Genomic DNA, 56,169 nt, shown 5'->3' with positions numbered 1-56,169 from the left:
CAAATTTGCAGAATGCATGATTGGCTAAATAATCATACATCTTTTATAGACAAACAAGGCGACTGCTTTCCACCCGTTGCTTATTTGATATTCCTGAAAAAGTATGTGTAAAGGATTTGGTCAGCTGAAATTTACATGCAAGCATCGGCAAGTAGTCATGAAAACATGTACCTTCTTGAAATTATGAAAGTATCTTCTATTGGGTCTAACGATCTTATTCGCGACTCCCCAGTTTTTTCATCATGGTACAATGGTCAAGCATATAATATTCCATTAAAGCAAAACTGGGTATAATTTTTCAAATATTGGGGTATATAGAATAAAAATTAGGGGTGGACCATACAGATTGTACAGGTTTTGTGATCTTATAAAATGGGTTACTGTTCAAAAAACTGCTTTTATGATGGAGGACCAGCCACAGCCTGTTGTGTAACTGATATGGCTTTGCGCCCAATCCAACGAATACTGATTCTTATTTATTTTTTACTGTCATTGAAGCAGCAACTATTATTATCAATCTAATTGGAATTTCTAATCCGAATTCTTCATTAATATTCAAATGATATATTGATGAGTGAGGGTAATTAGATGGTATCAGTGGGAAACACAATTTTGTCTGATGGATCTATTCTGTTCAATTGCAATTATCAATGGCGCAATTTAATACAAATATAGTTGTCCAACATTAACAGTCTTTAATTATTAGGCGAGAGACAATAAGATCTCTTGCCTAAATTGCAAGTTTATAATTATGAAAATTATCTCCAGCTATATTTATTTTGAATTTTACTAAAGTATTTTCTCAAAATTCAAATTCTGAATTTGAATTCCAATTAGTAATAGAGAACAATTTAATGCATAGTGATTCTATTGAATTGGGTTATGATAAAAATGCAGATGCAATTATAGACTTAAAGTTTGGAGACTCCCGCAATAGTAAAACACCAATTAGAAATACACTGTATATTAGGTATAGTTTTGATATAACATCGGATTTCCATTTGAAAAGAAGTATTAATATTTACAACTGTGCCGAAATTACCCATTTTGCCTCCACCTGGTTAATACTTCAGGATCACTGCTTATTGGCTTTTATTCAAATTCATATCCAGCATTTTCATAAAGTGGGATAAAAGTAAAATTCAGTAATGATTCTTGCAGATTAATGAGCTTTATTACGAGGATTAATTGGGGTACATTTGACTTTTTTGAGCCTTGGCAACTACCAAAAGGAAGCATATTTGGTTGATGTTGACCCTTTAGTATTAACTAAAGAGTATTTAGAACAAAGTAACTATGCATGGTGGGCGAGAAGAAATTATTATGAAGTTCCCTTGGTGGATAGTACAAAAGGTATATTTTACATGGATATATTTGGGGATAACAGGAAAGCCATTAACTATTTTATTGGATAATGAAGAAATCAATTTTTACAAATAAATTTGAAATTAAATTTAATCCATCGAGTCATGTTTATTAAAATTAATGCTCCTGAAAATGGTAACATATCTATTTTTAGCCCAACGGTACAGCATTATTAAAGTCTAAAGTTAACCTGGAACAAATCAATATATAGACATATCACAAATTTCAAGTGGATGTTATATATTAAAATTCAAAGGAAAAGCGGTCGAAGTTTAACGAAAAACTAATAAAAGTAATTAAGATCACATTCGATAACAAAGTATTTACGGAGATAGCTGCCAAAAAATTTTCAAATGTTACTCAAAATCCTTTAATTCAAATTGCATTTTCACTTTTGGCAGTTCAGTTGGCAGCTACCTCGTAAATACAAACCGTTATAGGCATTTTAGAACGACAACAAAAAAAAAAGTTAAAAACAATTAAATAAAATATATTATGAAACTTAAATTTTTTCTTCTTCTGACGTTTCATCCTTCTTTCGAGAGGTTTGTGACTTATTCAACAAGCCTTTGGTTTTTTGACAAACCTGACAGGAGAACAAAACCCTTTATACAAATTTCTTGGTGTTGGATGGACTGGGTTTAATTATATATCTAATGTAATTATTGTTGGGATTATAAATCTATGCATTTTATTACTATACGTTTAAGTATAGTCCGACACAAATCAAATCCACTTCAAATAACCTGACAGATTGTCTCTGAACTATATTTTAATGAAAAGGGACGATTTCTCGAAATTTTCTATAAGACAATTAAACAAAAGACGCTTCTTGCGTACTCAGGATATGTTTTAGTTCGAGTTCTTATTTTTGTAAGTTTCATAGCAACAATTCACAATTTATGTCAATTCTATAATATCTCATTTTACAATTCATTTAGAGATTTAGTTGGTATACCATTATATGTTATTTATGGACTAATGATAATCTCAATTTTTATTTTCGTATAGACTTTGGGACAAGGGGAGTATAGACAAACAATTAACCACTTTGAAACTGACACGAATAAAAACGCCCTATAACAGGCGTCCAAGCCCAATGGCGGGTGACTTATTAATTGAACATTTACTCGAATCAATCCCCAAAGTTTTTGGGATGGTGTATTGACGGTTTTGTGTTCCTAAATCCGCTACTGTGCCAAGCGCCAATACGTTAGCAGCAACCCAAACAGACGTATACCGACAATTACAAACAGACAATAAAAATGGAAATATACAGAACTTCGACCATTTAAAAGACAAAGAGCAAATCGTAACCGACATTTATGAGAAATTAATCACTGAACTACACAAATTCTGGACAAATAAAAGTTGAACCGAAAAAGACAAGCATTCATCTTGGAAACAGATTTGGATTTGCAGGCGCATACACTGTAAAGACTCATATTAACCTTGAAGTTCATTTAAAACTACAAACTGACTAGCGACAGAGTATCAAAAATAGAACAAGGTTCTACAAATCGTTTTCACCATACAATCAAGTTGACAAAACCAAAGACATAGACAAGGAATTCATTAACTTGGCCCAGAGAAGCCTACGAACTCAAAAAAAAAAATAGACAGATGAATAATATTATCAAAGGACTTATTATGGAGGAACAATTTTTGGAATAGTTTCAATAATTCCATGTCTTTATGATATTTGAAGACAAACAAGAGCAATGACTGCTTCATTTATAAGCAGATTTTGGTAATTGGCTTTATTACTTTTAATATGGAACTTCCAATTCCTAATTGGCTTAAAGGTGGTCTTGTTGGACTTGTTTTGAGTTTGCTAGACGCTGCTGTAACCAAAACATGCACCAATACTTGGACTTGGACTAATTGGTGGAATTGTATGTGGACTATTAGCAAAATAAAATCGGAAAACAATAGACAGAAATGGGCAGCTGCTAACAGGGCTTTGAACGCACGAAGTAGAAGTAGTAAATTCAGCATTTGTACTTCTATTAAACTTTTGTGGTTTATTGAACATTTGCACTTAATTTCCGACTTCGCGCTTCAAGCCCCAAACCGTTATGTGCAATTTAACCGAGACGACCAACAATAACTGACATTCAGAGAAAAAAGTATCATACCATTACAAAATCTATTTTACTACATAAGGGACTTGTACAACTCTTTCGACACTTGTTTTGACTTTCGAAAAAGACAAAACAATCCGAAGTCAAAAAGAATGTAAACTTTGGGAAGTTGGAGAACTTTTGACACTTGCTAAAAAATGCGAACAGAAAAACATTACAGAATTTAGTTTAGCGATTAACAATAATCTAAATCCACTTGACTTTTTATTGAAGTTAAGACGAATTGCAATACCTGACGAACCAAAACAGCCAAAAGAACTTGAAAGTTGGATTGAAATTAATAGAAGCACGAAATCCCAATACTTATAATTAAACAAGAAATTGAAACTGTTCAAAAATTTGAACAATAACACAAAGAATAAAATGATTTAGGTCATTAGCGAACAAAGACTAACGTCTTTGTTCGATTTATCTTCACTAAATTTTGATTGATTGGATTGATTTAACAGATAATAAATTCTTGCGAAAACCAGAACTAAAAGTCAAAATAGTTCTTGCAGACAATCCAACACTTTAAAAATAGCAAACAATCCTCAAAAAGAATTTCTCCGAATTCTAATCAAAAATTTGAACTGCAGTTTAAGACAACTGAATTTACGATGCTTTACATACACTACATTATGAATTAAAAGGAAAAGACAACAAAAGAATTTATATATCGTTTGGTTTAGTTTGTGGAAAAATTGGAAACCAAGACTATAAAAATTTTCTTCAATGTTCCATTAAACTATCTCTTAAAAGCCAAGAATTCAAATTAGAATTTGACACTCTTTTCAAGTAAAATATTTTGCGAACAATTTTTTTTGTGGAGTTATTAGACAATCATTTTCAAAATGAAAATCAATTAATAATTGAAGAACGCAAAAAGATGTTTTACTAAATATTGATAGTTTCCAATTCACAGCAACGTGAATTTATTTTTGAAAGTGATTTTATAAGAACTGAATTCTTTGACAAAGGGTTAGAAATATTTAGTCGTTTTTAATAAAAAAGCAATATGCCTTTTTCAATGAAGAAACATTAAATTACCTTTTCAAAAAATACCAATTGAAAATCAATTAACTTTAGTTTTCACCCAATAATTCAAAAACAAAATTGTTGAAAGCAACTTGCTATTTCAAAAGATGCAAATAATATAATCAACAAAATAAATGAATTACAAGCAAGTGGAAATCTTCAACTAATTCTTAGATTTTTTCAAAAACTATTTTCAATAGATGGATTAGAAATTGAAATTGAAACACAATCAAACACAAACCAATTCCCCAAAAATAATGAAAGTAAATCTCAATCAGCAGATTTTGGAGAAGTAAAACATCGTTCCTTGTTTCCGTTACTTTACAATGAAGAACAATTTGAAATTGCAAAACGATTAAACGAGCAAGATGCAGTAACCGTAAAAGGACCACCAGGAACAGGTAAAAGTCAGTACTATTCAAACCTAATTTCACTTTCTTGTTGCACAAGGAAAATCTATACTTGTAGTTTCCCATAATGCAAAAGCATTAAGCGTATTAAAAGATAAATTGCCAATTGGAATTCAAGAATCCTTGCTGTTTCTGTTAGTAAAAACGAAGGCAAAGGAAATGAAAGTTTAAAAGGCTCTGTCAATGCTATTATTAGAAATTTAGCACAGAGATATGAAGAGACAAAAGCTACAGAATTAGAACGGCAATTAACTAATTTAGAGAGTAATTACGCAATTAAGTTAAATTAAATTTACAAAGCAGTTCAGCAAACACTTTAACGCTTAAGATTTTCAACCCAATAACAAATGAGCTTGAAAATAACTCAGCTTATGATTGGGCCGTTTACTTTTTTGAACAAACAAATTACGAAAAATCAATTATTAAAGATCCAGTTTCTTACGAAACTGAAACAAATGGCATTGCAGAAAATTAGTTGATTTAGTAGCAATTGGAAACAATCTTAAAAGAGATGATTTTGATTTAATAAACTTTCAGTTTTTAAATGATAATGCTTTTATTGACTTAAATGAGATTAGGAAATATGATATTAAGCTAAAGGAAATTAATGAAAAATTAATCCTTTAGATTACACAAATATTCCAACAAATTCAATAGACGAAAATCTAAAAAATATTATTCTTAATTATGAAAATATTTTAGAAAAATTCAAAATAAACTTAATTGCTGAACAGGTTTATAAGCATACTAATTTTAGGCTTGATGTATTAGTTAATATCATAAATGAAAATGATGGATTAAGAAAACAGATTGAAGTTGAAATAATAAACTTTGTCTTATGAAGTTGATTTGTCAGCAGTTCAAGATACAGACGCTGACATTTTACATCAACAAATAAATCAAATAATTGTAAAATTTGGTCAAAACAAAACACTTAATTGGTTTACTAAAAGCACATTAGAAACCATTAAAACGTTTTTTTGAGTGTAAGCTGAATTTCAATCCAGTAACTGAAATTCACCAATTCAAAAATATTAGAAATCGAGATAAACAGAATAAAATGTTTAAAACAACTTTCTATAACTTTTAATAAATACCTAAATAGCTTTGGCATTACGAAGCAAAATAATATTCAAGAAACATTAAAAGAACTTGATTTTACAGTAGAATTTGCAAAAGAAATAATTGAATTTAATTCGCAATTAAAACAAGAAATTTACCACAAGTTTCAATCACATCTGACGATTTAACAGAAAAATTAGCTACATCAAAAATGTGAATTATTATGCTGAATTTGTTTCAATCTCAACCTTTTACAAGAAACCAAACAGAAATTAATTACTCATTCAAACCACATCCTGTAATTTATAAAATTGCAGACGCAATTGAAAATACGGACAGGTCAAGTTACGAACTCTATTTAGACGAATATAGAAAGTGCAGAGAAAAACAAAGCCAATCATTAGCGTTTGAAAAACTCTTAAACGAAATTAGTAAACACTACCTCAAACAGCATTGTTTGTAAAAAATAAATGTTTAATTGATGACCAATACACGATTGATAAAAAAATAATTGAATTAGATATTTTCAATTTAAAACTAAATGATTTTCTAACTTTTGTAACATCACAAACCAATGGTTCGGAAAAACTTTTAGCAATCTTCAAACTTTGAAACGAAGTATTGAAAAACAAACAGCAGAAACAATATCATACAAAACTTGGTATCATAAATCAAGAAAAGTTAGCGATACACAAAAAGCGGCTTTAAATGCTTGGTTAAATGACCTTAATTAATATTGGCAAAGGTTACGGAAAAAATACAGCAAGAAATATTGCATCAGCAATAACAAATATGCAAGTAGCAAAGGTGCAGTTCCTATTTGGATTATGCCACAAGATACAGCAGTTACATTTTTCCTGATGCTTCACCTGAACAATTTGACTTATTGATTATTGATGAAGCAAGTCAATGTGATATAAGCAGTTTGAATTTAGTTTTTCGTTGTAAAAATGTTTAATAGTAGGCGATGAAAATCAAACTTCTGTAGTTGCAGACAGAAGTTTATTTACTATTGATAGAACAAATGAACTACTTGACAAATATTTAATATCACATAGATTTAAAACACAGTTTGACGTAAACAATAAAAACAACAGTATTTACCAATCAGTGGAGTTATTTATCCAAACATTGTAACACTTACGGAACATTTTTAGATGTTTGCTAGAAATAATTGGTTATTCAAACAAGTACGTCTATAATTCTGATATTGTTCCACTAAAAACAGCGACTGAAAAAAACTTTCGGAGAACCAATAGAAATTCATTATGTCGAAGATAATTTAGACGATGAATACAAACCATTAATTGTACAAAAAGTAATTGACGAAATCGAAAATTACATTAATCAGTTTCAAGCACAGCAAATTAAGAGATTGCCGACCATTGGAATATTGACTTTAGACAGCAGTAATATAAAACACAAAATCAACTTATTCGTCAAATATCACAGAACAGAACTAATAAAACAATTTGAAGACAAACTTGAATTATTAATTGGTACATCAAGAGAATTTCAAGGCGATGAAAGAGATATTATGTATATGACAATTACAGCCAGTCATAGCATTGTTGAAAAGAAAATCGTTTTGAGATTAAACCACCAAGAGCCGCAACAACCGAAGAATATATGCGAATCTTCAATGTTGCTGCAAGTAGAGCAGAAAGAAAATCTGTTGTTATTCACAGCATCCATCCTGATGCAGTTGGCATTATGAACCAAGATTGTTATAGAAAAAGTTAATAGACTATTACGCTAATATTCAAAATCAAACGAATAAACCTACTTCGACAAAAAATCTACAATCACTATTAAATAAGACAGATGCGAATTCAGGCGACTTTGAAAAAGCGTTTGCAAATTACTTTACAATAATGGATTAGGAGATTATCTATATCCTCAATTTGAAGTCGGAAAATATTGTATAGACTTTGGACTTATTATAAACAATAAAAAATAGCAATTGAATGTGACGGTTTCACTTATCATTCAGGCATTGTGAAAATTCAAGAAGATATAAATAGACAACTAATATTGGAAAGAGCAGGTTGGAGATTTTAGAATTCAAAGTACAGATTGGTTTTAGCCCAAAAACTCAAAAGTAAGTTCAGACCTAATACAATGGATAACCGACAACACAACAGAATGAAAAATAAACTGCACATAACAGGGGTTTGGCAAAAGTGGGGCTTTAGTGCTGAATTGAAAATTTGGAATTCTAATAAACATTTGTGCTAAATTGAACATTTGTGCTTGATTTCCCCACCTTCGCCAAGCCCCAAAACGTTATCGGCTATTCTAAAAGACACCCTGCAAACATTGAAAGTCGGACAATTGAAATACTATTTTGTACCTTTGACCGTTAATAAAAAGAATGGCTAAAAAGTTTCACATATTACTCATCATCTTGACACTTGGTATCTTTGCGACACCAACGCTGACGTATGCTTGTGGAAAAAATCAACAAAAACAGAAAAATCTTGTTGCAAAAAATCTAAAAGCGAAAAAGCAAAAAAAAGAATGTTGCAAAAAAAGTAACTCTCAAAACGACAAAGAGAATAATGGTTGTGATGGTAAATGCAACAACTCAAATTGCAGTTGCCCAACTGTACATTTTGCATTTGCATTACCTTTTTATGCTGAATTAAAAGCTAAAACCAACTTTACAGAAAGTAAAAAAACTAAATTATACTACAACGAAAACTATCTTTCTGATGGTTTTACTTCAATTTGGACACCGCCTAATATAGGCTAATTTCCCTTTCTTGACAGCCATAAGTCTGTCCTATCGGAAGCAAATTCTTTGCTTTTGAAAACAAATATTTATAAATTCTAAAATTTTCAAAAAATGAAATCAATAAAAATATTGATGGCAATAACCGTATTGCTATCATTTACAGCTTGTAATGCTCAAATCAAAAACGCTAAAACCGAAAGCGTAAAAATATATGGTAACTGTGGTATGTGTGAAACAACCATTGAAAAGGCAGGTAATAAAAAGAAAATAGCCAAAGTAGATTGGAACAAAGACACTAAAATGGCGACTATTACTTACGATGCTAAGAAAACCAATCAAGATGAAATTTTAAAGCGAATTGCATTAAGTGGTTACGATAGCGACAAATTTCTTGCACCTGACGATATTTACTCAAAACTTCCAGGTTGTTGCCAATATGACCGTGTAAAAAAGTAGTTGCTAAAATCGAAACGCAAAAAGTAGAAACAAAAGTTGATGACCATTCAGGACATAATCATTCAACTACAACAACAACCGAAAAGCCAGTAGAAGTAAAACAAGAAGTAAATCAACTTAAAGCAGTTTTTGACAATTATTTTGCCGTAAAAGATGCGTTGGTAAAAACAGACGGAAATACATCATCTGCAAAAGCAAAAGAATTACTAACCGCAATCAATACTGTAAAAATGGATAAATTAACAACAGAAGAACATACAGTTTGGATGAAAGTAATGAAAGATTTGACTTTTGATGCTGAACACATTGCAGACACAAAAGATGCTTCTCATCAAAGAGACCATTTTATGAACCTATCAAAAAATATGTATGATTTAATCAAGGTTTCAAAATCCGAAACACCAACTTACTATCAATTTTGCCCAATGGCAAACGATGGAAAAGGTGCTAATTGGTTAAGTAAAGAAAATGCAGTAAAAAATCCATATTACGGTAATCAAATGCTTACTTGTGGTAAAGTGGTAGAAACAATAAAATAAAAATATAGGGTAGCCGAAGGCTACCCTATTAATAATTTCAACAATGAAATTCTTAAAATGGATAATAAAAAAATATTTATAAAAAAATGTTGCAGATAGCAATTTTGCTATTAATAACTACAAATACATTTGCCCAAAAAATAGTACGTTATGACCTTTATGTAAAAGATACTTTGGTAAATTTTGCAGGAAAAGAAAAACACGCCATTTCAGTAAACGGACAAATCCCAATGCCAACGCTTACTTTTACCGAAGGCGATACGGCAGAAATTCACGTACACAATTTGCTAAAAGAAGAAACCTCTTTGCATTGGCACGGATTATTTTTGCCCAACAAAGAAGATGGCGTTCCCAACCTTACGCAAATGCCCATCAAGCCAAACACTACCCATATTTACAAATTTCCAATTATACAAAATGGTACACATTGGTATCACTCTCATTCAGGATTACAAGAACAAATAGGAATGTACGGCAACTTTGTAATGCTCAAAAAAGCAGACGATAAAACGTTTAGAAAAGGGATTGATGATTTACCAACCGTTCCCATCGTATTAAGCGAGTGGACGAACGTAAAACCCGAAAACATTCACCGAATGTTGCACAATGCCAATGATTATCCTGCATTGAAAAAAAATTCTGTTCAAAGTTATGCCGAAGCCATCAAAGCAGGACATTTCAAAACCAAACTTAAAAACGAATGGAAACGAATGTTGGCGATGGATGTAAGCGATGTGTATTACGAAAAAATATTTATGAATGGCAAACCAAGTACAGACCTTACAACTATTGACGGCAAGGAATTGAAAGCAGGCGATAAAGTTCGATTGAGAATTTCCAATGGCGGTGCATCTTCTTACTTTTGGCTTACCTATGCAGGCGGAAAAATTACCGTTGTAGCCAACGATGGCAACGATGTAGAACCTGTAGAAGTAGATAGACTGATTATTGCAGTTTCTGAAACTTACGATGTAGTGGTAACCATTCCTGCCGAAAATACGGCATTTGAATTTTTAGCCACCACCGAAGACCGAACCAATTCAGCATCATTATATATTGGTAATGGCATTAAGCAATTACAATCGCCACAACCAAGATTGAAGTATTTTGAAGGTATGAAAATGATGAACAATATGATGAAAATGAATGGCGACCTTGACGATATGGGAATGAATATGAGCCTAAACCAAATGGATATGAATGTGGTAATGTATCCAGAAATTACAGGCGACAGCAAACCCAAACAAAGCGACAACGACCCAAACCGATACAATGCAAACGCTTTGGCAGATATAGTAACGCTGAATTATGCAATGCTTAAATCGCAAACAATACTTCACTTCCAAAAAATGCACCAGTAAAGGAATTGAAGTTTACGCTAACAGGAAATATGAACCGCTATGTGTGGAGTATTGACAACAAAGTGGTTTCAGAAACGGATAAAATATTAATTAAAAAAGGCGAAAATGTACGCATCACCATTTATAACAATTCAATGATGCGACACCCAATGCACCTACACGGACACGACTTTCGTTTGCTAAACGGACAAGGCGAAAATGCACCACTAAAAAATATTGTGGATATTATGCCTATGGAAACTGATACATTGGAATTTAATGCCAATGTAGAGGGAGATTGGTTTTTTCATTGTCATATTTTATATCATATGATGAGTGGAATGGGCAGAGTTTTGAGCTACGAAAATCAAGCACCTAATCCGTTAATTCCAAATCCAAAGTTGGCTAAACGAAAGCTATTTGCGGACGACAGAAAATTTCATTTTATGGCAGAGAATGATTTTGCAACCAACGGAAACGATGGAATGGCGATGCTTCAAGGCACACGTTGGAGTATCGGCACAGAATGGCGTTTAGGTTACAACGACCATCACGGCTACGAAACTGAAACTCATATTGGACGGTACATTGGAAAAATGCAATGGCTAATGCCGTTTGTCGGTTTTGATTGGCGTTACAGAAAATTAGAAACCGATGCAATGGGAAATGTAAACGGAGAAAAAAATCTTTTCGGACAGACAAACACAAAAGACAACAGGCGACAATTTAGTTTAGGTGTTGCATATACTTTGCCAATGATGGTAATTTTACAAACTGAAATTTACCACGATGGAAATTTACGAATACAATTAATGAGAGAAGATATTCCAATAACCAAAAGAGTAAGAGCATCATTTATGCTCAACACAGACAAAGAATATATGGCAGGTTTTCGTTACATTGTAAACAAAAATATAGGACTTACAACTCATTACGACAGCGATATGGGACTTGGTTTTGGACTATTTTTAAACTATTAAAATAAAAGAAACGGACACGGACGAAAGAAGAACAGCCGATAACAGGGGTTTTGCAAAAGTGGGGCAATTGTACTAAATTTGAGCATAGGAATTCTAATCAACATTTGTGCTAAATTGAACATTTGTACTTCTAATTCCCCACCTTCGCAAAGCCCCAAAACGTCAGGTTGTGAAAAAACTAATTTAAAAATAAATACTAAATTTCTTTGCTGTATAAATACTGATTTGTATTTTTATATATTATGAATCATGTAACCGGAATACCAAGATTGCAATTGCAAATGAGTTCATTGGAAGATTCCATTGATAAAGATAATTCTGTACGATTTATTGATGCATTTGTAGAGCAATTAGACCTTTTGAAACTTGGTTTTGAAGTCAAAACATTAAAAACCGAAGGTCGTCCAAGTTTTGAATCTTCTACACTCTTAAAAATATACCTATACGGCTACCTCAATGGATTGCGTAGCAGTCGCAGACTTGAAAATGAATGCATCAGGAATATTGAACTCAAATGGTTAACACTAGGTTTGTCCCCAAACTATCACACTATCTCCGATTTTAGAAAAGACAATCCATTGGCTTTAAAGAATGTATTCAAATTGTTCGTTGCTTTTCTTAAAGATATCGACCTTGTGTGTGGACAAACAATTGCTATAGATGGGACTAAATCCAGGGCTCACAATAGTAAAAAAAATAATTTTAATCAATTAAAAATTGATAGACAGCTTGCCTTTATTGAAGAAAAAAGCAATGAATATCTAAAGCAGCTTGAGCAAAATGACACTAAAGAAGATGCAATTAAAGTGGCGAATATCCAAGATAAAATTGAGCGACTAAAGAAGAATAAAATTAAATACGAAGTATTACAAGATCAGTTAAAATCTTCAGGAGAACCTCAAGTCAGTACAACAGATCCTGATTCCAGGGCCCTTTTAGTTCAAGGTCAGGTGGTTGAAGTTTGCTACAATATACAGACAGCGGTTGATGAAAAGCATAAATTGATTGTAGCAACTCATACCTTAAACCGAAATGACAGAAATGCAATGTCAGACATAGCTCTTGAAGCCAAAGAAAATTTGCAGCTTGAAAGTTTTGTGGCTTTACTAGACAAGGGATATCATAATGGTAAGGAAATTAAACAATGTGAAGATGCTAAAATTGTAACCATTGTAGCACCTTCGGCCATAGTCAACAGCAATCTACACGGAACCACTCCAGATTATGTGGTGACTAATTTTATCTATCATGAAAACACTGACACTTATACTTGTCCCGAAGGAAGAACATTAAGTACCACCGGAACATGGCATAAAAAATCCGGAAGAGGAAATACGAGTCATCAATTTAAAAAATATAGAACACCAGATTGCAAAACCTGTCCGGTAAAGCATCTGTGTACTGGAAGAGCAAGCGGTGGTAGAGAAATAGAGAGAAGTGAATATGCTGCTGCAGTGGAAGCCAATAATAAACGATATACAGAAAATGCATCATTGTATCGCAAGCGTCAAGAGATTAATGAACATGTGTTCGGCACAATAAAGAGAAAGTGGGGATATTATTATACCAATCTGAAAGGCCTGAAGAAAGTCAATGGAGAACACAGTCTCATTATGCTCGTTTACAACATCAAGCGATGTTTCAACATACTTGGCGTCCCAGAGCTGATTGAAAAATTAAAAAATTGGGTATCTCCTTACAAGAAAGACCCTATTTTTGTTTTAAATCGGACTATTTTAAGAACATTAGAGCAATTATTATTTACAAGATTTCAATTTGCAGCTTAAGAATTAGTACTCTCAAAAGTCATCGAAATGAACTAAACAGCTTTTATGAAGCACATTTATAAAATTATGAATAATAAAAAGAGTTTTTTCACAGTCTGACGTTACAGGCAAGCGTAAAGACCGACATTGTTAACATCAAACCGACACAATAACAGAACTGAATCTTGAAAACTTCGGAGAAAAAATGAAAAAACAGGGGACTAATTTATTAACTTTGAACCAATGAAAGTATTAGACACATTTGCAGGTGCTGGTGGGTTCAGTTTAGGTTTTCACTTGACTGGACAATATGATGTTATTGGAGCAATTGAATATGACCAATGGGCAGCAGACACCTTTAAATTTAATCATCCCGAATCAACAGTGTTAGTTGGCGACATTCAACAATATGACGAAAAATTTCTGCTAAATACATTTAAAGACAAACCCGATATTATTTTAGGAGGACCACCTTGTCAAGGATATTCCATTGCAAATAGAAAGGCTGGCGACCCAGCAGACCCAAGAAATTCGCTATTCAAAGAATTTATTAGACTTGGGAAAATTTTTGACCCTAAAATTATGATTATGGAAAATGTCCCTAATCTAATCAAGGCAAAAACTAAAGACAATGAATTGGTAATTGATATTATTATTCAAGAATTGAAAAATTTAGGATACAACGTTTATCACACAATTCTAAGTGCAACAGATTTCGGTGTTCCACAAATCAGAAAAAGATTAGTAGTAATTGCATCTAAAGAGCCTTTAGAAAATCCGTTTCCTCAAGCAACACACACAACCGACAAAAATTACTATTCTTTGTTTAACGACAATCTTAAACAAACACCAAATCTTTGGGACGCAATTTCAGACTTGCCTCAAATAGAAGCTCGCGAAGGTGCCGAAGTAATGGATTATACTTGTTCTGCAAAAAACGACTTTCAAAAGTATTTAAGAGGTAAGAGTAAAAAGGCTTACAACCACGTTGCCATGAAACATTCAAAAAGAATGGTTGAAAGATTTGAATCTATGAGTTGTGGTGATTCCATTTCTGATGTGCCTGAGCATTTAAGACCTATTAAAAGAAATGGTAACGGGGAGTTTTCTGAAAAGCTTTACGACCAAAACAATAGAAAAATGCACCCTGATAGACCTTGTCATACAATTGCTGCATCATTCTATGCAAATTTTGTTCACCCATTTAAGAACAGAAATTTTACACCCCGAGAAGGGGCAAGAATTCAAACTTTCCCTGACTGGTATGTTTTCAAAGGGAAACCGACAGTTGTAAGTCATAAACTATTGCAAAGAGAAGGTAGAGAAGAAGAAAAACATCTTTGTCAATATAATCAAATTGGAAATGCTGTTCCACCTTTTCTGGCAAGAGCTATCGCAGAAAACCTATTTTCTCAATTATCAATTAAATCACAAAAAGAATGCTTGTTCACGGAGACAATTTAACAGAAAAAGAAAAACCTACAGGGAAATATCTTGATAAAGAATCTAAGAAATATTTATCTGAAATTCGATTAAAATATAAAAAATGGAATGCTGCAAACGAAAAATTGAAGGGACCTTTTAGTGTTTCAAATAAAAAAGATTTAGAAATAATTGAGCAGCGAGTTGCACTCTTTTCTGATTACAAAGAATTTATTGACCAGCAGAAGTACGCGGAGAAGTTCGACTCACGTTCAAATCTTCATTCATCAGTTTTAGAAGAATTTATTTACTACCTATTTCGTGATTTAGTTTTTGAATTCTCAAAATCAGCAATTTTAGGCAAGGCGCATACATTCAAAGATATTTTCTTCAATTCATCATCTTACAAGGAAATGATTTTAAATCCGAACGCTAAAGTTGAAAAGAAAGATCACGACTTTATAATTGGCGTGAACATTCTTGCAAAAATGAATTGTGACGGAAGCAATGAAATTGAAGAGCATTCTTGGCAAATTCCAGCTGTTGCAATTGAATGTAAAACCTATCTTGACAAAACAATGCTTGAAGGTTCTTCTACAGCTGCCGAACATCTAAAACATAGAAATCCAAATGCAATTTACATCGTAGTTGCTGAGTGGCTTAAACTTGCTGAACAGGTGAATTTAAAAAAATTCAAGGTTGACCAAATCTACGTTCTCAGAAAACAAAAAAATACTGACCGAGAATTTCGGTATGCAGAAAAGTATAAGAAGAACCCAATTTATGTTGACGTAGTTCAACATTTATTTGAAACTGTTCGACAACACTTGACTACAGACTGGGAAGGCGGAATAAACTACGGACTTCAAAAGGGTTACTTAATGTAATGACTGACAAGAACGCCAGCCTGTAACAGCACCTACCCAAAAGGCGGGGTTTCGTGTTCCAAAGACAGTTTAGTAGTTAATCAAACATTAGTTTTTCAAATCAAGTTTTGTGGTAAAAGTCCCGCCCTTCGGGTAGCTGCAAAACGTTAGTAGCCATATCAGAACCAAAATTTATTTTCCCATTTTGGGAACATTTTGTAAATTTGCATAAAGATTTAATTTGCGAGTCATTGCGAGAAAGGCGTTAAAGGATTTTTGGACTAAATATCCAGATAGCGAACAGCCTCTAAAGTCTTGGTACAGAGAGATATATGCAAAGAGATGGAAGAATATGAATGAACTCAAAAAGCAATTTCCAAGCATGAGCATTATTTCTTATAATAGAGCTGTATTCAATATCAAAGGAAATAACTATAGGTTGCTTGTCCGGATAAATATTGAGTATCAATTAACTTATATCAGGTTTATTGGAACGCATAAGCAATATGATAAAATTGATGTTACAAAATTTTAATATGAAAATAAATCCAATCCATACAAAGAAAGATTATCAAAGTGCAATGAAAAGAATTGACGAAATATTCGATTCTAAAAAAGGTTCGCTTACTGGAAATGAACTAGAAATATTAAGCATATTAGTAGATAACTATGAAAGAGAAAATTTTCCTATTGATTCTCCTGAACCTATTGAAGCCATTAAGTTCAGAATGGAACAAATGGGAATGGATCAAAATGAGCTTGCAAAAATTGTTGGGCAAAAAAGTAGGGCGAGTGAAATCTTGAATAAAAAGCGAAAGCTAGCTTAGAAATGATTAGAAAGCTTACTGAAACTCTAAATATTCCAAGCGAAGTATTGATAAAACCTTACTAAATAAATTGTGAAAGGTATATTGCGGCTACTAACACTGTACTTGCGATCATGCCGCCAAGAATCTAAGATTTTCACTTTTTGCTTCAAATGAAAAAACTATCTCTTGCTTTTGGCTTCCGTACTAGTGGCGGCACGTCGCAAGTACCTGGCCGTTAGCTGTAATGTTCCACGACCACTCAATAGATCAAAAATTATGACAGAAAAAATAAATTGGAAATACGTTATAGGTTTTTATGTTCTTGCAGTAATTCTTGCATACCCATTCAACGCTTTCTTGACAAAAGAAATACACCAAAAGTTGACCGAAGGTACAATATTTTATAAAAGTTCTTTTCTACCAGCAGGACTTGTGACCTTATTTGTAGGATTATTAGCACTTAGATTTGACAAGACCGTAATAAAAGAAGTTACATTTCTTGGGCCAGGTAGAATTAAGAACATTATCATTTCTTTAGTTCCAATGGTAGTTTTTACAATTTCTGGACTTCAAAATGACATTAATCTAAACCCGAATTTATTTGGCTTCATAATATCTCTAACTTTTCTAATTTATGCCTTTACGGAAGAAATATTTTGGAGAGGATATTTAATAAATGCCCTCAGACCCCTAGGTCGCTTAAAGAATTATGTATTGCTTGGACTACTTTGGTGGATTTGGCATATTCCTTTTGGAAATAATATAGAACCTATTGGTTTCTTTATAATGATAGTTGGTGGTTCATTATTAATTGCAAAGTTTGTGGAAGCAACAAAATCTTTTTTAACCACGGCAGGAATTCACTCAATTATGAATATTGGTAGCAATACAGACTGGACAAGAACGTTTTTAGTTGATTTGACAATTATTTTCGTTGCAATGTTTATCATAGACAAAACTTGGAAAAATGAAACCAACGATACAGAAAAACACTACAGCTAACAGCACCTACCCAAAAGGCGGGGTTTTGTGTTCCAAAGACAGTTTTGTGGTTAATCAAACATTAGTTTTTCAAATCAAGTTTTGTGGTAAAAGTCCCGCCCTTCGGGTAGCTGCAAAACGTTAGCGGGCAGCTTAAAACAAAAAAACAAAAATGAAGAAACTAATCGAGAGACAGAACATTTCAGAAAACTTAAAAGCATCTAACGCTTATCAACAACTTGTTAAACTTTTAAATGCCTTAGAAGTGAAAGAATTGCCAACTGAGACAGTTGATTTAATAAACCACGAAATCGAACAATTAAATTCTATTTCAGATATTGATAAAAATTTTGTTAATGCGACAAAAGAAATAGAAAATAGAATTATAAAATTGATAGAGAAAAAACATAAAATCGTACCAAAAAATTATTACAGAAAATTATGGATGGTCTTAGGTATGTCAGCATTTGGAATACCTATGGGTGTTGCATTTGGTTTAAGTATTGGAAATTTCGGAATGTTAGCGATTGGTATAGGGATAGGTATGGCAATCGGAGTTGGAGTTGGTTCAAGTATGGACAAAAAGGCTTTTAATGAAGGGAGACAATTAGATTTTGAAGTTAAATAGTAAACCAGTTCATACTTATTATAGAAAGCCGACCCGCTAACATCGGTTTGGCAATATGGCGGCTGAAGTGCTTCTTTGAAACATTTGTGCAAGGTTCAACAGCAGTAATTATATTGAACTTTTGTGCTAAAAATCCGCCACATCACCAAGCCAAAAAACGTTATGGGCAAGTTTATACGACCACCAAAAGCATAGAAACTAAATGAGAAAATTCCAAAGCTTACTGATTATTGTTTTTCTATTCTCACAGACAAAACTTATCGCACAGCAATTCCCAAGGACAAGTTGGGAGTACAACTCACAACCTGAAAAAAATGGTTGGGACACTGCAAAATTTAAAAGCCTAAGAAAATTTGTTATTGACAGTACACAAATAACAGGAATGATGATAATTCATAAAGGCTCAGTTGTCTTTGAATTCGGAGATGTTGTTGAGAATTCCTATATCGCCTCTTGTAGAAAAAGTATTTTAGCAATGTTGTACGGAAAGTATGTTAAGTCAGGAAAAATAAATCTGAATAAAACCCTAAACGATTTAAAAATTGATGATGTTGGCGGCTTGCTGCCAATTGAAAAAGAGGCGACAATAAAAGATATTCTTGAAGCAAGGTCAGGTGTTTTTCATCAAGCAAGTTATCCAGGTGACTTTTTAGACCTTGCCCCTAAAAGAGGAAGTGTAAAATCAGGTAGTTATTGGCTATACAGCAATTGGGACTTTAATGTGGCAGGCTATATTTTTGAAAAAGAAACAGGACAAACTATTTATGGTGAAATTGAAAAACAGTTAGCTAAACCTTTAATGATGCAGGATTGGAAAAGAGAATTGCAAAAAAAGGAAGGCGATTCTACCCGTTCTTATTTTCCAGCATATCCTATGTTCTTTTCAACAAGAGATATGGCAAGAGTTGGTTTACTGATGCTCAACAAAGGTAAATGGATGGACAAACAAATAATAGATGAAAAGTGGGTACAAGAAATGATAAATCCAATTACATCTTATACAGAAGTAGACAAGAACATACCGATTTTTAGAGGTAAAGATTATTCATTTGGCTACGGACTTTATTGGTGGTTGTGGCAAAATATAACAGACAATCGTTTTAAAGGCGGTTATTCAGCATTAGGGCATTGGGGACAAACTATATCAATATTTCCAGCAATTGACGCAGTTGTAGTTTTCAAAACAAAGGATAATTATCAAAGGGAGACACCAAGTAATGCAAGGTATCGTTTACTACAACTTGCAGTATGGTGTTATGACAAAGACAAATAGCAGCAAGAAGAAAACCTGCCCATAACAGCACCTACCAGTAATGCGGGCAGACAACAAATCTTTTGCAAACAAGGTCGCTTCGCGAAAGACATTTATTTTTCTTTGCAAAAGTCTATTAAACATTGTATCATTGTTAGTAGCATTTCGGTAGACAACGGTTTCAAACCGCACTACTGGTAGCTGCAAAACGTTACAGGGCATTTAAAAATATATTATCTTGCAAGAAGTAAATAAATTATTAGAAAAACTAATTGGGCTAAGGATAAATCATACAAACAGAGTGGTAGACATGCAATGTTTTACGATCGGGACATTTAATTTAGCTGATAGCAAAAATCAAATAAATATCGAAAATGAATTTAGTCTACATATTCAAGCTCCATGGAGATTTACGAATGAAAGTCAAATTCTTATTGGTAGTAATGATCTATATGAGCAATCGGACGAAACGGCCGAATATGATTCAAATTTCAATTGGGATGTAAAAAATGCAAATTTGAGAGACGTAAAAATTAATAAATTATTAAGTAAAAATAATCTTTTAATCGAAACTGCGATTATTGATTCATTTGGAGGATTAATTTTACAATTTAAGGATAACTTAAAATTAACTATTTTCCCCAACATCTCAAGTAAATCAGAGAATGAATTCTGGAGACTTTTAGATAACATCGATGAAAGCAAGAGTCACTTAGTTATTTGTTCAACTGGTATTGAAGGTATTTAAGTACTAAATGAGTCTGTATAAAAAACGCCCTGTAACACGGCATAGACACTACACCGCCTTGCATCTAAATTCATTCTCTTTTAATTTTTTCTAGTAATGAAAAAGTAATTCCTTATTTTTGGCTGCAATTGGTTTGGCGGTGCAGCGTCTATGCCAAATCCGTTATAGGGCATTACGGGAACAGAATTATTATTGGTTAAATTATTATCTTTGCTATTAGTATGGAAGGAACAATTAAAATTCATATAGAAAAATTGCCGGAAGGTCTTTATTTGGCAACATCTAATGATATTCAAGGCTTGGTTGCCCAAGGAAGAACAATTACAGAAACAATGGAAATTGCAAGAGATGTGTGCAAAAAATTAATTGAATCACAAAACTTGACAAATAATAACGTGGAAATTTTAAAAGATAGCTTTGACTATCCTCTTGTTATTTCTTTTTAATGGGAAGGTTAGGTGGTTTTAGCTACAGAGATATAGTAAAAAAGCTCAAAAAATTAGGGTTTGAATTTCATAGACAAGCCGCTGGTAGCCATGAAATCTGGCACAACCCAGTTACAAACAAGTACACTACAATTCCTAATCACACAGGAGATATACCAGAAGGAACTCTTTCAGCAATTTTAAAACAAGCTAATATTAATACTGAAACCTTCCTAGGCTCAAAAAAGTAACGCCCTATAACATGAGATTGATGCAAGCAGAGCAATCAATTTTCATTCAAGATTTGGTTTTAGTTTTGGCTACAGCTTTTCACTTTAGTCCACTATCGAAAATGCTCTGCCTGCATCAATCTCAGAAACGTTAGCAGCAATTATATGACAAAAACTCTCAAACATAGAATTTTAGCATGTATTATAGACTATGGAATTATAGCCGGATATGCGACATTACTTTTCTTAGTTGCAAATTTATTTTTCTCTATTTTCGTATGGAAACCTGGTAATAATCCAATTATTGGACAGTTGATTGGTTTTTTGACACTAACATTCCCAGTAGTTACATATTCGTATTTAACAGACATAAGTAGCTGGAGAGGGACAGTTGGTAAAAAACTACAAAAGTTAATCGTACTGACAGACCAAAATAAATCAGCCAAGAATATCTTGCTAAGAAATATTCTGAAATTCCTTCCTTGGGAACTTGCTCACACAGGAATTCATTGGACAATATATTATACTTCAAATGGAATTGAAACTCCACTTTGGACTTGGGTTATTTTAATTCTCCCTCAAGTATTTGTACTTGGATATTTTGTTACCATATTAATTAGTAAAGGAGAAAGTAGTATTTATGACAAAATTTCAAAGACAAAAATTGTGTATAGAACAAAATACCCTCTGGTATGAATAAAATACCTGCTGCTAACAGCACATTTCCAATAGGCGGGGTTTCGTGTTCCAAAGACAGTTTTGTGGTTAATCAAACATTAGTTTTTCAAATCAAGTTTTGTGGTAAAAGTCCCGCCCTTCGGGTAGCTGCAAAACGTTGTGCTCCATTATAACTAACAGCTAACCAATGATAAAATTCTTTAATAAAATTAAACAAAAATTGCTATCTGAAAGCAAGTTCAACAAATATCTAATATATGCGTTTGGCGAAATTGTACTAATAGTTATTGGAATTTTGATTGCACTTTCCATCAATAACGCCAACGACAGTAAAAACCAACGTCAGAAGGAGCTTACCCTGCTCACTGAAATGCGTCAGAATCTTCAAATAGACATTAAAGATCTCGATTTTAACATCAAAGGGAGTGCTAAGCGAATACAAGCCAACGAGATCATCTTGAAAGCATTGCAAGAGAGGGTGCCGATGCATGATTCCTTAAAGCCATACTACGGAAACATTATTGGCAATTTTCAATTAAGTAACAACACTGCGGCCTGGGAGAATCTTAAATCTGTAGGAATGGATCTAGTTTCTAACGATTCACTCAGAAATTCAATCTCTAACCTGTATACAGTCAAGTATAGCTACCTGGAAAATGTGACAAAAGGAGTGGACGATGGTCATCAATGGAATACCTTTTATCCACAGTTCCTTGACTTGATCAACATAGAGCAATTTTGGGTTTCTCTTGAGCCAGTAAGTCATGAGGCATTGATGGATAATCGGAAATTTCAGGAAACCCTTAAGATGAATCTCTTTATCCGAAACTTTATGCTGAAGCAATATAAAACGGTCCACAAAGATGTCAATTCCCTTCTAGCCCAAATTGAAAGGCATATTCTTACTTTAAGCAACTAATGATAAAGTTTTAAGAAAAATAACGAGAGCACAACAATGTATATGCGATAATGCTCCCCAAACGGTCGCACTCCACATATACTTAACGTTGGTGGCAACTCTACCGAGACACCGTAAACATTGAATAATCAGACAATGAAGAAGAACTTAATTTTATTTTTTACATTACTTACATTATTCACTTCGTGTAACGGACAAAAGACTATTGGAAAATCTGTAAATAAACTTAGCAAACATTTATGGTATATTTTTCAAGACACAAAAAACAACTATTGGTTTAGTAGTAATGGCGAAGGTGTGTATCGTTATGACGGAAAAACGATAGTCAATTTCACAACAAAAGATGGACTTGCCAACGACACTATAAGACAAATTCAAGAAGACAAATTTGGGAATATATTTATTTCAACTTTTGATGGTATCAACAAGTTTGACGGAAAGACATTTACTACTTTGCAACCAATCAAAAGTAAAGAATGGAAATTAGAAGAAAATGATTTATGGTTTAATATATTAGGCAAAAAACATGAAGGTGCTTATCGATATGATGGGAAATATTTATATAATTTGGAATTTCCCAAGCACTATCTTCACGATGAAATTTATCCACGAATTATCAATTCTTTTTTTAGTCCTTATGAAGTGTATTCCATTTATAAAGACAGAAAAGGTGCAATGTGGTTTGGCACTTCTGTTTTTGGAGCTTGTCGTTTTGATGGACAAACAGTAAAATGGATGTATGAAGACGATTTGACCTATGTACCAAATGGCGGAACTTTTGGTATTCGTTCTATTTTTGAAGACAAGGAAGGCAGTTTTTGGATTTGTAACACTTGGCATAAGTATATTTTCGATTACGAGAAGACAGCAAAAAGCGACATACTTCAATACAGAAAAACGGAAGGTATTGGAAACGAAAAAATATTTGACGGTGATAAATACGTTTATTATTCCCACATTGTAGAAGACAACAAAGGAAATATTTGGTTAACAACTTGGAGCCAAGGTGTATATAAATATGATGGAAAAACTATTACAAACTATAAGGTCATAGAAGACAAAAAAGAAGTAAATTTGATTTCAATGTATAAAGACAAACAAGGAAACTTGTGGCTTGGAACACCTGACAACGGAGTATTTAAGTTTAACGGAGACACCTTTGAAAAATATATACCTAAATGAAAGAAAAAAGAGCAGCCGCTAACACGGGTTTGGTAAAAGTGGCGGTTCCGTTCTCCGCAGACAGTTTTGTGATTAATCAAACATTGATTCTCCGCATCAAGTTTAGTGGTGAAAATCGCCACCTTCGCCAAGCCGCAAAACGTTAGCTGTAATGTTGGACAACAACTCACAAAACCGAAAATTATGACAGGAAAAATAAATTGGAAATACGTTTTAAGTTTTTATGGACTTGCAATAATTCTTGCATTTCCATTCAACGCTTTCTTGACCGAAGACTTACATCATAGGTTGACAGAAGGAACTATATTTTATAAAAGTACTTTTCTACCAGCTGGACTTGCAACATTATTTGTAGGATTATTGGCACTGAAACTTGACAAGACAATTGTTAAAGAAGTTACATTCCTTGGACATCACAGAAACAAGAACATTATTATTTCTTTAGTTCCAATGTTAGTTTTTACAATTTCTGGACTTCAAAATGACAATAACATAAACCCAAATTTATTTGGGTTCTTAATATCGCTTATTTTTCTAATTTATGCTTTGACAGAAGAAATATTTTGGAGAGGGTATTTAATTAATGCTTTAAGACCCTTAGGACGCTTTAAGAATTATATATAGCTTGGACTGCTTTGGTGGTTTTGGCATATCCCATTTGGACATAATATAGATCCTCTTAGCCTCTTTGTAATGATAGTTGGCGGTTCATTTTTAATTTCAAAGTTTGTAGAAGCAACAAAATCATTTTTAACAACAGCCGGAATTCACTCAATTATGAATATTGGTAGTAACACTAACTGGACAAAAACCTTTGTAATTGACTTGACAATTATTTTTGTAGCAATGTTTATCATAGATAAAACTTGGAAAAATGAAACCAACGGGACAGAAAAACACTACAGCTAACAGCACATTGGCAATAGGCGGGGTTTCGTCTCCGCTTGACAGTTTTGTGGTAGCCGAAAGTTCAGTTCTCCGAACAAACTTTTGTGCTGAAAAGCCCGCCCATCGACAATCTGCAAAACGTTATGTTCCAATTTAAGAGACGTAAAATTTAATTCATGAAAACAATATCAAGTTTTATAGTATTTTTCTTTATTGGCAACTTCCTTTTTGCCCAAGAGAAGGATTCATTATTCGAGAAAAGAATTACGGCTTTCACTTGGATGCCCAATGGAATGTTCATCATTTTGAATGTCGTAAAAATTGACAAGACTGAAAAAACACCTCCGGGACTAAAGAAATTTATATTTGACATCAAATCCGAAACTATAGCGTTATTGCCGATTGATGGTGGAGGATTAGCAGTGTCTCCAGATGGAAATTTGGTTGCTTACATCAAACGAGTTATTGATAAAGACCAGATTTATCTTTATAATTTTTCCACAAAAAAAGACATACTTTTAGTTGGTGATACACTTAGGAAGTATGCTGTCAATTGGTCACCTGATAGCAAGAATCTAATTTATAATATTCAAACAGGCAGAGGAGCAAAGGCTAAAGTTGAAATCTGTACTTACAATATTCCAACCAAAACGATAAAGCAGATTACAGAAAATAGCGGTTTCAAACGTTATAGTCCAACTTGGAATACCTCGAATGAGAAGGTAGTCTATACTTCCGAGAAGGGTGATAAACGCGATCAAATCTATTTGACAGATAAAAATGGAAGTTTTCATACCAACCTCACGAATGATACAATGACACATAATTTTTCTCCTTTTTGGCTGAACAAAAAGACAATAATCTACAATCAATCCCCTGACAACCTAATGACGATGAGAATAGATGGAAGCCACAAGCAAAGAGTTGAAGGAATAAGCACAACCCAATTCAAATATAATGCAGCGATAAAAAAAATAGTATATTTAGATGCAGAAGCCAATCTATTGCTGTTTGATATGAAAAGCAAAATCAAGAAAGAACTAGTTAACGCGAGTCAGTTGAACGTACTGTTCAACGACACCTATTTTGACCAATAGAAAATCGGCACATAACATCGGTTTGGCAATATGGCGGCTGAAGTGCTTCTATGAAACATTTCTGCAAGGCTCAACATCATGGATTCTATTGAGCTTTTGTGCTATAATTCCGCCACAACGCCAAGCCCGAAAACGTTAGTAGCCATATCAGAACCAAAATTTAATTTCCCATTTTGGGAACATTTTGTAAATTCGCATAAAGATTTAATTTGCGAGTCATTGCGAGAAAGGCGTTAAAGGATTTTTGGACTAAATATCCAGATAGCGAACAGCCTCTAAAGTCTTGGTACAGAGAGATATATGCAAAGAGATGGAAGAATATGAATGAACTCAAAAAGCAATTTCCAAGCATGAGCATTATTTCTTATAATAGAGCTGTATTCAATATCAAAGGAAATAACTATAGGTTGCTTGTCCGGATAAATATTGAGTATCAATTAACTTATATCAGGTTTATTGGAACGCATAAGCAATATGATAAAATTGATGTTACAAAATTTTAATATGAAAATAAATCCAATCCATACAAAGAAAGATTATCAAAGTGCAATGAAAAGAATTGACGAAATATTCGATTCTAAAAAAGGTTCGCTTACTGGAAATGAACTAGAAATATTAAGCATATTAGTAGATAACTATGAAAGAGAAAATTTTCCTATTGATTCTCCTGAACCTATTGAAGCCATTAAGTTCAGAATGGAACAAATGGGAATGGATCAAAATGAGCTTGCAAAAATTGTTGGGCAAAAAAGTAGGGCGAGTGAAATCTTGAATAAAAAGCGAAAGCTAGCTTTAGAAATGATTAGAAAGCTTACTGAAACTCTAAATATTCCAAGCGAAGTATTGATAAAACCTTACTAAATAAATTGTGAAAGGTATATTGCGGCTACTAACACTGTACTTGCGATCATGCCGCCAAGAATCTAAGATTTTCACTTTTTGCTTCAAATGAAAAAACTATCTCTTGCTTTTGGCTTCCGTACTAGTGGCGGCACGTCACAAGTACCTGGCCGTTAGCGGTCAGGCTGGACAAATAAAACAAGCTGCATAATTTTTATGAAGATTGAGACAAAAAATTTAATACTTATTTCGGGCAATAAAAAAATATTGGCCAGTGCAATAAGGGGAGCAGCCTTTCTTTCAAACAACTTAAATGCTTCAGTTAGCGAACCGTGGACAGAATTTGGCTTAGCACCCATAGAATATTCTTTGACAAAGATATCTCAAAATGAATACGAGAATGGGTGGTGGACATATTTTCCAATTCATAAAGACGATAAAAGACTAATTGGAAGCTGTGGCTATAAGGGCATCCCTACATCAGTAGGAAATGTAGAAATTGGTTATGAAGTAATTTCAGAATATAGGCAAAAAGGACTTGGTACAGAAATAGCGAAAGGACTTGTATCAAATGCATTTAAGTTTGACAATGTGAAAATGATAATTGCCCATACATTACCTTCAGAAAACGCTTCGACAAATATTTTAAAAAGGTTAGGATTTGACAAAGTATCGGAAATATTTGATCCTGAAGATGGATTAATTTGGCGATGGGAATTAAAAAGGGAACGCTAACACAGGTTTGGCAAAAGTGGCGGTTCAGTGCTCAGCAGACACATTTGTGGTTAATCAAAGTTTGTTTCTCCGCATCAACACCTGCATGCCGGCAGGCAGGTTTGTGGTGAAAATCGCCACCTTCGCCAAGCCCGAAACCGTTAGCGGCAACTCTTTAGCGTGACAGTGCAAACATCAACCGACAGACAAGAAATGAACAAAATGACAAAATCTATACTGACAATTTTAGCACCATCACTTTTCTTCCTTTCCTCAATCGGACAAATTACACAGACAATTGCTATAAACAAAATTGACAGTATCGTGACCGCTTACATGACTACTAATAAAATGGTTGGTGTTTCTATTGGCATTGTTAAGGACGGCAAAATTTATCTGACAAAAGGTTACGGCACAGCCGAAATCAACAAAGTAAAGGCAATAGACAGCTTGACAAATTTCCTCACCTGCTCTGTTACAAAACTCTTTACGGCAACTGCAATTATGCAACTGTCCGAGCAGGGTAAAATAGATATAAGTAAAAAACTAATTTTCTATTTACCGGACTTTAAAATGAAAGACAAACGATACAAAGACATTACAATAGAACACTTGCTTACCCATACTTCTGGGTTACATTGGGATATGGAGTTAAACCATTCACCAAACGATAGTAGTTCCCTCCGAAAATTGGTTTACAGTTTAGACAACAAAATTCTTGACTTTGCTCCGGGGACAAAATTTAATGCAACAGAAACTTATAGCAATTCTGCTTATGACATCTTAGGTTATTTGGTTCAAAAAATTTCTGGCATACAATACCAAGATTATATAACGGACAGTATTTTAGAAAAGGCTAATATGCCATCTAGTTTTTTTGACTACACTGTAATTCCAATTGACAGAAGAAGTTCCCCTCATATTCTAAAAGGAAAGGTTGTTAAAGTTGGGGGTATGTATTCCGAAAATGTCGAGCATTCTCCAAGTGCTAATTTAAATTCATGCTCCATTGACTTGTGTAACTGGATAATGCACAATTTGAACATTTACAATAATCCCATCACATCCAATGGTGTTCTGCAGAACAGCACTTTGCAAAATATGTGGACTCCAAGAAATGTTGCTCCTCAAAACAAAAATGTATCAATTGGACTTGGTTGGTGGATTACTAATTCTGAAGACTTAGGAAAATATTATTGGCACGTTGGAGGTAATCCTGGTTTTTCAACGACACTAATGGTTTTTCCAGAACACAACTTTGGAATAACTGTTTTAAGTAATGGAATGTATGCAGAGCAAATAGTTTGGAATAAAATTCCGTTTGACATTATCAGTTTATTTAGAGGCGAGTGGAAAAATTAAAGAAAGTGCAAAACATGAAACAACCGACTTTCATACAGAGAAGTAGAGCAGCCGCTAACAGCACATTTGCAATAGGCGGGGTTTCGTGCTCCGCAGACAGTTTTGTGATAGCCGAAAGTTTTGTGCCCCGCATAAACATTAGTGGTAAAAGTCCCGCCCATCGCAAATCTGCAAAACGTTAGCAGAGATTTTAAACAGACAACGTAACATTAAATTTATGAAACAGAAAGCATTAATTTTAGCATTTTTCTTATCGACACTTTTGACTTTTGGGCAGAACATTCCGCAAGAATATTTTGACCTTGTAAAAAAAGCGGACTCACTTTACAACGCAAAAGATTTTAGGAGTTCGGCAAACAAATACTCTGACGCATTTAAAGCAAATGGTTGGAAAGGATTGTCAAACGATAGATATAATGCTGCTTGCTCTTGGGCATTGGCAGCTGTTCCAGACAGTGCCTTTTTTCAACTTGACAGAATTGCGACCAAATCAAATTACACCAATTACGGACACATAACAACCGACCCAGACCTAAACTCATTACACAACGACAATCGCTGGAAACCTTTAATTGAAAAAATTAAGCAAAACAAAGACAAGGCAGAAGTCAGCTTGAACAAACCTTTAGTTGCAATACTTGACAGTATTTATATTGAAGACCAAACATATAGAAAACAAATTGATGGAATAGAAAAAAAATATGGTTGGGAATCAAAAGAAATGAAAGACCATTGGAAAATCATAAACGAAAAGGATTCTATAAATTTAATAAAAGTAAAATCTATACTTGACAAATATGGTTGGTTGGGTGCAGACGTTGTTGGTGGACAAGGAAACTCAACTTTGTTTCTTGTAATCCAACATTCTGACCAATCAACACAAGAAAAGTATTTACCAATGATGAGAGAAGCAGTAAAAAATAGTAAAGCACAAGGTAGTAGTTTGGCACTTCTCGAAGACAGAGTTGCTTTAGGACAAGGGAAACGACAAATTTATGGAAGTCAAATTGGGCGTGACCCCGAAACAAAGATTTATTATGTTTCACCATTAGAAGACCCTGACAATGTCGACAAGCGAAGAGCCGAAGTTGGACTTGGACCTTTATCAGATTATGTAAGTCGTTGGCAAATAAAGTGGGACGTTGAACAATATAAAATGGACTTACCAAAACTTGAAGAAAAGACGAAACGGAAATAAAAACCTCTGCTAACACACGAATGGCGCAATGGGGGCTAACATTGTTCATTGAAATTATGTGCTTTTATTGTAAATTCGTGCTGGCAGACAATTTAGTTTTCCAAAATCCCCCACTGCGCAAAGCCCCAAACCGTTATGCACAATGCCTAGAAAGACAACCAAAAATGATATTTGACATGAAAAAATTTCTATTACTTGCGTTAATCACCGCAATTAGTTTTACAGCCTTCTCGCAAGTTAATCAGACGGATAAAGAGAAAGGTCAGGCATTTTCATATGCCTATATCTCTGTTTCTGGTAAGTTGTTTTCCAAAAAACTCAAAATAATTGTTGACCTTGGCGACTCTCCCGAACAAATAAAATTAAGGGAAGAATATTCAGATGTGTTAACTAATAGAAAGTCGTATGCGGCCATTTTAAACTACATGGTTGAAAATGAATATGAATTAGTGGAGACACTTACTTTAGAAGAAGGCAGTAGCTTTCAAGGAACTGGATCTGGAGGAACCTCTGGTGTAATTTTTATCATGAAGCGGAGAAAATAAATCTCAAAAAAGACATCTCAATGTGTAAGGCACTGTGCATAACAGCCGCTAAAAGCAAGCAGGTCTGAGTAGCTTTTCAATCGTCTTTTCTTTCTTCATCTTTTGGTTCTTAATCCAAACTAACTACTTTTGATTCCCCTGCCAGCTTTTAGCGGCAGAACGTTAGCAGCAATTATATGACAAAAACTCTCAAACATAGAATTTTAGCATGTATTATAGACTATGGAATTATAGCCGGATATGCGACATTACTTTTCTTAGTTGCAAATTTATTTTTCTCTATTTTCGTATGGAAACCTGGTAATAATCCAATTATTGGACAGTTGATTGGTTTTTTGACACTAACATTCCCAGTAGTTACATATTCGTATTTAACAGAAAAAAGTAGCTGGAGAGGGACAGTTGGTAAAAAACTACAAAAGTTAATCGTACTGACAGACCAAAATAAATCAGCCAAGAATATCTTGCTAAGAAATATTCTGAAATTCCTTCCTTGGGAACTTGCTCACACAGGAATTCATTGGACAATATATTATACTTCAAATGGAATTGAAACTCCACTTTGGACTTGGGTTATTTTAATTCTCCCTCAAGTATTTGTACTTGGATATTTTGTTACCATATTAATTAGTAAAGGAGAAAGTAGTATTTATGACAAAATTTCAAAGACAAAAATTGTGTATAGAACAAAATACCCTCTGGTATGAATAAAATACCTGCTGCTAACAGCACATTTCCAATAGGCGGGGTTTCGTGTTCCAAAGACAGTTTTGTGGTTAATCAAACATTAGTTTTTCAAATCAAGTTTTGTGGTAAAAGTCCCGCCCTTCGGGTAGCTGCAAAACGTTGTGCTCCATTATAACTAACAGCTAACCAATGATAAAATTCTTTAATAAAATTAAACAAAAATTGCTATCTGAAAGCAAGTTCAACAAATATCTAATATATGCGTTTGGCGAAATTGTACTAATAGTTATTGGAATTTTGATTGCACTTTCCATCAATAACGCCAACGACAGTAAAAACCAACGTCAGAAGGAGCTTACCCTGCTCACTGAAATGCGTCAGAATCTTCAAATAGACATTAAAGATCTCGATTTTAACATCAAAGGGAGTGCTAAGCGAATACAAGCCAACGAGATCATCTTGAAAGCATTGCAAGAGAGGGTGCCGATGCATGATTCCTTAAAGCCATACTACGGAAACATTATTGGCAATTTTCAATTAAGTAACAACACTGCGGCCTGGGAGAATCTTAAATCTGTAGGAATGGATCTAGTTTCTAACGATTCACTCAGAAATTCAATCTCTAACCTGTATACAGTCAAGTATAGCTACCTGGAAAATGTGACAAAAGGAGTGGACGATGGTCATCAATGGAATACCTTTTATCCACAGTTCCTTGACTTGATCAACATAGAGCAATTTTGGGTTTCTCTTGAGCCAGTAAGTCATGAGGCATTGATGGATAATCGGAAATTTCAGGAAACCCTTAAGATGAATCTCTTTATCCGAAACTTTATGCTGAAGCAATATAAAACGGTCCACAAAGATGTCAATTCCCTTCTAGCCCAAATTGAAAGGCATATTCTTACTTTAAGCAACTAATGATAAAGTTTTAAGAAAAATAACGAGAGCACAACAATGTATATGCGATAATGCTCCCCAAACGGTCGCACTCCACATATACTTAACGTTGGTGGCAACTCTACCGAGACACCGTAAACATTGAATAATCAGACAATGAAGAAGAACTTAATTTTATTTTTAACATTACTTACATTATTCACTTCGTGTAACGGACAAAAGACTATTGGAAAATCTGTAAATAAACTTAGCAAACATTTATGGTATATTTTTCAAGACACAAAAAACAACTATTGGTTTAGTAGTAATGGCGAAGGTGTGTATCGTTATGACGGAAAAACGATAGTCAATTTCACAACAAAAGATGGACTTGCCAACGACACTATAAGACAAATTCAAGAAGACAAATTTGGGAATATATTTATTTCAACTTTTGATGGTATCAACAAGTTTGACGGAAAGACATTTACTACTTTGCAACCAATCAAAAGTAAAGAATGGAAATTAGAAGAAAATGATTTATGGTTTAATATATTAGGCAAAAAACATGAAGGTGCTTATCGATATGATGGGAAATATTTATATAATTTGGAATTTCCCAAGCACTATCTTCACGATGAAATTTATCCACGAATTATCAATTCTTTTTTTAGTCCTTATGAAGTGTATTCCATTTATAAAGACAGAAAAGGTGCAATGTGGTTTGGCACTTCTGTTTTTGGAGCTTGTCGTTTTGATGGACAAACAGTAAAATGGATGTATGAAGACGATTTGACCTATGTACCAAATGGCGGAACTTTTGGTATTCGTTCTATTTTTGAAGACAAGGAAGGCAGTTTTTGGATTTGTAACACTTGGCATAAGTATATTTTCGATTACGAGAAGACAGCAAAAAGCGACATACTTCAATACAGAAAAACGGAAGGTATTGGAAACGAAAAAATATTTGACGGTGATAAATACGTTTATTATTCCCACATTGTAGAAGACAACAAAGGAAATATTTGGTTAACAACTTGGAGCCAAGGTGTATATAAATATGATGGAAAAACTATTACAAACTATAAGGTCATAGAAGACAAAAAAGAAGTAAATTTGATTTCAATGTATAAAGACAAACAAGGAAACTTGTGGCTTGGAACACCTGACAACGGAGTATTTAAGTTTAACGGAGACACCTTTGAAAAATATATACCTAAATGAAAGAAAAAAGAGCAGCCGCTAACACGGGTTTGGTAAAAGTGGCGGTTCCGTTCTCCGCAGACAGTTTTGTGATTAATCATCCGGCAGCTGGCGGACTCGGCATCAACACCTACCTGCTGGCAGACAGGTTTGTGGTGAAAATCGCCACCTTCGCCAAGCCCGAAACCGTTATGCGTCATTCCCCATTTTTCGAAACGAAAATAATTTCTCATGCTAACTTTTTATAAGATTCCAATGGTTTGAAATTTAATAATTTTTAAAAACGTTAGTCAGAATATAAAGAATGAAAAAATGAAAAAAGAGAAAATATTAGTTCAGAGAATAAAAACGTTAATTGTCATAACACTGTCCATTTTAATATCCTCTTGCAATGGACAGGTAAATAAGAATGATACACAAAACACATTACTGCTAAGGCAAACAGCTCATAATTCAACTTTAGAATATAGACAATCAAAAGAGCAGATAAGTCAAGTTGTAAGAATGATGTTTCAAGATAGTAAGGGTAATATTTGGTTTGGAGCTGAAGGTGGTGCATGGAGACTTATAGGTCATTCATTGATTCATATGGACAGTATAAAAAGTGAAAGAGGTACGGGAGTAACCATAAAGGATATTACCGAGGATAAAGATGGAACAATTTGGCTTGGGCATACTGACGGGATAAGTAGCATCAAGGGCGAAACAGTAAAAAATTATTACCAGTCAGATGGTTTAATAAGCAATGATGTGTGGTGCATAAATTCAGATGCCGAAGGGAAAATTTGGATAGGAACCATTGAAGGCGCCTGTATATTTGATGGAAAAACCTTTTCAAACTTCGAACTCCCGTTGGGCATAAAAGATTCTACAGTGGGCGTATCGAGCGCTAAAATGATAAACAAAATACTACTTGACAGGAAAGGAAAATTATGGATAGCCTCAAATGCAGGGCTTTTTTCGTACTCAAACAATACATTGACTTATGTGTCGAAAAATATGGGAATTAAAACCAATCTTGTTAGTATAGGATTTGAAGATAAATCAGAAGTTTTATGGATCACATCAAAAGAAGGATTATATACTTTATCTAATGGTGTAGCAAAAAAAATCACAAATAGTAATATCGAACTAGGTAAAGGCATAGGTAGTGTTGCCGAAGATAAAGATGGGAAAATTTGGTTTGTAGTAAATCAACATTATTTATATACTTATGATGGCAAAGAAATTACAGAATTTAAAAAATCAGAAGAAAATAAAGGGCCTGTAGTTTTTCAAATCTACAAAGACCAGTCAGAAAGGATGTGGTTTGTGGGTTATGGTGGTGCCTACCGATTAGAAAACGGACGATTTATCAATATTACAAAGGATGGACCTTGGTAACAAAATACGAACGCATAACAGCACCTACCCAAAAGTAGCGGTACAGCGGTCAAATCAAGCTTTGTGCTTCGTATCAAGTTTAGTGCTGGCAGACAGTTTTCGTTTACGAAATGGCCACCTTCGGGTAGCTGCCAACCGTTAGCGGCAATTTTACCAGAACAGCACAGACCAACAATGAATAATAGAATAATAGGAATAGATGTAGCAAGAGCCATTTCAATAATCGGAATGATAATCGTTAATTTTAAATTGGTTCTCGGTGGACAGGGTACAAAATGGATGGAGAATTTTGCTGGCTTTTTTGACGGTAAAGCATCTGCGACATTCGTCACCTTGGCGGGTGTTGGAATTGCACTAATGACAAATTCTACCCTTAAAAATGGTGATTTTGATAAATTAAAAAAAAGTAAAATTCAAATTCTAAAGAGAAGTTTCTTTTTATTCATTTTAGGACTTTCATACTTTCTTATTTGGCCAGCGGATATCTTGCACTATTATGCAATTTATATGTCAATTCTATTACTTTTTTTAAATACTTCAAACAAAACACTATTAATAATGACAGGGTTTCTGATTTTACTTTTTCCAATTTTGCTATCCTTTTTAAATTATGAAACAGCGTGGAATTTTGAAACCTTAGCATACAAAGACTTTTGGACACCAATTGGTTTTATTAGAAATCTGTTTTTTAATGGATTTCACCCAGTAATTCCTTGGTTAGCTTTTATATTCCTCGGACTATGGTTTGGACGGCAAGATTTGATGAATGAAAGATTTTTAAAAAAGGCTTTTTTATTTAGCCTTATTCTGTTTTTGACAATGCACATTATTTCATTTTCAAGCATTGAAATTTTATCCGAAGGACAACAGCAATCGAAAGAAATATTTACACAAATTTTAGGTTTAGAGCCAATGCCACCTTTGCCAATTTATATGCTCACAGGATGTAGTTTTGCTTTAATGATAATTTCCTCTTGTATCCTATTGTCCAGTAAATATGAAGCAAGTTTTCTAGTTCAGTCACTTCATAAAACAGGACAATTGGCACTGACATTTTATTTGGCACACGTCATAATTGGTATGGGAATTATTGAAGAAATTAACCCGTCAAAAATGGGGAAATACCCAATTGACTTTACGTTGCCTTATGCCTTGTTTTTCGGTATTTTATGTGTTGTCTTTGCTGTTATTTGGACAAAATATCAGAAATCAGGACCATTAGAATGGGTAATGAGGAAATTAACTGACTAAATAAAGTTGAACAATGAAAACAAAAACTGCCACTAACAGCGTGCAAGTGCCATAACCCTGCCGCAGGCGCAACACGGGTTACGAGCACCTGCACGCGAAACGTTAGCGGTCATTGCAAACTAACTTGCTATAAACAACACATCACTTAGTCGACAAATGGAAAGTTAAACAATTAAACAAATGGTTAAGAAATATTCGGTTTTGATATGTTTGGTCATTTCCGTAATTTTTATAATAATAGCAACCTTAGTTTATCCTGGCGGCTCATTGCTTGACAAAAATTCTATAGGGTTTGACTGGTCAAAAAATTTCCTAAGCAATTTGTTTGCACCAAAAGCGTTAAATGGTTCAGAAAACCCCGGCCGGATTTGGGCACTTATAGGAATGGCATTCCACTCGGTTGGTTATGGAATTTTTTTTATCAATATGTCAAAAAAGATCCCTTCAAGACAATGGGCTAATATATTAAAATTTATAGGCGCTACCAATATGTTACTTATTTTCCTAATTGCAACACCTTTGCATGACCTGGGAACAATATCGATCATTTTAACATTGCTTGGTTTATTTACTATCACGGTATTTATCCTAAAGTCAAAACTTCATTTACTTAAATTCTGCTGTATTATTTGCTTATTGACTTTTTACTGTTTCTTTTCCCTATTTGGTTTTGGTTATTTGGGTTTGGCAGTCATAATGCAGAAAGTATATAATTTAAGCTCGATGCTATTGGTTTTAGGACTAGAGTATTTTACCAGATATGAAGATTTTATACAAATTAAATCGGAAGGACAAAAAATATAAGCAACGAACCGCTAACACGGGTTTGGCAAAAGTGGCGATTCAGTGCTCCACAGACACATTTGTGGTTAATCATCCGCCAGCTGGCGAACTCCGCATCAACACCTGCCTGCTGGCAGGCAGGTGTGTGGTGAAAATCGCCACCTTCGCCAAGCCCAAAACGTTAGCGGTCATTGTAAGACAACCATCAAAACTGCAAAATTAAGTGTTACAGAAATAAAATATCAAGTAATAAAACAAGACACTACATTAGTTAAAATGATAAAAAGTATTAAATTAACATATATAGCATTTGCAAATCCAAAATAACAAATAGAATTATGACAAAAGAAGAATTTTTCAAATCCAATTACTTTAAAATTTTATTTCCACTTATAGTAGTTGCACTAGCAATAGCACTATGGCGAAATGGTTATGAGTTTGGACAATGGTTACACAGAATCTTAAATTAGAAAACAACGAACCGCTAACACGGGTTTGGCAAAAGTGGCGGCTCAGTGTTCCGCAGACACAGTAGTGGTTAATCAAAGTATGGTTCTCCGCATCAACACCTGCCTGCCGGCAGGCAGGTTTGTGGTAAAATTCGCCGCCTTCGCCAAGCCCAAAACGTTATAGGGCATTTTAAAACGACAAAAACATTCAAACGACAAATATCATGAAACAGAAATTTCTTCTGCTGACATCCCTTCTTCTCTTTGCAAGAGGTTGTGACTTCTATTCAACGAGCCTTTGGTTTTTTGACAACCCGACAGGTGAGCAAAACCCTTTATACAAATTTTTTGGCGTTGGCTGGACTGGTTTAATTATAGTCAACGTAATTGTTGTTGGACTAATTATTTATGCATTTTACTATTATACGTTTAAGTATCGTTCGACAAAAATCAAGTCCTCTTCAAATACTCTGACTGACTTTGTTTCAGAATTATACTTTAATGAAAAGGGACGATTTCTTGAAATCTTCTATAAGACACCAAAAAATAAAAAGACGCTTCTTGCTCATTCAGGATATGTTTTAGTTCGAGTTCTTATATTTGTAAGTTTCTTAGCAACAGTTCATAATTTATGTCAATTCTATAATATCTCATTTTACAATTCTTTTAGAGATTTAGTTGGCAGACCATTATATGTTATTTATGGACTAATGATAATCTCAATTTTTTATTTTTCGTATAGACTTTGGGACAAGGAGTATAGACAAACAATTAACAACTTTGAAACTGACAATGAATAAAAACGCTCATTAACAGGCGTTTCGCTCAATGGCGGGTGACGTGGTTAATTGAACATTCTACCTCGCATCAATCCCCAAAGTTTTAGGGGATGGTGTTTTGACAGTTTAGTGCTCCGAAATCCGCCACTGCGCCAAGCGCCAAAACGTTACCTGCAATGGCTGGGGACACTGATAACTTGACACTGACTGCAATAATTTTACTTTAAAAAAATGGATTTCAATATACAAATGACACGAATTAAACTTTACAGCTTGACAATTTTATTATCCTTTTTTACTTCTTGCAATGGACAAGTGAAAACAACTACCCAAGCGGAAATTCCAGACGCTAGAATAACAATAATTCAGCCTATAGCAAGCCAATCAATTATTCAAGATCAAAATGGCGATATCTGGTATGATGACTCAGTTGGTGTAACAGTTTATAGTCCGTCAACCAATGTTTTCAAACATTATACAGAAAAAGATGGGTTGAGCAGCAATAGTGTTCTATCAATTTTAGAAGATAACAAGGGAAAAATTTGGATAGCTACTGCTGATGGAATTACTACTTATGAGAATGGAAAATTTTCGGTTATCACCATTCCAACTATAACAGGAAGAATAAATTACTCCAAAACGAGTAGCAATGTATATTCTCATATTGAAAATTTTATCAACTGCATTTTACAAGATAGCAAGGGAAATTTTTGGTTTGGTAATCAAAAAGGTATTTACAAATTTGATGGCACTAATTATTCTCATTTCACCGAGAATGATGGAGTGCAAAACAATACTGGTTATGCAATTTCAGACGGGCAAATTTTTGGACCTGAATCAATCATTGAAGATAAATCAGGAAAAATTTGGTTTGGTGGCAGAGGCTCAGACGGATTGTTTTGCTATGATGGCAAAACATTAAATCACTATAATGTTGACAGCATCGAATGGGTACGACCATTGATGCAATCAAGCAATGGCGATGTTTGGTTTAACGCAAGATTCAAACCTTGCTTGTATATTTACGATGGCAAATCATTCAAGTCTTTTTCATCTATTGTACTGAAAGATTGGGTCTTTACAATGGTAGAAGACAATAACAAAAATCTTTGGTTTAATAATGGTAAAAATGATGGTGTTACTTTTTATGACGGCAAAAATATTATCAATTACACAACTGAAATTGGAGTATTGCACAATGCATCAAACTTTTTCTGTACAGGAATTTTAAAAGACAAAGAAGGAAATATTTGGTTTAAAAGTTTAAGCACAAAATTGTGTAAATTTGACGGAAAAACATTTAATTTTTATCAAGAATAGAAATGCACAAAACCACATTCAGGTAACAGCGGCTTGGCAAAAGTGGCTGTTCCGTTCTCCGCAGACAGTTTTGTGATTTATCAAACATTGGTTCTCCGCATCAACACCTGCCTGCCGGCAGGCAGGTTTGTGGTGAAATTCGCCACCTTCGCCAAGCCCGAAACCGTTAGCGGTCAGCATAAAGGACGACACAACAAACAAGAATTAAAAAAGAAATGATAGCGGTAGACTTACCAACAATAAGTAAAGAAAGGCTCTTACTAAGACAATTTATTGATTGTGACTCAGAGAATGTTTACAAAGGACTTTCAGACCCGGCAATCATATAATATTACGGAGTAATTTACAAAACACTTGAAGATACAAAAGCCCAAATGAAATATTTTGTAGACTTAGAAGAAGATGGGACAGTGATGTGGTGGGCAGTTTGCTCTTTAGACAATAAAACTTTTTACGGAGTAGGTGGACTAAACAGTTTAAGTAAAGGACACAAAACAGCAGAAATCGGACTTTGGCTTTTGAAAGAGTTTTGGGGAAAGGGAATTATGACAGAAGCAATGCTGATAATTTGCAATTGCGGTTTTGACAAACTTGGACCACATAGAATTGAAGGACTTGTACAAATAGACAATTTGAACTGCAAAACGCAATGAAAAAACTTGACTTCAAACACGAAGGGACAATGAGAAAATGTGAAATTTATAAGTTTGGACATTTACGCTAAACTTAAAAGCAAATGACAACATACAAACAATTTTAAAATTATGAATAAACAAACCAATTACTTTTTTCTTGCAGGATTTTTCTTTGTCGTATTTTTAGTAATGGAATTTACTGAAATTTATGGAGACTCAGGTTGGTTCAAAGCTTTTCTGATAATTCTATCTGTGACTTTTTTGATAAGTGGAATTGCCACCAGAAAGAAGAAAAATATTGACAACGAACAGACATAAAATAAACTGGCGAACCGATAACACACGTTTGGCGCAATGGGGGCTGATGTGGTTCATTAATAGTTTTTTCTTCTATTGTAAATTCGTGCTGGCAGACAATTTAGTTTCCCCCCCCTCACAGCGCCAAGCGTGGGAACGCTAGCGGAAACCCTACGAGCGACCGTGCAAACCAGACAGCTATGTTACAATAAATAAACTTCAACTAAATCAAATACCTTGACAAATGAGTATAGACAACATCATAAAAACGTATAACCGCTTTGAACAACTTGGCGATGAAGAAATTTTTGCACTCAAGGAAATATTGGCTCATTCAAAGCATGTAACTTTAAAAAGAGGGCAATACCTGTGGCAAGAGGGCGACACTCCTGACTTTGAAGCGTATGTAAACTTTGGCGTTTTACGGCAATTTGTTACTGAAGATAATGGCAACGAAAAAATAATTCAGTTTTATCAGGAGGAATATTTTATTCACGACTGTTCAGGTAAGCCGGTTGAACATTGTGTTCAGGCATTGGAAGATTGCGATTTGCTTACCATCAAATCTAACCTTCTGAATTGGGAACATTTTATGCTTGAGTTTCCCGCCATTGAAAGAGTTAGCAGAAAAGTGGCAGAAATACTTATGCTTAATTATAAAGAGCATGTCAACTTGCTGATGAAATCCAACCCCGAAGAGCGTTACAGGTATTTGCTGGATACCAATCCCGATTTGGTAAAGCGTATTTCGGTAACGCATCTTGCCCAATATTTAGGAATTTCCAGAGAAACACTCAGCAGAATAAGAGCAAAAATATCAGTAAGCAGCATTTTGTGATTTGAATCACACTCAGTTTTAAGAAGAACTCTGACCTTAGCAAAAATAATGGTTCTACTATAAATTCTGTGGGTAAAATGACATCTATAACACTAAAATCGACTGGTGAAACAATCACCTTTGTAAAGACAGGTAAGGACACTGAAGGTGCATTTACAGAAATTATCTGCACCATTCCAGCTGGACAAGAGGGTCCACCGCCACATATTCATCCATTGCAAGACGAAATTTTTGAAGTTATTGAAGGCAAACTTGAGCTTTCGACTAAAGGCAAGAAAATTGTTCTTGAAGAAGGACAAAGTTTTACTGTTCCAGAAAACACGGCACACACCTTTTCAAATCCGCTTGACAGAGAGACAAAGTTTAGAGCCACATACAAACCTGCACTTGACATTGACTATATGTTGGTACAGGGTTTTGACTCATTAAACAGTCAATCTAATCCCAATAAACCGGGTTTTCAGATGATAGTTGATTTTGACTTTATACTCAAACAAATTCACGGACAATACAAGTTTGCTGGTGCACCCGGCATTATATTCACGATTTTTGCAGCTATCGCTGGATTATTTATCAAACCTAAAGTGAAATCGCTTAAAGACCACAAAGCTTCGTTCTAGAATCGTGAAACAATTATTCAAACAACTTTATGTAAAACCGATAAAGTCAGACTGCATTGACAGAGTAGCACGAACGCATAACATGGGCTTAGCGAAAGCGGGAGTTTAGTTGGAACTTTAAGCATTTGTGCTTTTAATTAACTTTGGTGCGGTGCGATAGTGACGAGCTTTTATTACCCGCCTTCGCCAAGCCGCAAACCATCAGGTTGTGAAAAAACTCCTAACTAGGCTTAATTTATTCGGATACCTACCTTAGAAAATTTCTAATATTGCATTGTAAACGCATTAAATTTAGGTATTTTCACACTCTGCCATTGGTGGCAATTTTGCCTAAAAATTGGAAATCTAACATAAAAAATCAAAAATGAAACTAATAACTACATTCCTACTTTTACTATTAGGACAAACTGCATTTGGACAAGACAGAATTCAAAGAATTGACAGTTTACTTAACTCATTATACTCTGTCCAAAAAATAAATGGAAATGTTCTTATTGCAGAAAAAGGTATTGTAATTTATAAATACAGTTTTGGAAATGGTAATGAGGAAAAAAAGCAAAAATTAGATGAAAATTCAGTTTTTGAATTGGCGTCAGTATCAAAACAATTTACAGCTATGGCGATTATGATACTGAAAGAAAAAAAAATGTTGAGTTTAGATGACAATTTTACTAAATATATTCCTGAACTATCAATCTATAAAGGTATTACAATTAGAAATTTGCTTAACCACACAAGTGGGCTTCCTGACTATGAAGAAGTAATGGACACCTTATTTGATAAAAATAAAATTGCAATAAATCAAGATATTATCACTTTGTATGCAAAGCATAATCCTAAAATTTTATTTGAACCAAATACCAATTGGAAATATAGTAATACAGGTTATGCTCTTTTGGCTTCTGTTATTGAAAAAGTATCGGGAATGAATTACGGAGCTTATTTAAACAAAGTAATTTTCAAACCATTGAAGATGAAAAATACAACAGTTTTTAGGAGAAGATATACATCTCAACAAATAAATAATTATGCATTAGGTTATGTATATTCAGACAGTTTAAAAAAATATATTTTGCCAGATGACTTTGCTGAGACTAAATATGTTGTGTGGCTTGATGGAATCGTTGGTGATGGTACAGTAAACTCTACTGTAATTGACTTATTAAAATGGGATAGAGCTTTATATACAAATAATTTACTTTCAGCAGATGGAATGAAAGAAATTTTTAAAGTGGCGACGTTAAATGATAAATCAAAAACTCAATACGGGTTCGGTTGGTTTATTGAGGAAAATGTTGATTTTGGAAAAATTGTAGCTCATAGCGGTGGTTGGCCAGGTTATAAAACAATCATTGACAGGCATATTACAAACGATAAAACAATTATTATACTTCAAAATCACGAGAATGTTTCAATTCCTGTAAAATCAATTAGAGCAATACTATACAATAAACCAATACCTAAAGCGACTGAAAGAAAAGAAATTCCATTAAGAATTGAACAGTTAGAGCAATTTGTTGGAATATATGAAGTTGAAAAAGATTTTGAAATTAAAATTTTATTAGAGAAAGATCAGTTATTCATTCAGCTTACAGGACAAAGTTCATTTCCAATTTTTGCTGAAAGCGAACTGTTCTTTTTCTTAAAAGTTGTGGATGCACAACTACAGTTTGAAAAAAATGAAAACGGCGAAGTAATAAAAGTATATTTATTGCAGAATGAAAATAAAATTGAAGCAAAACGAACAAAATAAAATATGCCACCAACACGCGTCAAACGCAATCGATGGTTTTTGGTTCATTGTTCGTTCCTTATTCCTAACTTCGTTTTCTCTTAATTGTGAAAATTCGTTTCCCAAACCGCGACTGCCTCTGGTGCGGAAACGTTGGTGGCAATTATAAAACTGACACTGAATTACTCTTATGACTAAAAAACTAAAAGAATGAAAAAAGAAGAAATGACAGAGTTAGCAGAAAAAGAGCTATCTGTATTAACTGACAAAGAACTATTAGACGAAGCCAAAAAAATGAAATCGTTTTCGTTAACCAATGCTTTACTTATTGGGTTTCTTGCAGGAATTGTTATTTACAGCGTTGCTCAAAACACTTGGGGGTTTTTAACATTAATTCCATTGTATTTTATTCACAAGTTTGTAAACGACCCTAAAAACATAAGAGTGAAAGTCTTAGACAAATTGTTAAAAGAAAGAGAATTGAAATAAGCAATGACCATAAATTGAATAATTGCGAGTTTGCAAACAGAAATCATGACAAGGTTGAATAGGTTATAAACCTATAAAAAGGTTTAGAATAGCGATTGTCGCTTTTTTAAAACAAAGATATATTATGGGTAAGACGAAATGCATATAGAACAAATAACAGCCATCAACAGCACCTATACCCTAGCAGGAGTTATTAGCTTCTATGACAGTTTTGTTGTAGGTTCAAGTTCCGTTCTCGATTGAAATTTTGTGATAAAAATCCCTACCTGCGCATAACTGTAAAACGTTCGCGGTCATTGTAAAAAACGACTACATGTTCGATTATAGACAAACAAAAAAAATGAAAGACCTGATTAAAAGAAACATAAGCGGCAAGAAAATTTTATTTCTTTTTATATTGACGAATATCATATATGCAATTATGCTGACAATAACGATTCCGAAAGTGATGAGTTTTTCAGGAGGAATGAAGTTGTTAGATATGATGCCCACCGGTTACAATGTTGAATATGTCAACTCTCTTTTAAATACTTTAGGCGAAAAAGGAAGGGACGCTTATTTGTTCAATCAGCTCCCTATTGATATGATTTATCCTTATCTTTTTGGTGTAAGTTATTGTTTGATTCTTGCATATTTTCTAAATAAGCTTGGAAAAATAGAAAGCTATCTATTCTACTTAACTTTTCTTCCTCTTTTTTCAGGACTCTTTGATTATTTTGAAAACATTGGAATAATTACAATGTTGAATAGCTATCCCGACAATTCAATAATATTGACATTGATTACAAATGTATTTTCGGTTTTAAAAAGTTCCTTTACAACTATCTATTTTATCATTTTGATAATCATTTTAATTGTATTTGGAAAGAGTAAATTATTTCAGAATGCTAAATGAAAGAAAACAGGCGATCCACGAACAATAAAAAACAACGAACCGCTAACTGCACCTACAAGAAATTGGCGGTTCAGTGGTTTTATGAAGCTTTATGCTTCGTGCCAAGTGTAGAGGTGGCAGACAGTATAGTGCTTCGAAATCGCTAACTTCTTAAAACCGCAAAGCGTTATGCGTCAGGCTGAAAAAGGGACACTATTAATATTAAGAGACAAAAAATGAAAAGAATTTCAATTGCGATATTTATGACTTTGCTTTTTAATACAACGTCATTTGCACAACTTAAAAACTCTTCTGAAGTAATTAGTCGAATTGAATCCTACTTAACAGAATATGAAAAACTTGGATTTGCAGGAACTGTGCTTATAGAACTTGACGGAACGATAGTTATTTCAAAAGGTTATGGTTTTAGGAATGCAGAACTCAAAGTAAAAAACACACCTAATACAATTTTTGATATAGGTTCTCTGACAAAACAATTTACAGCAGCAGCCATTCTAAAATTAGAAATGCAAGGCAAATTAAGCACTTCTGACACTATTACTAAATACTTTCAAAATGTTCCGGTTGATAAATCAACAATCTCAATTCACGATTTATTAAGACACCAATCAGGATTGCAAAGTAATTTGGGTGAAGACTACGACCCAATAACAGAAATAGCTTTTCTTGACTCTCTTATGATTTCCCCTTTGCAATTTAAAAGTGGTTCAAATTTTTCATATTCAAACATAGGGTATAGCTTGTTGGCCCTTATCATTGAAAAAGTATCAGGACAAACGTATGAGCAATACCTTTGCGAAAACCTTTGGAAACCTTCAGGAATGGATGAAACGGGTTATAGTAGACCAAACTTCGACACTGCTTTAATCGCTATAGGTTATGGTAAAAATAATACGCTATGGGGAAAACCAACAGATAAAAAGTGGAATGAAAGTGCACCTTACCTTCACTTATTAGGAAATGGAGGAATACTTTCGACTACAGAAGATTTGTTTAAATGGCATAAATCGCTGATGACTGAAAATATTTTATCGAAAGAATTAAAAGAAAAATTGTACCACCCAATAATCAGGGCAAACGAGAACAACAATGCTATTTATGCTTATGGCTGGGATGTTTCCAGGACAAAAAGAAATACTTTTCGGGTTTGGCATAATGGTACAAATAATATATTTTATGCAGACTTCATGCGATTTATTGAGGAGAATACAACTTTGATTTTAATGTCAAACAAAACATTTCGTGGTACAGACCAAATAACCTTTGAAATTGCTAAGATAATTTTTGAGAAAAATTACAAACCAACTATTCCAAAGCCTGACAATGAAAACAATCAGAAATTTACCCAAGAAATAATTGAAATTATTTTGAATAAAGGATTAGAAGTAGCTGCGTTAAAATATAAAAAAAGACCTTCAAACACAGATGTTTTAGAATATCTTTTAATTAGAAATGGCTACGAGCAATTATCGCAAAACAAATTTGATGAAGCAATTTGGATTTTTACATTAAATAGTATTGCCAATCCCAATTCATTTAACGCTTATGATAGTTTGGGAGAAGCGTATATGAATAAAGGAGACAAAATATCAGCCATAAAGAATTATGAAAAAAGTTTACAATTAGACCAAACGAACCAAAACGCAGAAGAGATGATTAAAAAATTGAAACAATAGTGACAAAGAAGCCCGAACGCATAACACACTGTATAGTTAATTGCCGGAGCAGTGCATATTCGACCGGTACAGCTCGTATAAAAAGTGGTTGTAACTTGATAGGAAAGTGCTTCGAAATCGGCAACTAACCATATCGCCAAACGTTAGCAGTAAGCGTATAGCACAACAAAACCTTGAATTTTAAAAAACAAATATTACTCTATTTTTCACCGAAAACATTTGAGTTTTATCGGGACAGAACAATTTATGATTTGATTGGAATCAAAATATATAAAAAGTATTTACCTACAACAGGAGACATTGTAAGACAAAAAAGAAAAATAACGCAAATCAAGATAAGTAATACTGGCAAAATAAATGAGTTATATAAATACGAAAGGAAAACGAGGAATTACGAATGGCGACATGTAATTGGTGCGATTATTTTTGTTGGATTAACGCTCATGCTTTATAGAAAATTGACCATTTTTGACTGGATTTTTCTACCTATCTTAAATTTGTACCTAAACTTTTATCCAATTTTCCTGCAACGCTACAACAGAATTAGAATAATTAAAGTTTTAAAGAATAATGGACAACCAAGTCCGTATGAAATTTATCAATAAAACAAGCGTAATAATGAAAACGCCTGAAAGATTACAACGCCTAACTTCTAACAGCATCTACCCAAAAGGTGGGGTTTCGTGTTCCAAGGACAGTTTTGTAGTAAATCAAACATTCGTTTTTCAAATCAAGTTTTGTGGTAAAAGTCCCGCCTTTCGGGAAGCTGTAAAACGTCAGGTTGTGAAAAAACTCCTAACTAGGCTTAATTTATTCGGATACCTACCTTAGAAATTTTCTAATATTGCATTGTAAACGCATTGAATTTAGGTATTTTCACACTCTGCCGTTAGCGGCAATTTAAAAGACATATTATGAAACGTTACAGAGTAATCATTTTGACATTAAGCCTTTCATCATTCTTTCTTTTCTTCTCGGGAATTATCCGACATGACGTTGATGAAAAAAACTACCTAAGTTTAGCCAATCAGAAAGAATTTAATTGTGTGGGAAGAATTTATAAAGACAGCACTTCTAGTGGGTCTTGTGTTTTAATCAGTGACTGTTTTGTTTTATCTGCGGCACATGTATTTATCGACAGTGATACCCGACCAGATACAATAGAATTTAATGGAGTGAAAGCCGTTTCTTATGTTACTTACAATCATAGAGTAACTGATGTTTCAAAGATCTATTTAATGTTTAATGGACAAAAAGTTAAGGTTAAAAAATTGTTGCTTCATCCTAACTATTTAGACAGTTTAACTAAGGGGTCGTGTGATATTGCTCTTTTAGAGCTAGAAAAAACTATCCATAATATTACACCAGCAAAAGTTAATACTGCATTTGACGAATTAAATTCGATTGTAGTTGGTGTTGGTTATGGCGCATCAGGACCAGCAAACAGACCTGATTTAGTGAGTCAACAAAATAAAAAAATTGCCGGGGAAAATGTAATAGACAGTATAGGTGGTCAAATATATTTAGATCGTGAATCATTGCTGATTTGCGACTTTGACCATCCAACACGAAATGACTGTAATAAAATAGGAAGTCCCGTACCAAGACCTTTGGAATATATTTGCTCGGGTGGTGACAGTGGTGGTGGACTATTTAGAAATAAGAATAACGCATGGGAATTAATAGGTATTTGTTCTGGTAGTGGTGTTGATATTAATCAATTAATGAAATCAGGTTATTATGGACATACTATGGAGGGGACGAGAGTTTCATTGTTTACGAATTGGCTTAGCTTACAAACAAACTAAACTGCCTGTAACACACGTTTGGCGTCATGCGGGGTGACGTGGTAACATTCAAGTTCAGTTTTCCAATTGGGCTTTAGTGCTGGGTTGACAGTTTTGTGCTCCGAAAACCCACACGAACGCCAAGCGTGGGAACGTTAGCTGCAAGGCTTGTAGACCAACAAACTTTCCATTAGACAATTTATAGACCAATCAAAATTTAATAATTTGAGAACTTATTATGTCTTTTTTGACATTTTAATTGATATATCAACTATATTTGTATCAAATAAATAAAATTCATGGAAAAGATTGACCAAATAATCTTTTACTCTGTTGAAAAATCTATCAAATCATACAGGCAGTTCGCTCAAAAATGCATTGACAAGAAAGGATTAGACATTACTATCGATCAATGGCTTGTATTAAAAACTATAGAGAATAATGCGGGCATGACTCAACAACAAATAGCTATAAATGTGTTCAAAGACTACGCTTCAATCACTCGTATAATTGAAATTTTGGTGACCAAAAAGTATTTAGAGAGGAATTTTCATTCAGTCGACAGAAGAAGATTTGATTTAAGTATTACAAAGTTGGGATTCGAAATGCTTAAAAGATTGACGCCTATCATTGAATCCAACAGAAAACAAGCACTTAACGGAATTACCAAATCGGAAATCGAATTATTGAAAAATGTACTTAATAAGATCACTGAAAATGTATCTAAATGAAGAAAACATTAACCCTAACAGCTATCGCTTTCATTTGTTTAAGTCTGCACAATAATCTTGATGCACAAAATAGCTTTTCGAATAAAAGTGTATTTACAGTTGAAGAACTAAAACAAGATTTTTCAGCGCTAAGATCCTCCATAGAGGAAAGTCATCCCGGACTTTATCTTTATAAATCAAAATCAATTATTGATTCTATATTTAATGCCAATTATTCCTCATTAAACAAAGCAATGACAGGAAGAGAATTTATTCTATTAACGTGCAGGGTAGCTTCACAAATTGGTGATGGCCATTTAAGGGTCGTGCCTCCAAAAATACAATTGGACTCTTTGGATAACGGACCAACAGCAATTCCTTTTAATGTTTATTGCATTGATAATAAATTATATGTTAGAAAAAACTATTCACCACTTGACGATAAGGAATTTCTTGGGTCTCAAATTATTTCTATTAATGGCCATTCGATAGAAGGCTTCATCAAAGAATATCTACAAATATTTCCATCCGATGGTAATAATCTAACCCATAAATACAGACTACTTTCAAGCTCTCGATATTTCACTCGATATTTCAGTATGCTATACGGTTATGCAGAGCAATATAACGTAGATTATATTTCATTGAACGAAACAGCTCTTAAAACAAAAACGCTTCAAGGATTGACCTTTGATAAGCTACTAAAAATCGCGAAGGAGCGTTACCCTGACAAAATTGAAGAACAAAAACCTGCCTACTTTAAAATAAACGAAGATAAAAAATATGCTTATTTAAAAATAAAATCCTTTGACAAAGGTCAATACAAAAAAAATAAAATGAACTTCGAAAAATTTCTTAAAGTTTCATTCAAAAAAATGAAATCAACCAATGTTCCAAATTTAATTATTGATGTTCGCGACAATGGAGGTGGGACAGATGAATATGGCAGAATATTATTTTCTTATTTCGTAACTGAACCTTTTGATTATTATAGGTCATTACGAATGAATAAAGAAAGTTTTGATTGCTTTAAATACACAAATAGGCCCGACATGAAAGCCCCAACTGGAATGTTAAAACCGAATAAAGAAGGAACATTTGATAATGTCCAACATCCCAATGTTGGTAGGCTGAATCCTTTATCTCCAATTTACGCAGGAAACATTTACGTGCTAATAAATGGCTGGTGTTTTTCGACTACCAGCGAATTTTTATCTCAGATTCATTTTCATACCAAAGCAGTTTTTATTGGCGAGGAAAGCGGGGGTGGTTATTATGGTAATTGTTCTGGACCAACGCCTGACTTTACTTTGCCGAATACCAAAGTAAGAATTGAAATTCCATTAATGAATTATAGAATGGCTGTAGAAAACTATCAATATCTGGACAGAGGACTAATTCCAAATTACACAGTGACACCGAGCATAATAGACAAAGTAAGCAATATTGACTTAGAACTAAACTTGACTAAAAAACTCATCGATGACAAATAGAGCCCAGCAGGTAACAACAAATAAATGTAAGCGGGCGAAATCGGTCATCGCTCGGTGCGACATTAAAGTGCGCTGAAGCGCGAATTTATTTTGCACCTCGCTAATAAACATTTATCTTTAAATAACCTTTTGTAGGTATAGACACAGGATGCTTCGAAAGCCTGCATACGTCTATTTTCAAAACGTTAGCGGTCATTGTAAGGACGACCGTGCATAACCAAAACGACTAAAAAACGACATACAAAAATTCATGATTAATTATTAAAAAAACAGACGCAATGAAGCAAACAACAACATTAGGACACAGTACTTTAACAGTTAACAGAATTGGACTTGGCTGTATGGGCATGTCAGAGTTTTATGGTTCTTTTAACGAAGAAGAATCTATCAATACATTGCATAAAGCCATTGACTTAGGAGTTAATTTTTTTGATACAGCCGATATGTATGGTTGGGGAGCAAATGAACGACTATTAGGAAAAGCATTTAAAGGACGTTGGAATAAGGTAATTTTAGCTACCAAGTTTGCTGTAATGCGAGGACCCAATGGTGAGTTTCTTGGACTTAACGGCAAGCCAGAATACGTCAACCAAGCTTGCGAACAAAGTCTTCAAAATTTGGGAGTTGATACAATTGATTTGTATTACATGCATCGTCAAGACCCGAAAGTAGAAATTGAAGAAATTGTTGGCGCAATGAGTGACTTGGTAAAACAAGGAAAGGTAAAACACATCGGCATTTGCGAAGCGAATGTAGAGATGATAAGAAGGGCACATGCGGTTTACCCGCTTGCTGCGGTGCAAAATGAATATTCGTTGTGGAGCCGAGAACCTGAACAAGAGATTTTGGATGTATGTCAAGAACTCGGAATCACATTTGTCGCATATAGTCCTCTTGGTCGGGGTTTCTTAACAGGGGCAATCAAAAGTCGAGCAGATTTAGAAGCAAGTGATTGGCGTCTTACACTTCCTAGATTTAAAGACGAAGCGATAAAGGAAAATCTAAAATTTGTAGAAGTTGTGGAGCAAATTGCACTGGACAAAAAAGTTTCCAAAGCACAAGTTGCTCTTGCTTGGGTTCTTAGTCAAAACGATGAAATCGTAGCCATTCCAGGAACAAGAAAAGTTCAACGTCTCGAAGAGAACTTAGGTGCATTTAAAGTGGAATTAACTAAAACCGATTTGGCTACAATACAAAATTCAATGCCTTCAGAAACAATTGGAAATCGTTATTAGAATGCCTGATAATCTTCAACGACAGACAGAAAAGCCTACTGCTAATACGGGTTTGGCAAAAGTGGCGGTCCAGTGCTCCGCAGACACAGTAGTGGTTAATCAAAGTATGGTTCTCCACATCAACACCTTCCTGCTGGCAGGCAGGATTGTGGTGAAAATCGCCAGCTTCGCCAAGCCCGAAAACGTTATGCCCAATGCTAGGAAGACACAACAGACACAAGACTGACAACTTAAAAGCGGTAAGACAATGAAGAAAACACTTTTAATTTTAACTGTTACGACCTTGACAGCAGCTTTAGGGACGACAGCTTGTAACTTTGGGACTAAAAACCCACAAACCAAAGAAACAAATCAAACGGCTGACACAGTGCAAACCAGACAAGTTCATCCGATTATCGAAAGTATTTTTTACAACCTTCCTCTCGAAAATTCCCGTTTAGACCTTCGTGAAGTAATCGTAAATGATAAGAGATTTATTTTAACAGACACTACTTTCAATGACTACCAACCCTCGTCCTTTTTCAAAGGTATCACAGCAGACAAAGGTCTGATTAAATCTAACCCTGACTCAATTCAAGTTATGTTGATTTATGGCAATGCTGCTCTGGTTACTGAAAAAGGGGGACAAGAAGACTCTACTAAACATCCTATGATTTTAGAGTGTAAATATTTCTTTTCCAATAAAGACAGAGCTGAGATGGAGTATGGAAGAATATTAAATTTGGTTCATCCTATTTTCACTGACACAAGTTCAATAATGGATGACAAATGGGAAGCACAATTCTCAAAAAGCACAGAAAAATGTATTGGAAAAATCTTCGATCACTTTGATCCATACTATAGGGTAGGTATATCATACATATCTGTTATACCTGTCGATGGCTCTAAACCTATTTTTGTGCTTGACATAGCATTTAGTAAAGAGGATAAATAAGATGTAAGCACTGGGCATAACACGGGTTTGGCAAAAGTGGCGGTTCAGTGCTCCGCAGACACATTTGTGGTTAATCAAAGTTTGTTTCTCCGCATCAACACCTGCCTGCTGGCAGGCAGGTTTGTGGTGAAAATCACCAGCTTCGCCAAGCCCGAAATCGTTATGCGTCATGCATGGGTGCACTGCTAAAACGAACAGACTGCAAGAAACGAATCTACAAAAAATAATTTGTAACATAATGAGACTGAAATTTAAGTAGCTTTAAACAATGAAGAAAACTTATTCCCTTTTGCTGTTTCTCTTTTTTATCGTTTCCTGCTACGGGCAGGACACAACAAAGACAGTTGGAATTTCTAATATCTCTGACCCAGCAAGTGATATTGTTTCTGCTGCGTTGAAAGATAAAATCGGAAACATTTGGTTTGCAGCTTTAGGTAGAGGGGTGTATCGTTACGATGGAAAATCCTTTACTAATTTCACAGAGAAAGACGGTTTAAATAGCAATGATGTTTCTTGCATTTATGAAGATAGCATGGGCAAACTTTGGTTCGGGACTAATGTTGGGGTCTGTTACTACGATGGAAAAATATTTATTGATTTTCCAATTGCTATAACTGATAGCAGTACTGCTCATTCTCTTAAAGATTATTATTCCCAGTTTCCAAAACAAGTTGGTAGTATTTTGCAGGATAAATCAGGAAACTATTGGTTCATCACATTAAATAACGGTGTTTATCATTACGATGGAAAAACCTTTACTAATTTTTTATCCCATGAAGTCCTTGTTTGCATTTTAGAAGACAAAGCTGGAAACATTTGGGTCGGCTCATGGGCTCATGGAGGAGTGTATCGTTACGATGGAAAATTATTTACACATTTCAATGGACTTAGCGATGATATGATTAAGTGCATTTTAGAAGATAAAAATGGGGACATTTGGTTTGGCACCAGAAACCATGGTGTTGACCATTATGATGGGAAAGTCATAACGAATTTTTCAAAAAAGGATGGCCTGGGCAATAATGATGTCTCATGCATTTTTGAAGATAAAAATGGGAACATTTGGTTCGGCAGCAATTTTACTGGGGTGGGCATTTGTTCTTATAATGGAAAGTCCTTTACCAACGTTACTGCGAAAGAAATTTTAACAGATATAGAAGGTTGGCTATATTCTGTTATGACTATTGCCCAAGATAATGATGGACAACTTTGGTTCGGTTCGAGGGGTGGTTTTATATTCCGTTACGATGGAAAGTCCTTTACCGATTTTTCAGAAAAAGTGTCTAAGCAACAATGAAGATAACAAACGACACACTTCTGAAGACAATTAAATTAAAAGGAGCGATCAACTGTGCAGCCTTCGAGCAAACGAAATCCGAACAGCCAATAGCACGAACGCAAAACATGGTATACACTCAATTGCACTTTTTGGCTTCAATCATTCTCTTTTATTTTTTTTCGGTTAATAAAAATATAGTTCTTACTTTTGGCTAATCGCCGTGGGTGCGATTACGTGTATACCAAATCCGTTATGCTTCATGCTTTGGAGACACAGTATATTCAAACTGACAGTAAGAAATAAAATGTAATAAAGCCGGGGATGCTGAAAACCAAATAGAGTAGGCGAAATTAAAATGGAAAATATATGATAACTTCAATCTTTCTTTGGTCTGTTGTGCTGCTTTATAGTTTCCATTTCGCCGGACATTTACATAATATTGTTGCGAATGTTGCCAATTGGTCTTCGGGAACAGTCGAAGACATGAACAGATACAGTAACTTTTTTCATAAGGGAAATAACACGCATTTTTTTGCACCTGTAATTTTTGCATCTATAATTGCCTGTTCCATCACCCTAATTCTTGTTTGGGATAAAAATGGACTAACTCGTAGTCTTGTTGCGGTTGACCTGATTATTGCAATATTCGTTTTGATTTCTGTTGTTACATTTTTTCGCCCAATGAATGTTTATTTTGAATCGAAACAATATGAATCGACCAAGCTAAAATTGCTTGTTGACAAATGGATTTTGTTTAATAGAATTCGCGTCGTAATTATACTTGGAGGGTTAATTATTTCAATATGGGCATTAAGCTCTTATCAATCCGTCCTAAAATGAAATCAAATTGATCAACAAGCGTTTGAGAACACTTGCACGAAAGCATAACAGCACCTACCAGCGATTGGCGGTTTCGTGTTTTATTGATGATTTGTGCTGGAAGAAAATTAAGTGCTATTATTGAAAAGTAGTGCCAGAAGTCGCCAACTGCTGGTAGCCGCAAAACGTTAGCACTCATTTTAACGCTCCGAATAAACAATAATGCTAACTCAAAAATTCAAACAATGAAAAAACTTCTTCTCTCTATTTCGCTTATAATAATTGCAGCGTGCAATGTATCCTTTGCTCAATCAAAAATTAAAGCAATCAAAGCAGGAAAAGTGATTGATGTTTTAAGTGGAACAGTTCTGACCAATCAAATAATATTGATTGACAGCAATATGATTATTACAATTGGAAGCAGTATAGAAATTCCAAAAAATGCAGAAATCATAGACCTTAGTAATGCTACAGTATTACCCGGATTAATTGATTGCCATACTCATTTGACGTTTCAGCCGGGTGATAATTATTACGAAGATATTTTCAGAAAAACCCCTATTGATTATGCCATGCTTGCTCCCACTTATGCAAAGCGCACATTACATGCAGGTTTCACAATGGTGCGCGATGTGGGTGCCGACCAACTTATGGATATTTCGATGCGCAATGCAATTAACAGAGGCGATATTGAAGGTCCACGCATGTTAGTGTCCACATTTGCACTTGGCGCAACTGGTGGTCATGCTGATTTAACGGGCTTTAATCCAAACATTGATTGGAAGTATAATAAAGATTTTACTGGTGTTGCTGATGGTGAGAGTGAAATCCGCAAGCGCGTTCGCAACAATGTTAAATGGGGTGCTGACTGGATAAAAGTAAGTGCAACAGCAGGCGTGTTAAGCGAAGAAGAAAGTGCTGGCGCTCCACAATATTCTCTTGACGAATTGAAAGTGATTGTGGAAGAAGCACATCGCTGGGGCAGAAACGTTGCTGCACATGCTCATGGTACTGAGGGCATCAAGCTGGCAATACAGGCAGGTGTTACTAGCATCGAGCATGGAAGTTTAATTGATGAAGATGGAATTCGCATGATGAAGGAAAAAGGAGTGTGGTTAGTGGCTGATATATACAATGATGATTACATTCTTGCAGAGTTTTCAAAAAAGGGATATCCTCAAAAAGTAATTGATAAAGAAAAACTGATTGGTCGTTTGCAGCGCGAAAATTTTCAGAAAGCTGTTAAAGAAGGAGTTAAAATTGCTTATGGGACAGATGCAGGAGTTTACCCGCATGGATGGAATGGCAAGCAATTTTACTACATGGTAAAGTTTGGATTAACCCCAATACAGGCTATACAATCAGCAACAATTAATGCAGCTGACTTACTTAACTG

Annotated in this window: 60 protein-coding genes and 5 pseudogenes (1 of these 65 only partly in view); all 65 read left to right on the top strand. The window is 34.2% G+C overall.

The features are described 5' to 3' along the window. Window positions 1–779: 779 nt before the first annotated feature. Entirely contained in the window at window positions 780–1,133 is a 354-nt protein-coding gene (locus tag IPJ53_17915; protein ID MBK7800971.1) for a hypothetical protein, read from the top strand. 66 nt (window positions 1,134–1,199) lie between these two features. Further along, entirely contained in the window at window positions 1,200–1,415 is a 216-nt protein-coding gene (locus IPJ53_17910; GenBank protein MBK7800970.1) for a hypothetical protein, read from the top strand. A gap of 1,724 nt (window positions 1,416–3,139) precedes the next feature. Then, window positions 3,140–3,475: a hypothetical protein gene (locus IPJ53_17905; GenBank protein ID MBK7800969.1), complete on the top strand. Its 336-nt coding sequence runs from the start codon at window positions 3,140–3,142 to the stop codon at window positions 3,473–3,475. Between the two features lie 85 nt (window positions 3,476–3,560). Continuing rightward, a complete protein-coding gene (locus IPJ53_17900) occupies window positions 3,561–3,818 on the top strand; it encodes a hypothetical protein (protein ID MBK7800968.1) in 258 nt (85 codons plus the stop codon). A 1,015-nt stretch (window positions 3,819–4,833) separates the two neighbouring features. Continuing rightward, complete coding sequence (locus tag IPJ53_17895; GenBank protein MBK7800967.1) at window positions 4,834–5,004, top strand: hypothetical protein; 171 nt, start codon at window positions 4,834–4,836, stop codon at window positions 5,002–5,004. Between the two features lie 2,369 nt (window positions 5,005–7,373). Continuing rightward, window positions 7,374–7,715 carry a hypothetical protein gene (locus tag IPJ53_17890; protein ID MBK7800966.1) on the top strand — a complete coding sequence of 114 codons (342 nt, stop codon included), beginning with the start codon at window positions 7,374–7,376 and terminating at the stop codon, window positions 7,713–7,715. A 239-nt stretch (window positions 7,716–7,954) separates the two neighbouring features. Beyond that, a complete protein-coding gene (locus IPJ53_17885) occupies window positions 7,955–8,059 on the top strand; it encodes a hypothetical protein (GenBank protein ID MBK7800965.1) in 105 nt (34 codons plus the stop codon). Between the two features lie 313 nt (window positions 8,060–8,372). After that, window positions 8,373–8,753 carry a hypothetical protein gene (locus IPJ53_17880; protein MBK7800964.1) on the top strand — a complete coding sequence of 127 codons (381 nt, stop codon included), beginning with the start codon at window positions 8,373–8,375 and terminating at the stop codon, window positions 8,751–8,753. Between the two features lie 93 nt (window positions 8,754–8,846). Further along, window positions 8,847–9,730: pseudogene (locus tag IPJ53_17875) on the top strand (DUF3347 domain-containing protein). Window positions 9,731–9,816: 86 nt separating this feature from the next. Beyond that, window positions 9,817–12,050 (top strand): annotated as a pseudogene (locus tag IPJ53_17870) (multicopper oxidase domain-containing protein). Window positions 12,051–12,292: 242 nt separating this feature from the next. Next, a pseudogene (locus tag IPJ53_17865) lies at window positions 12,293–13,753 on the top strand (IS1182 family transposase). Window positions 13,754–14,059: 306 nt separating this feature from the next. After that, window positions 14,060–15,280 (top strand): DNA cytosine methyltransferase, encoded by a 1,221-nt coding sequence (locus IPJ53_17860; GenBank protein ID MBK7800963.1) that lies wholly within the window; start codon window positions 14,060–14,062, stop codon window positions 15,278–15,280. Further along, entirely contained in the window at window positions 15,256–16,125 is an 870-nt protein-coding gene (locus IPJ53_17855) for a Bpu10I family restriction endonuclease (protein MBK7800962.1), read from the top strand. Before IPJ53_17860 ends, IPJ53_17855 begins: the two co-directional genes overlap by 25 nt. A gap of 220 nt (window positions 16,126–16,345) precedes the next feature. Next, entirely contained in the window at window positions 16,346–16,639 is a 294-nt protein-coding gene (locus tag IPJ53_17850; protein MBK7800961.1) for a type II toxin-antitoxin system HigB family toxin, read from the top strand. 1 nt (window position 16,640) lies between these two features. Further along, window positions 16,641–16,996, top strand: a pseudogene (locus IPJ53_17845) (helix-turn-helix domain-containing protein). A gap of 193 nt (window positions 16,997–17,189) precedes the next feature. Continuing rightward, window positions 17,190–17,915, top strand: coding sequence for a CPBP family intramembrane metalloprotease (locus IPJ53_17840; protein ID MBK7800960.1), 726 nt, complete (start codon window positions 17,190–17,192; stop codon window positions 17,913–17,915). Window positions 17,916–18,066: 151 nt separating this feature from the next. Then, the gene (locus IPJ53_17835) at window positions 18,067–18,522 is read left to right on the top strand and encodes a hypothetical protein (protein MBK7800959.1); all 456 of its coding nucleotides are present in this window, start codon (window positions 18,067–18,069) and stop codon (window positions 18,520–18,522) included. Between the two features lie 202 nt (window positions 18,523–18,724). Beyond that, on the top strand, window positions 18,725–19,795 hold the full coding sequence (locus IPJ53_17830) for a serine hydrolase (protein MBK7800958.1): 1,071 nt from the start codon (window positions 18,725–18,727) through the stop codon (window positions 19,793–19,795). A 217-nt stretch (window positions 19,796–20,012) separates the two neighbouring features. Then, window positions 20,013–20,522, top strand: coding sequence for a hypothetical protein (locus IPJ53_17825; protein ID MBK7800957.1), 510 nt, complete (start codon window positions 20,013–20,015; stop codon window positions 20,520–20,522). A 221-nt stretch (window positions 20,523–20,743) separates the two neighbouring features. Beyond that, window positions 20,744–20,968 carry a DUF1902 domain-containing protein gene (locus tag IPJ53_17820; protein MBK7800956.1) on the top strand — a complete coding sequence of 75 codons (225 nt, stop codon included), beginning with the start codon at window positions 20,744–20,746 and terminating at the stop codon, window positions 20,966–20,968. Further along, the gene (locus tag IPJ53_17815) at window positions 20,968–21,198 is read left to right on the top strand and encodes a type II toxin-antitoxin system HicA family toxin (protein MBK7800955.1); all 231 of its coding nucleotides are present in this window, start codon (window positions 20,968–20,970) and stop codon (window positions 21,196–21,198) included. The genes IPJ53_17820 and IPJ53_17815 overlap by 1 nt, the downstream gene beginning before the upstream one ends. Window positions 21,199–21,342: 144 nt before the next feature. Beyond that, window positions 21,343–21,873: an RDD family protein gene (locus IPJ53_17810; protein ID MBK7800954.1), complete on the top strand. Its 531-nt coding sequence runs from the start codon at window positions 21,343–21,345 to the stop codon at window positions 21,871–21,873. Continuing rightward, complete coding sequence (locus IPJ53_17805; protein MBK7800953.1) at window positions 21,870–22,028, top strand: hypothetical protein; 159 nt, start codon at window positions 21,870–21,872, stop codon at window positions 22,026–22,028. Before IPJ53_17810 ends, IPJ53_17805 begins: the two co-directional genes overlap by 4 nt. 14 nt (window positions 22,029–22,042) lie before the next feature. Continuing rightward, entirely contained in the window at window positions 22,043–22,774 is a 732-nt protein-coding gene (locus IPJ53_17800) for a hypothetical protein (protein MBK7800952.1), read from the top strand. A gap of 135 nt (window positions 22,775–22,909) precedes the next feature. Further along, complete coding sequence (locus IPJ53_17795) at window positions 22,910–23,956, top strand: hypothetical protein (GenBank protein ID MBK7800951.1); 1,047 nt, start codon at window positions 22,910–22,912, stop codon at window positions 23,954–23,956. Next, window positions 23,953–24,102, top strand: a complete 150-nt coding sequence (locus IPJ53_17790; protein MBK7800950.1) for a hypothetical protein — start codon at window positions 23,953–23,955, stop codon at window positions 24,100–24,102. Before IPJ53_17795 ends, IPJ53_17790 begins: the two co-directional genes overlap by 4 nt. A 37-nt stretch (window positions 24,103–24,139) precedes the next feature. Beyond that, window positions 24,140–24,580 (top strand): hypothetical protein, encoded by a 441-nt coding sequence (locus tag IPJ53_17785; protein MBK7800949.1) that lies wholly within the window; start codon window positions 24,140–24,142, stop codon window positions 24,578–24,580. A gap of 250 nt (window positions 24,581–24,830) precedes the next feature. Further along, window positions 24,831–25,001: a hypothetical protein gene (locus IPJ53_17780; GenBank protein ID MBK7800948.1), complete on the top strand. Its 171-nt coding sequence runs from the start codon at window positions 24,831–24,833 to the stop codon at window positions 24,999–25,001. 19 nt (window positions 25,002–25,020) lie between these two features. Next, a complete protein-coding gene (locus IPJ53_17775) occupies window positions 25,021–25,941 on the top strand; it encodes a hypothetical protein (GenBank protein ID MBK7800947.1) in 921 nt (306 codons plus the stop codon). Window positions 25,942–26,150: 209 nt separating this feature from the next. Further along, window positions 26,151–26,444: a type II toxin-antitoxin system HigB family toxin gene (locus IPJ53_17770; protein MBK7800946.1), complete on the top strand. Its 294-nt coding sequence runs from the start codon at window positions 26,151–26,153 to the stop codon at window positions 26,442–26,444. Between the two features lies 1 nt (window position 26,445). Beyond that, a complete protein-coding gene (locus IPJ53_17765) occupies window positions 26,446–26,802 on the top strand; it encodes a helix-turn-helix domain-containing protein (GenBank protein MBK7800945.1) in 357 nt (118 codons plus the stop codon). A gap of 195 nt (window positions 26,803–26,997) precedes the next feature. Next, window positions 26,998–27,516, top strand: coding sequence for a GNAT family N-acetyltransferase (locus IPJ53_17760; protein MBK7800944.1), 519 nt, complete (start codon window positions 26,998–27,000; stop codon window positions 27,514–27,516). A gap of 201 nt (window positions 27,517–27,717) precedes the next feature. Next, window positions 27,718–28,857, top strand: a complete 1,140-nt coding sequence (locus IPJ53_17755) for a beta-lactamase family protein (protein ID MBK7800943.1) — start codon at window positions 27,718–27,720, stop codon at window positions 28,855–28,857. 14 nt (window positions 28,858–28,871) lie between these two features. Continuing rightward, a complete protein-coding gene (locus tag IPJ53_17750; GenBank protein ID MBK7800942.1) occupies window positions 28,872–29,039 on the top strand; it encodes a hypothetical protein in 168 nt (55 codons plus the stop codon). Between the two features lie 35 nt (window positions 29,040–29,074). After that, a complete protein-coding gene (locus IPJ53_17745) occupies window positions 29,075–30,055 on the top strand; it encodes a hypothetical protein (GenBank protein MBK7800941.1) in 981 nt (326 codons plus the stop codon). A gap of 176 nt (window positions 30,056–30,231) precedes the next feature. Continuing rightward, entirely contained in the window at window positions 30,232–30,600 is a 369-nt protein-coding gene (locus tag IPJ53_17740) for a hypothetical protein (GenBank protein ID MBK7800940.1), read from the top strand. 176 nt (window positions 30,601–30,776) lie between these two features. Next, window positions 30,777–31,307 (top strand): RDD family protein, encoded by a 531-nt coding sequence (locus IPJ53_17735; GenBank protein MBK7800939.1) that lies wholly within the window; start codon window positions 30,777–30,779, stop codon window positions 31,305–31,307. Continuing rightward, the gene (locus IPJ53_17730; protein ID MBK7800938.1) at window positions 31,304–31,462 is read left to right on the top strand and encodes a hypothetical protein; all 159 of its coding nucleotides are present in this window, start codon (window positions 31,304–31,306) and stop codon (window positions 31,460–31,462) included. The genes IPJ53_17735 and IPJ53_17730 overlap by 4 nt, the downstream gene beginning before the upstream one ends. A gap of 14 nt (window positions 31,463–31,476) precedes the next feature. Next, window positions 31,477–32,208 carry a hypothetical protein gene (locus IPJ53_17725; protein ID MBK7800937.1) on the top strand — a complete coding sequence of 244 codons (732 nt, stop codon included), beginning with the start codon at window positions 31,477–31,479 and terminating at the stop codon, window positions 32,206–32,208. A 135-nt stretch (window positions 32,209–32,343) separates the two neighbouring features. Then, a complete protein-coding gene (locus IPJ53_17720; protein MBK7800936.1) occupies window positions 32,344–33,390 on the top strand; it encodes a hypothetical protein in 1,047 nt (348 codons plus the stop codon). Further along, a complete protein-coding gene (locus IPJ53_17715; GenBank protein ID MBK7800935.1) occupies window positions 33,387–33,617 on the top strand; it encodes a hypothetical protein in 231 nt (76 codons plus the stop codon). The genes IPJ53_17720 and IPJ53_17715 overlap by 4 nt, the downstream gene beginning before the upstream one ends. Window positions 33,618–33,681: 64 nt before the next feature. Further along, the gene (locus tag IPJ53_17710; protein MBK7800934.1) at window positions 33,682–34,752 is read left to right on the top strand and encodes a hypothetical protein; all 1,071 of its coding nucleotides are present in this window, start codon (window positions 33,682–33,684) and stop codon (window positions 34,750–34,752) included. Between the two features lie 174 nt (window positions 34,753–34,926). After that, window positions 34,927–36,003: a DUF418 domain-containing protein gene (locus IPJ53_17705; GenBank protein MBK7800933.1), complete on the top strand. Its 1,077-nt coding sequence runs from the start codon at window positions 34,927–34,929 to the stop codon at window positions 36,001–36,003. Window positions 36,004–36,763: 760 nt separating this feature from the next. Further along, the gene (locus IPJ53_17700; protein MBK7800932.1) at window positions 36,764–37,009 is read left to right on the top strand and encodes a hypothetical protein; all 246 of its coding nucleotides are present in this window, start codon (window positions 36,764–36,766) and stop codon (window positions 37,007–37,009) included. 450 nt (window positions 37,010–37,459) lie between these two features. Then, entirely contained in the window at window positions 37,460–38,035 is a 576-nt protein-coding gene (locus IPJ53_17695) for a hypothetical protein (protein ID MBK7800931.1), read from the top strand. A gap of 252 nt (window positions 38,036–38,287) precedes the next feature. Further along, window positions 38,288–39,334, top strand: a complete 1,047-nt coding sequence (locus tag IPJ53_17690) for a hypothetical protein (protein ID MBK7800930.1) — start codon at window positions 38,288–38,290, stop codon at window positions 39,332–39,334. A 33-nt stretch (window positions 39,335–39,367) separates the two neighbouring features. Further along, entirely contained in the window at window positions 39,368–39,553 is a 186-nt protein-coding gene (locus IPJ53_17685) for a hypothetical protein (GenBank protein MBK7800929.1), read from the top strand. Continuing rightward, window positions 39,550–40,074 (top strand): annotated as a pseudogene (locus IPJ53_17680) (GNAT family N-acetyltransferase). The gene IPJ53_17685 and the pseudogene IPJ53_17680 overlap by 4 nt, the downstream one beginning before the upstream one ends. Before the next feature lie 24 nt (window positions 40,075–40,098). Then, window positions 40,099–40,287 carry a hypothetical protein gene (locus tag IPJ53_17675; GenBank protein ID MBK7800928.1) on the top strand — a complete coding sequence of 63 codons (189 nt, stop codon included), beginning with the start codon at window positions 40,099–40,101 and terminating at the stop codon, window positions 40,285–40,287. 223 nt (window positions 40,288–40,510) lie between these two features. Continuing rightward, a complete protein-coding gene (locus tag IPJ53_17670) occupies window positions 40,511–41,104 on the top strand; it encodes a Crp/Fnr family transcriptional regulator (GenBank protein ID MBK7800927.1) in 594 nt (197 codons plus the stop codon). Between the two features lie 77 nt (window positions 41,105–41,181). After that, window positions 41,182–41,724 carry a cupin domain-containing protein gene (locus IPJ53_17665; GenBank protein MBK7800926.1) on the top strand — a complete coding sequence of 181 codons (543 nt, stop codon included), beginning with the start codon at window positions 41,182–41,184 and terminating at the stop codon, window positions 41,722–41,724. 364 nt (window positions 41,725–42,088) lie between these two features. Continuing rightward, a complete protein-coding gene (locus IPJ53_17660) occupies window positions 42,089–43,477 on the top strand; it encodes a serine hydrolase (GenBank protein MBK7800925.1) in 1,389 nt (462 codons plus the stop codon). A gap of 204 nt (window positions 43,478–43,681) precedes the next feature. Then, on the top strand, window positions 43,682–43,945 hold the full coding sequence (locus IPJ53_17655; GenBank protein ID MBK7800924.1) for an FUSC family protein: 264 nt from the start codon (window positions 43,682–43,684) through the stop codon (window positions 43,943–43,945). Between the two features lie 313 nt (window positions 43,946–44,258). Further along, complete coding sequence (locus IPJ53_17650; GenBank protein ID MBK7800923.1) at window positions 44,259–44,840, top strand: hypothetical protein; 582 nt, start codon at window positions 44,259–44,261, stop codon at window positions 44,838–44,840. A gap of 215 nt (window positions 44,841–45,055) precedes the next feature. After that, complete coding sequence (locus IPJ53_17645; GenBank protein MBK7800922.1) at window positions 45,056–46,516, top strand: serine hydrolase; 1,461 nt, start codon at window positions 45,056–45,058, stop codon at window positions 46,514–46,516. Window positions 46,517–46,689: 173 nt separating this feature from the next. Next, the gene (locus IPJ53_17640) at window positions 46,690–47,121 is read left to right on the top strand and encodes a hypothetical protein (protein MBK7800921.1); all 432 of its coding nucleotides are present in this window, start codon (window positions 46,690–46,692) and stop codon (window positions 47,119–47,121) included. Window positions 47,122–47,430: 309 nt separating this feature from the next. After that, window positions 47,431–48,324, top strand: coding sequence for a trypsin-like serine protease (locus IPJ53_17635; protein MBK7800920.1), 894 nt, complete (start codon window positions 47,431–47,433; stop codon window positions 48,322–48,324). Between the two features lie 278 nt (window positions 48,325–48,602). Then, window positions 48,603–49,034, top strand: coding sequence for a MarR family transcriptional regulator (locus IPJ53_17630; GenBank protein ID MBK7800919.1), 432 nt, complete (start codon window positions 48,603–48,605; stop codon window positions 49,032–49,034). Further along, window positions 49,031–50,506 (top strand): hypothetical protein, encoded by a 1,476-nt coding sequence (locus tag IPJ53_17625; protein ID MBK7800918.1) that lies wholly within the window; start codon window positions 49,031–49,033, stop codon window positions 50,504–50,506. The genes IPJ53_17630 and IPJ53_17625 overlap by 4 nt, the downstream gene beginning before the upstream one ends. A 278-nt stretch (window positions 50,507–50,784) precedes the next feature. Then, the gene (locus tag IPJ53_17620; protein MBK7800917.1) at window positions 50,785–51,741 is read left to right on the top strand and encodes an aldo/keto reductase; all 957 of its coding nucleotides are present in this window, start codon (window positions 50,785–50,787) and stop codon (window positions 51,739–51,741) included. A gap of 1 nt (window position 51,742) precedes the next feature. Beyond that, entirely contained in the window at window positions 51,743–51,967 is a 225-nt protein-coding gene (locus IPJ53_17615) for a hypothetical protein (GenBank protein ID MBK7800916.1), read from the top strand. 21 nt (window positions 51,968–51,988) lie between these two features. Beyond that, window positions 51,989–52,675: a hypothetical protein gene (locus tag IPJ53_17610; protein MBK7800915.1), complete on the top strand. Its 687-nt coding sequence runs from the start codon at window positions 51,989–51,991 to the stop codon at window positions 52,673–52,675. A gap of 268 nt (window positions 52,676–52,943) precedes the next feature. Further along, entirely contained in the window at window positions 52,944–53,972 is a 1,029-nt protein-coding gene (locus IPJ53_17605; GenBank protein ID MBK7800914.1) for a hypothetical protein, read from the top strand. A gap of 348 nt (window positions 53,973–54,320) precedes the next feature. Continuing rightward, the gene (locus IPJ53_17600; protein MBK7800913.1) at window positions 54,321–54,794 is read left to right on the top strand and encodes a DUF1772 domain-containing protein; all 474 of its coding nucleotides are present in this window, start codon (window positions 54,321–54,323) and stop codon (window positions 54,792–54,794) included. Window positions 54,795–55,018: 224 nt separating this feature from the next. Further along, window positions 55,019–56,169, top strand: the 5' portion of a protein-coding gene (locus IPJ53_17595; protein MBK7800912.1) for an amidohydrolase family protein. Its footprint extends 148 nt past the window's final position; the window shows 1,151 of its 1,299 coding nt (coding positions 1–1,151); the start codon lies at window positions 55,019–55,021; its stop codon lies off the right edge, out of view.

The sequence above is a fragment of the Candidatus Vicinibacter affinis genome (assembly GCA_016714365.1).
Classification (GTDB): domain Bacteria; phylum Bacteroidota; class Bacteroidia; order Chitinophagales; family Saprospiraceae; genus Vicinibacter; species Vicinibacter affinis.
Note: the sequence above shows the minus strand (reverse complement) of the source record. Positions and strands in the feature narration are given on the sequence as shown.

Excerpts from the sequence above, each read along its gene's own strand:
- IPJ53_17905 (MBK7800969.1), top strand. The coding sequence starts at position 3,140 with ATGGAACTTCCAATTCCTAATTGGCTTAAAGGTGGTCTTGTTGGACTT.
- IPJ53_17880 (MBK7800964.1), top strand. The coding sequence starts at position 8,373 with ATGGCTAAAAAGTTTCACATATTACTCATCATCTTGACACTTGGTATC.
- IPJ53_17860 (MBK7800963.1), top strand. The coding sequence starts at position 14,060 with ATGAAAGTATTAGACACATTTGCAGGTGCTGGTGGGTTCAGTTTAGGT.
- IPJ53_17855 (MBK7800962.1), top strand. The coding sequence starts at position 15,256 with ATGCTTGTTCACGGAGACAATTTAACAGAAAAAGAAAAACCTACAGGG.
- IPJ53_17840 (MBK7800960.1), top strand. The coding sequence starts at position 17,190 with ATGACAGAAAAAATAAATTGGAAATACGTTATAGGTTTTTATGTTCTT.
- IPJ53_17835 (MBK7800959.1), top strand. The coding sequence starts at position 18,067 with ATGAAGAAACTAATCGAGAGACAGAACATTTCAGAAAACTTAAAAGCA.
- IPJ53_17830 (MBK7800958.1), top strand. The coding sequence starts at position 18,725 with ATGAGAAAATTCCAAAGCTTACTGATTATTGTTTTTCTATTCTCACAG.
- IPJ53_17820 (MBK7800956.1), top strand. The coding sequence starts at position 20,744 with ATGGAAGGAACAATTAAAATTCATATAGAAAAATTGCCGGAAGGTCTT.
- IPJ53_17815 (MBK7800955.1), top strand. The coding sequence starts at position 20,968 with ATGGGAAGGTTAGGTGGTTTTAGCTACAGAGATATAGTAAAAAAGCTC.
- IPJ53_17810 (MBK7800954.1), top strand. The coding sequence starts at position 21,343 with ATGACAAAAACTCTCAAACATAGAATTTTAGCATGTATTATAGACTAT.
- IPJ53_17805 (MBK7800953.1), top strand. The coding sequence starts at position 21,870 with ATGAATAAAATACCTGCTGCTAACAGCACATTTCCAATAGGCGGGGTT.
- IPJ53_17800 (MBK7800952.1), top strand. The coding sequence starts at position 22,043 with ATGATAAAATTCTTTAATAAAATTAAACAAAAATTGCTATCTGAAAGC.
- IPJ53_17795 (MBK7800951.1), top strand. The coding sequence starts at position 22,910 with ATGAAGAAGAACTTAATTTTATTTTTTACATTACTTACATTATTCACT.
- IPJ53_17790 (MBK7800950.1), top strand. The coding sequence starts at position 23,953 with ATGAAAGAAAAAAGAGCAGCCGCTAACACGGGTTTGGTAAAAGTGGCG.
- IPJ53_17785 (MBK7800949.1), top strand. The coding sequence starts at position 24,140 with ATGACAGGAAAAATAAATTGGAAATACGTTTTAAGTTTTTATGGACTT.
- IPJ53_17780 (MBK7800948.1), top strand. The coding sequence starts at position 24,831 with ATGAAACCAACGGGACAGAAAAACACTACAGCTAACAGCACATTGGCA.
- IPJ53_17775 (MBK7800947.1), top strand. The coding sequence starts at position 25,021 with ATGAAAACAATATCAAGTTTTATAGTATTTTTCTTTATTGGCAACTTC.
- IPJ53_17765 (MBK7800945.1), top strand. The coding sequence starts at position 26,446 with ATGAAAATAAATCCAATCCATACAAAGAAAGATTATCAAAGTGCAATG.
- IPJ53_17760 (MBK7800944.1), top strand. The coding sequence starts at position 26,998 with ATGAAGATTGAGACAAAAAATTTAATACTTATTTCGGGCAATAAAAAA.
- IPJ53_17755 (MBK7800943.1), top strand. The coding sequence starts at position 27,718 with ATGACAAAATCTATACTGACAATTTTAGCACCATCACTTTTCTTCCTT.
- IPJ53_17750 (MBK7800942.1), top strand. The coding sequence starts at position 28,872 with ATGAAACAACCGACTTTCATACAGAGAAGTAGAGCAGCCGCTAACAGC.
- IPJ53_17745 (MBK7800941.1), top strand. The coding sequence starts at position 29,075 with ATGAAACAGAAAGCATTAATTTTAGCATTTTTCTTATCGACACTTTTG.
- IPJ53_17740 (MBK7800940.1), top strand. The coding sequence starts at position 30,232 with ATGAAAAAATTTCTATTACTTGCGTTAATCACCGCAATTAGTTTTACA.
- IPJ53_17735 (MBK7800939.1), top strand. The coding sequence starts at position 30,777 with ATGACAAAAACTCTCAAACATAGAATTTTAGCATGTATTATAGACTAT.
- IPJ53_17730 (MBK7800938.1), top strand. The coding sequence starts at position 31,304 with ATGAATAAAATACCTGCTGCTAACAGCACATTTCCAATAGGCGGGGTT.
- IPJ53_17725 (MBK7800937.1), top strand. The coding sequence starts at position 31,477 with ATGATAAAATTCTTTAATAAAATTAAACAAAAATTGCTATCTGAAAGC.
- IPJ53_17720 (MBK7800936.1), top strand. The coding sequence starts at position 32,344 with ATGAAGAAGAACTTAATTTTATTTTTAACATTACTTACATTATTCACT.
- IPJ53_17715 (MBK7800935.1), top strand. The coding sequence starts at position 33,387 with ATGAAAGAAAAAAGAGCAGCCGCTAACACGGGTTTGGTAAAAGTGGCG.
- IPJ53_17710 (MBK7800934.1), top strand. The coding sequence starts at position 33,682 with ATGAAAAAAGAGAAAATATTAGTTCAGAGAATAAAAACGTTAATTGTC.
- IPJ53_17705 (MBK7800933.1), top strand. The coding sequence starts at position 34,927 with ATGAATAATAGAATAATAGGAATAGATGTAGCAAGAGCCATTTCAATA.
- IPJ53_17700 (MBK7800932.1), top strand. The coding sequence starts at position 36,764 with ATGAAGATTTTATACAAATTAAATCGGAAGGACAAAAAATATAAGCAA.
- IPJ53_17695 (MBK7800931.1), top strand. The coding sequence starts at position 37,460 with ATGAAACAGAAATTTCTTCTGCTGACATCCCTTCTTCTCTTTGCAAGA.
- IPJ53_17675 (MBK7800928.1), top strand. The coding sequence starts at position 40,099 with ATGAATAAACAAACCAATTACTTTTTTCTTGCAGGATTTTTCTTTGTC.
- IPJ53_17670 (MBK7800927.1), top strand. The coding sequence starts at position 40,511 with ATGAGTATAGACAACATCATAAAAACGTATAACCGCTTTGAACAACTT.
- IPJ53_17665 (MBK7800926.1), top strand. The coding sequence starts at position 41,182 with ATGACATCTATAACACTAAAATCGACTGGTGAAACAATCACCTTTGTA.
- IPJ53_17660 (MBK7800925.1), top strand. The coding sequence starts at position 42,089 with ATGAAACTAATAACTACATTCCTACTTTTACTATTAGGACAAACTGCA.
- IPJ53_17655 (MBK7800924.1), top strand. The coding sequence starts at position 43,682 with ATGACAGAGTTAGCAGAAAAAGAGCTATCTGTATTAACTGACAAAGAA.
- IPJ53_17650 (MBK7800923.1), top strand. The coding sequence starts at position 44,259 with ATGTTCGATTATAGACAAACAAAAAAAATGAAAGACCTGATTAAAAGA.
- IPJ53_17645 (MBK7800922.1), top strand. The coding sequence starts at position 45,056 with ATGAAAAGAATTTCAATTGCGATATTTATGACTTTGCTTTTTAATACA.
- IPJ53_17635 (MBK7800920.1), top strand. The coding sequence starts at position 47,431 with ATGAAACGTTACAGAGTAATCATTTTGACATTAAGCCTTTCATCATTC.
- IPJ53_17630 (MBK7800919.1), top strand. The coding sequence starts at position 48,603 with ATGGAAAAGATTGACCAAATAATCTTTTACTCTGTTGAAAAATCTATC.
- IPJ53_17625 (MBK7800918.1), top strand. The coding sequence starts at position 49,031 with ATGAAGAAAACATTAACCCTAACAGCTATCGCTTTCATTTGTTTAAGT.
- IPJ53_17620 (MBK7800917.1), top strand. The coding sequence starts at position 50,785 with ATGAAGCAAACAACAACATTAGGACACAGTACTTTAACAGTTAACAGA.
- IPJ53_17615 (MBK7800916.1), top strand. The coding sequence starts at position 51,743 with ATGCCTGATAATCTTCAACGACAGACAGAAAAGCCTACTGCTAATACG.
- IPJ53_17610 (MBK7800915.1), top strand. The coding sequence starts at position 51,989 with ATGAAGAAAACACTTTTAATTTTAACTGTTACGACCTTGACAGCAGCT.
- IPJ53_17605 (MBK7800914.1), top strand. The coding sequence starts at position 52,944 with ATGAAGAAAACTTATTCCCTTTTGCTGTTTCTCTTTTTTATCGTTTCC.
- IPJ53_17600 (MBK7800913.1), top strand. The coding sequence starts at position 54,321 with ATGATAACTTCAATCTTTCTTTGGTCTGTTGTGCTGCTTTATAGTTTC.